This is a genomic window from Streptomyces sp. NPDC029169 (assembly GCF_055563935.1).
Genome location: NZ_JBVHXA010000012.1, coordinates 126,113 through 180,096 on the forward strand (window position 1 = coordinate 126,113; position 53,984 = coordinate 180,096).

Here is a 53,984-nt window from a genome sequence, read left to right on the forward strand (position 1 = left end):
AGCCGAAGGCCGTACGCGACGGACTCCGGGCCTTCCGGCCCGACCCGCACCGCATCGAGCTGGTCGAGGAGATCGAGGGCGTCGTCTACGTCGACGACTCCAAGGCCACCAACACCCATGCCGCGGAAGCCTCGTTGGCGGCCTACGACCCGATCGTCTGGATCGCCGGCGGACTCGCCAAGGGCGCGACCTTCGACGAGATCGTGGCCGGGGCCGCGAAGCGCCTGCGCGGCGTCGTCCTGATCGGCGCCGACCGCGCGCTGATCAGCGAAGCCCTGGCGCGACACGCCCCGGAGGTCCCGGTCGTGGACCTCGACCGGACCGACACTGGTGCGATGTCCGCGGCGGTCCAGGAGGCGGCCCGGCTCGCCCGGCCGGGGGACACGGTCCTGCTGGCCCCGGCCTGCGCCTCGATGGACATGTTCACCAATTACAACAAGCGGGGCGAGGCCTTCGCGGACGCGGTCCGTACCCTCGCCATCACCGGGCGCGTCTGACCTGACCAGCAAGGAGGTCCGGCAGCGCCGGGCACGACTGGAGGGGACAGCGACCATGCCGAGCAGAACCGCCGGGACCCGTCGGCCCTCCGCCGTCCGCGGCGGGGGCCGCGTTCCCGCGCCGCCGCGGCCGTCCCGCGGCGGCGGCGTACGGCGGATGTACGAGCAGGCGCGGCGGGCCTGGGACCGGCCGCTCACCGCGTACTACGTCATCCTCGGCGCCGCGCTGCTCATCACCACGCTCGGCCTGGTGATGGTCTACAGCGCCTCGATGATCACGGCCCTCCGGTACGACCTGGTGCCCTCGTACTTCTTCCGCAAGCAGTTCTTCGCCGCGATCCTCGGCACCGCGCTGCTCCTGGTCGCCTCCCGGATGCCCGTGAAGCTGCACCGGGCGCTCGCGTACCCGATCCTGGTCGGCGCGGTCTTCCTGATGGTTCTCGTGCAGGTCCCGGGGATAGGGCGGGCGGTCGGCGGCAACCAGAACTGGATCTCCCTGGGCGGACCGTTCATGCTGCAGCCCAGCGAGTTCGGCAAGCTGGCGCTGATCCTGTGGGGCGCCGACCTGCTGGCCCGCAAGCAGGACATGAAACTGCTCACCCAGTGGAAGCACATGCTCGTGCCGCTGGTGCCCGGGGCGTTCCTGCTGCTCGGGCTGATCATGCTCGGCGGGGACATGGGCACGGCGATCGTCCTCACCGCGATCCTCTTCGGCCTCCTGTGGACGGCCGGAGCGCCCACCAGGCTCTTCGTCGGAGTGCTCTCGGTCGCCGGGGCGATCGGCTACCTGCTGATCAAGTCGAGCGAAAACCGGCTGAGGCGGTTCGCCTGCATCGGCGCCACCGACCCCGGGGGAGAGGGCGCGCCCTGTCTTCAGGCCGCCCATGGGATCTATGCTCTGGCCTCGGGCGGATGGTTCGGTTCCGGTCTGGGTGCCAGTGTGGAAAAATGGGGCCAACTACCCGAAGCGCACACCGACTTCATCTTCGCCGTCACCGGGGAGGAACTGGGTCTGGCGGGGACGCTGTCGGTACTCGCCCTGTTCGCGGCTCTAGGCTATGCGGGTATCCGCGTGGCCGGACGCACGGAGGACCCCTTCGTGAGGTACGCCGCGGGAGGCGTGACCACCTGGATCACGGCGCAGGCCGTGATCAACATCGGTGCGGTGCTCGGCCTGCTGCCGATCGCCGGAGTCCCGCTCCCGCTGTTCTCGTACGGGGGGTCGGCCCTGCTGCCGACCATGTTCGCCGTCGGGCTCCTCATCGCCTTCGCGCGACAGGATCCCGCCGCGAAAGCGGCTCTGGCCATGCGGCGCCCCGGCTGGGGCAGGCGGGCCGGGGTGAGATGGAAGTCGATGCGACGGCGCGTCAAGAAGCGTCCGTCCGGAGAGCGGTGAATTTCGGTGCATGTCGTACTCGCCGGTGGGGGGACCGCCGGCCACATCGAGCCCGCGCTCGCCCTCGCGGACGCCCTGCGCAGGCAGGACCCGAGCGTGGGGATCACGGCGCTCGGCACGGAGAAGGGCCTGGAGACCCGGCTCGTGCCCGAGCGGGGCTACGAGCTGGCGCTCATCCCTGCCGTGCCGCTGCCGCGCAAACCCACCCCTGAGCTGATCACCGTCCCCGGGCGGCTGCGCGGCACCATCAAGGCGGCGGAGCAGATCCTGGAGCGCACCAAGGCGGACTGCGTGGTCGGCTTCGGCGGCTACGTGGCCCTGCCCGGCTATCTCGCGGCCAAGCGCCTCGGGGTGCCGATCGTGGTCCACGAGGCCAACGCCCGGCCCGGCCTGGCCAACAAGATCGGTTCGCGGTACGCGGCCGGGGTCGCCGTCGCCACCCCGGACTCCAAGCTCCGCAATGCCCGCTACATCGGCATCCCGCTGCGGCACACCATCGCCACCCTGGACCGGGCCCGGATGCGGCCCGAGGCGCGTGCCGCCTTCGGTCTCGACCCGAACCTGCCGACGCTGCTCGTCTCCGGCGGCTCGCAGGGTGCGCGCCGGCTCAACGAGGTGGTCCAGCAGATCGCCCCGGTGCTCCAGCGCTCCGGTATCCAGATCCTGCACGCGGTCGGCCCGAAGAACGAGCTGCCGCGTGTCGACAACATGCCCGGGATGCCGCCGTACGTCCCGGTACCGTACGTGGACCGGATGGACCTCGCGTACGCCGCTGCCGACATGATGCTCTGCCGCGCGGGCGCGATGACCGTCGCCGAACTCTCCGCCGTCGGGCTCCCCGCCGCGTACGTCCCGCTGCCGATCGGCAACGGCGAACAGCGGCTCAACGCCCAGCCGGTGGTCAAGGCGGGCGGCGGACTGCTCGTCGACGACGCGGAGCTGTCGCCGCAGTGGGTGCAGGGCAACGTCCTGCCCGTACTGGCCGATCCGCACCGCCTGTACGAGATGTCCCGTGCCGCCGCCGAGTTCGGCCGCCGGGACGCCGACGACCTGCTCGTCGGCATGGTGTACGAGGCGATCGCCGCGCGAGCCTAGAAGAGGGAAGGCAGGGGACGTGTCCGGACCGACGACCGCGGAGAAGCGCGGCACACGCGAGCCGAAGGGGTCGTCGGAACGGCCGGCGCCGACGGAGGGTCGGAATCGTGGATTCCGGCTGCCCGGGCCGCGTCTCCTGCTGATCACCCTCGTCGCTCTCGCGCTCGTGGCCGGCGGAATCTGGGCGCTCTACGGCTCCACCTGGCTGCGGGTGGAGCATGTGAAGACCTCCGGCACGCGCGTTCTGACACCTCGTGAGGTGGAGGCGGCCGCCGCCGTGCCGATCGGGTCTCCGCTCGTCTCCGTCGACACCGGCGCCATCGAGGCACGGCTGCTGCGTAAACTGCCCCGAATCGACACGGTCGAGGTCGTTCGGTCCTGGCCGCATGGAATCGGTCTGAATGTGACGGAACGGAAGCCGGTTCTGGTGGTGGAAAAGGGCGGAAAGTTCACCGAAGTGGACTCCGCCGGAACGCGATTCGCCACCGTGGACCGAGCGCCCGCAGGCGTACCCGAACTCGTCCTCGACGCCGCCTCCGCACCGAGCCTGCGCCGCTTCGACGAGGACCGGCTGCTCCTCGAGGCCGTGGGCGTCACAGGCGAACTCCCCGAGAAAATCGCCCGGGACACTCGTGTCGTCAGGGTCGACTCGTACGACTCGATCACCCTGGAGCTCAGCGGCGGGCGCACGGTCCTCTGGGGCAGCGGAGAGGACGGCGCCGTCAAGGCCCGCGTGCTCACCGCCCTGATGAAGGCGATGCCCAAAGCGGGGCACTTCGATGTAAGCGCCCCCACGGCCCCGGCCGCATCAGGGAGTTGACGCCCATTCGCGCTGGCCAGCACCCTGGTTGGCCAGCGCTACGGGTGATCACATAGGGTGAAAAGAAAAACGGGAGGTTCGGCGTGTTCGTTGAACGTGCGCCACTTGTCGACTTAGTGTCCTGTTCGGAAGAGTCCAGCGAACAGAGACACTGGTAACCCTAAACTTCAACGTTAGGGTTTGGGTCGGCGTTTCGGACCGTCCCAATCGGCATCCGTCGTCGCAGCGCGACTAACCACCGCGAAGCGGCGACACGTAACTCGAGGCGAGAGGCCTTCGACGTGGCAGCACCGCAGAACTACCTCGCAGTCATCAAGGTCATCGGTGTCGGCGGCGGTGGTGTCAATGCCATCAACCGAATGATCGAGGTCGGTCTCAAGGGCGTCGAGTTCATCGCGATCAACACCGACGCGCAAGCGCTGTTGATGAGCGACGCCGACGTCAAGCTCGACGTCGGCCGTGAACTCACCCGCGGCCTCGGGGCCGGGGCCAACCCGGCAGTCGGTCGCAAGGCGGCAGAGGACCACCGTGAGGAGATCGAGGAGGTCCTCAAGGGGGCCGACATGGTCTTCGTCACCGCCGGCGAAGGTGGCGGCACCGGCACCGGCGGCGCACCCGTCGTGGCCAACATCGCGCGCTCGCTCGGCGCCCTCACGATCGGTGTGGTCACCCGGCCGTTCACCTTCGAGGGACGCCGTCGGGCCAACCAGGCGGAGGACGGCATCGCCGAGCTCCGCGAAGAGGTCGACACCCTCATCGTCATCCCGAACGACCGGCTGCTCTCGATCTCGGACCGCCAGGTCTCCGTGCTCGACGCCTTCAAGTCGGCCGACCAGGTGCTGCTGAGCGGTGTGCAGGGCATCACCGACCTCATCACCACCCCCGGTCTGATCAACCTCGACTTCGCCGACGTCAAGTCGGTCATGTCCGAGGCCGGTTCCGCCCTCATGGGCATCGGTTCCGCCCGCGGCGACGACCGCGCCGTGGCGGCGGCCGAGATGGCGATCTCCTCGCCGCTCCTGGAGGCATCCATTGATGGAGCGCGCGGCGTGCTGCTCTCCATCTCCGGCGGCTCGGACCTCGGTCTCTTCGAGATCAACGAGGCCGCGCAGCTGGTGAGCGAGGCCGCCCACCCCGAGGCCAACATCATCTTCGGCGCCGTCATCGACGACGCCCTGGGCGACGAGGTCCGGGTCACGGTGATCGCGGCCGGCTTCGACGGCGGCCAGCCGCCGACCCGCCGGGACAACATCCTCAGCTCGGCCTCGGCCAAGCGCGAGGAGCCCGCTCCGGCGCCGCGCGCCACGGAGCGCCCGCTCGGTGGCCTCGGCAGCGTCACCTCGCGGGACGAGTCGGCCGCCCCGGCCGAGCCGGCCCCGGTGGCCGCGGCCGAGAGCCCGCTGCCGCCGGTCACCCCGCCGGTGGTCCCGCCGGCCCGCCCGTACCCGGACACCTCGGCCGAAGAGCTGGACGTTCCGGACTTCTTGAAGTGATAGAGCGGCTCGAACCCGTGAGCGGCGCGCACTTCGCCTTCACCGACAGGTGGGGCGGGGTGAGCGCCGTTCCGTACGAGGAGCTCAATCTCGGCGGCGCGGTGGGGGACGACCCCGAGGCGGTACGCACCAACCGGGCGCGGGCGGCCGGAGCCCTGGGGCTCGACCCCGGCCGGGTCGTGTGGATGAACCAGGTGCACGGCCCAGATGTCGCGGTGGTCGACGGACCCTGGGGCGACAGACCGGTTCCGGAGGTCGACGCGATCGTCACCACCCGGCGCGGACTCGCCCTCGCGGTCCTCACCGCGGACTGCACCCCCGTCCTGCTCGCCGACCCGGTCGCCGGGGTCGTCGCCGCCGCTCATGCCGGGCGGCCGGGGATGGTCGCCGGGGTCGTACCGGCCGCGGTGAAGGCCATGATCGAACTCGGCGCCGACCCGGCCCGGATGACCGCCCGTACCGGCCCCGCGGTCTGCGGACGCTGCTACGAGGTGCCGGAGGCGATGCGCGCCGAGGTGGCCGCGGTCGAGCCGGCCGCCTTCGCCGAGACGAGCTGGGGCACCCCGGCCGTCGACGTCACCGCCGGGGTCCACGCGCAGTTGGAGCGGCTCGGGATCCGGGACCGGCGGGCCAGCGCGGTCTGCACCCGCGAGTCCGGGGACCACTACTCGTACCGCCGCGATCGCACCACGGGGCGACTCGCGGGATATGTCTGGTTGAACCGAGAAGAGACATGACGGACCGTAAGTCGGAACTCGCCGAGAACCTGGCGCGGGTGGAGGAACGAATCTCCGCTGCCTGCGCGGCCGCCGGGCGCGAGCGGGAGGACGTGACCCTGATCGTGGTCACGAAGACCTACCCCGCGAGCGATGTGCGCATCCTGCACGAACTCGGCGTACGGGACGTAGCCGAGAACCGCGACCAGGACGCCGCCCCCAAGGCCGCGGCCTGTGCGGATCTGGACCTCCGCTGGCACTTCGTCGGCCAGTTGCAGACCAATAAGGTCCGGTCTGTGACGAGTTATGCGGATGTCGTGCAGTCCGTGGACCGTTTGAAGCTCGTCACCGCCCTCTCGGCGGCGGCGGAGAAGGCCGGGCGCGAACTCGGCTGTCTCGTCCAGGTCGCGCTCGACGCCGAGTCGGGCCACCGGGGCGCCAGGGGCGGCGTGGCGCCGGAGGACATCGAGGAGTTGGCGGCCGCCGTGGACGCCGCACCCGCGCTGAGGCTCGACGGACTCATGACCGTCGCGCCGCTCGCCGGACCGTACGCGGGGCGCCAACGTGCGGCGTTCGACAGGTTGATGGATTTGTCGACTCACCTGCGCGCGATCCGTCCGGCTGCGAACATGGTGTCAGCGGGGATGAGTGCGGACCTCGAAGAGGCCGTGGCGGCCGGAGCGACACATGTGCGCATCGGTACGGCGGTACTGGGTGTCCGCCCCAGGCTCGGGTAACGTCGCGAAGCAAGTCGGACCACAGCAGAAAATATGGTCATTCCCGCCGGTCGGCGGGCAGACCTCGTGGATCACGGGCACTTGGCGACGAGGCCGATCCACCACAGAGCGGAGGACTCAGAGAATGGCCGGCGCGATGCGCAAGATGGCGGTCTACCTCGGCCTCGTGGAGGACGATGGGTATGACGGCCGGGGGTTCGACCCCGACGACGACTTCGAACCCGAGCTGGAACCCGAACCCGAGCGTGAGCGGCGCCATCAGCCCCCGCGGCAGATCGAGCGGCAGGAACCGGTCCGCGTGGTGCAGCCGCCCGCCCCGCGTGAGCCCGTCGCCCAGTCTGTCCCGGTACACGCGGAAAGCGGACGTCCTGCCCGAATTGCCCCCGTGGCATCCATCACACCCGAACGTCCGAGCATGGAGAAGAACGCACCGGTGATCATGCCCAAGGTCGTGTCCGAGCGGGAGCCGTACCGCATCACCACGCTGCACCCGCGGACCTACAACGAAGCCCGTACCATCGGGGAACACTTCCGTGAGGGCACCCCGGTGATCATGAACCTCACGGAGATGGACGACACCGATGCGAAGCGACTTGTCGACTTTGCCGCCGGACTCGTCTTCGGGCTCCATGGCAGCATTGAGCGCGTGACGCAGAAGGTGTTCCTGTTGTCGCCTGCTAACGTCGATGTCACGGCGGAGGACAAGGCCCGGATCGCAGAGGGCGGATTCTTCAACCAGAGCTGAGAACACGAAGACCGGAACGGCCCGGCCGCAAGGCCGGACAAGCGAGAGCACGAGAGCCAGGGGAGAGGGAAGCGCGGGATGGGCGTCGCACTACAGGTGGTCTACATCGCGCTGATGTGCTTCCTCATCGTGCTGATCTTCCGGCTGGTCATGGACTACGTCTTTCAGTTCGCGCGTTCATGGCAACCCGGCAAGGCGATGGTGGTCGTTCTGGAGGCCACCTACACTGTCACCGATCCACCGCTCAAGCTTCTGCGGCGGTTCATTCCGCCGCTGCGTCTCGGGGGCGTGGCACTCGACCTGTCCTTCTTCGTTCTGATGATCATCGTCTACATCCTGATCTCCATCGTGAGCGGCTTCGCGAGGTGAATGTGGACGATACGGTCTTGCCGACTGCCGACGACTACGTAGAGGTGAAGAAGAGATGCCGCTGACCCCCGAGGACGTGCGGAACAAGCAGTTCACGACCGTCCGCCTTCGAGAAGGCTATGACGAGGACGAGGTCGATGCCTTCCTCGATGAGGTCGAAGCCGAACTGACCCGCCTGCTCCGCGAGAACGAGGACCTGCGCGCCAAGCTGGCCGCGGCGACGCGTGCCGCCGCGCAGAACCAGCAGCAGGGCATGCGCAAGCCCCCGGAGCAGCAGGATCGTCCCGTCGGTCCCGGCGCCCCGGTGCCCGCCGCCATATCCGGACCGCCGGTCCAGCAGCAGCCCCCGCAGATGGGTCCGCCGCAGCTGCCGTCCGGTGCGCCGCAGCTTCCCGCCGGTCCCGGTGGCCACGGCCCGGGCCCGATGCAGGGTGGCCCGATGGGCCCCGGCCCCGGCCAGATGCAGGGCGGCCCGATGCAGGGCGGCCCCATGGGTCAGCCGATGGGCGGCCCCATGGGTCACCCGCAGCAGATGCAGCAGCCGATGCAGCAGCCCCAGCAGGGCCCGGGTGGCGACAGTGCCGCGCGTGTGCTCTCGCTGGCCCAGCAGACGGCCGACCAGGCGATCGCGGAGGCCCGTTCCGAGGCCAACAAGATCGTCGGCGAGGCGCGGTCGCGCGCCGAGGGCCTGGAGCGGGACGCCCGCGCCAAGGCGGACGCGCTGGAGCGGGACGCGCAGGAGAAGCACCGCGTGGCGATGGGCTCGCTGGAGTCGGCCCGCGCGACGCTGGAGCGCAAGGTCGAGGACCTGCGGGGCTTCGAGCGTGAGTACCGTACGCGTCTGAAGTCGTACCTGGAGTCGCAGCTGCGTCAGCTGGACTCCCAGGCGGACGACTCGCTGGCTCCGCCGCGGACGCCGGCCACGGCTTCGCTGCCGCCGTCGCCCTCGATGGCCTCGGCGGGCGCGGGTGCCCCGTCGTACGGCGGCAACGGCACGATGGGCGGCGCGCCGTCCATGGGCGGTGCCCCGTCCTACGGCGGCCAGCAGCAGATGTCCCCGGCGATGACCCAGCCGATGGCTCCGGTCCGCCCGCAGGCGCCGCAGCCGATGCAGCAGGCGCCGGCGCCGATGCGGGGCTTCCTGATCGACGAGGACGACAACTGACGGCGCCCGCTCGCGCGGTGAGCGCGTAGCCGTCGGCGGCTTGAAGGGCCGGGCCCCCGGATTACCGGGGGCCCGGCCCTTTTGCCGTGGGCGGGGCGGGGGCGTGCGCGTGGCTGCGCGTACGGGTGCGGGTGCGGCCAGGTGGGCGCCTGCGGCGGGCCCTTCCCCCACCCCGCCCCTTCCCGAACTGGGGCTCCGCCCCAGACCCCGGGGGTTGTTGCAGTGGAGGCTCCGCCCCAGCCCCCTGCGCGGCGGCTTCGCGGCGCGGGGCTTCGCCCGCCCTGGGCGGGGCGGCAGCTTCGTGCCGTGGAGGCTTCGCCTGAGATCCCGGGAGTGGGTTTCTGCGGCGGCTCCGCCCCCACGCCCCGGCGGGCAGCGGCGGCTTCGCGCCGCGGGGGGGTCCCCCTCCCGGCGGGTGGCGGCAGCTTCGTGGCGTGGAGGCTTCGCCTGAGATCCCGGGAGTGGGTTTGTGCGGCGGCTCCGCTCCCACGCCCCGGCGGGCAGCGGCGGCTTCGCGCCGGGGGGCTCGTACCCCGGATGCGGCGCGGTGGCTTCGGGTCTTCGAGTTGGTCTCGCATCCCTGCGGTGCCGGCTGCATGCGGCGCGGAGCTGCCGCTCGGGGGTTCGGGGGCGGAGCCCCGGTCTCGTCAGAGTTTCGGGATGGGGGTCCCCCCGGACGGAGTCTGGGGGAGGGTGGGGTGGGGGATCGCAGAAGGCCCGGCACCACGTTGGTGCCGGGCCTTCTCGTCGGGCGCTTACGCCTTGCGGAGGCGGAACGTCAGGGACAGGCCCTCGTCCGTGAAGGGGGGGCCGAAGGAGGCGTCCGGCTCCGTCGTCGCGAAGTCCGTGGCCAGGACCTCGTCCGCGATCAGGGCCGCGTGCGTCGTCAGGGCCTCCGTCGTTTCCGGGGAGGTCGACGTCCAGCGCAGCGCGATGCGGTCCGCCACGTCCAGGCCGCTGTTCTTGCGGGCCTCCTGGATCAGGCGGATCGCGTCACGTGCCAGGCCCGCCTTGCGGAGCTCCGGGGTGATCTCCAGGTCCAGCGCGACCGTCGCGCCCGCGTCCGAGGCGACCGACCAGCCCTCGCGCGGGGTCTCGGTGATGATGACCTCCTCCGGGGTGAGGGAGAGCGTCTCACCGTTCACCTCCAGGACCGCCTCGCCGGCCTCGCGCAGCGCCAGCGACAGCTCCGCCGCGTCCACCGCCGCGATCGCCTTCGCCACGTCCTGGACGCCCTTGCCGAAGCGCTTGCCCAGGGCACGGAAGTTGGCCTTGGCGGTGGTGTCGACCAGGCTGCCGCCGACCTCGGAGAGGGACGCCACGGACGTCACGTTCAGTTCTTCCGTGATCTGGGACTGAAGCTCCGGCGACAGGTCCGCGAAGCCCGTCGCCGCCACCAGCGCACGCGACAGCGGCTGACGGGTCTTCACGCCCGACTCCGCCCGCGTCGCCCGGCCCAGCTCCACCAGACGCCGCACCAGCACCATCTGGGTCGAGAGAGCCGGGTCGACCAGCGACCGCTCCGGCTCCGGCCACGTCGACAGGTGGACCGACTCCGGGGCCTCCGGCGTCACCGGAACCACCAGGTCCTGCCACACCCGCTCCGTGATGAAGGGGGTCAGCGGGGCCATCAGGCGGGTGACCGTCTCGATCACGTCGTGGAGGGTGCGGAGGGCCGCCGCATCGCCCTGCCAGAACCGGCGCCGCGAACGCCGCACGTACCAGTTCGACAGGTCGTCCACGAACCCGGAGATCAGCTTGCCCGCCCGCTGCGTGTCGTACGACTCCAGCGCCTCGGTGACCTCGGACACCAGCGTGTTCAGCTCGGACAGCAGCCACCTGTCCAGGACCGAGCGCTCCGCCGGCGCCGGGTCCGAAGCGCTCGGCGCCCAGCCGGACGTACGGGCGTACAGCGCCTGGAAGGCGACCGTGTTCCAGTAGGTGAGGAGGGTCTTCCGCACCACCTCCTGGATCGTGCCGTGGCCGACCCGGCGGGCCGCCCACGGCGAGCCGCCGGCCGCCATGAACCAGCGGACCGCGTCGGCGCCGTGCTCGTCCATCAGCTCGATCGGCTGGAGGATGTTGCCCAGGTGCTTGGACATCTTGCGGCCGTCCTCGGCGAGGATGAGGCCCAGGCAGACCACGTTCTCGTACGAGGACCTGTCGAACACCAGCGTGCCGACCGCCATCAGCGTGTAGAACCAGCCACGCGTCTGGTCGATCGCCTCCGAGATGAACTGCGCCGGGTAGCGCTTCTCGAAGAGATCCTTGTTCTTGTACGGGTAGCCCCACTGCGCGAACGGCATCGAGCCCGAGTCGTACCAGGCGTCGATCACCTCGGGGACGCGGGTCGCCGTCTTCGAGCAGCTCGGGCACGGGAACGTGACGTCGTCGATGTACGGGCGGTGCGGGTCGAGCTCCGACTGGTCCGTGCCCGTCAGCTCGGTCAGCTCGGCGCGCGAGCCCACGCACGTGAGGTGGTCGTCCTCACAGCGCCAGACCGGCAGCGGCGTGCCCCAGTAGCGGTTGCGGGAGAGGGCCCAGTCGATGTTGTTGTTCAGCCAGTCGCCGAAACGGCCGTGCTTGACCGACTCCGGGAACCAGTTCGTCTTCTCGTTCTCCTGGAGAAGACGGTCCTTCACGGCGGTCGTACGGATGTACCAGGACGGCTGCGCGTAGTAGATCAGCGCCGTGTGGCAGCGCCAGCAGTGCGGGTAGCTGTGCTCGTACGGGACGTGCCTGAAGAGCAGGCCGCGCGCCTTCAGGTCGGCCGTCAGCGCCTCGTCGGCCTTCTTGAAGAAGACCCCGCCGACCAGCGGCACGTCCTCCTCGAAGGTGCCGTCCTGACGGACCGGGTTCACGACCGGCATGCCGTACGAGCGGCAGACCTTGAGGTCGTCCTCACCGAAGGCCGGGGACTGGTGGACCAGACCCGTACCGTCGTCGGTCGTGACGTACTCGGCGTTCACCACGTAGTGGGCATCGGCGCCGTCCGGGAACTCGACGAGGGAGAAGGGCCGCTCGTACGCCCAGCGCTCCATCTCCGCACCCGTGAAGGACTCGCCCGTGGTCACCCAGCCCTCGCCGAGCGCCTTGTCGAGCAGCGGCGCGGCGACGACAAGCTTCTCGTCGCCGTCCGTGGCGACCACGTACGTGACCTCGGGGTGCGCGGCGACCGCCGTGTTGGACACCAGGGTCCAGGGGGTCGTCGTCCAGACCAGGAGCGCTGCCTGGCCGGCCAGCGGGCCGGAGGTCAGCGGGAAGCGGACGAAGACGGAGGGGTCGACGACCGTCTCGTACCCCTGCGCCAGCTCGTGGTCCGAGAGGCCGGTGCCGCAGCGCGGGCACCACGGGGCGACGCGGTGGTCCTGGACCAGCAGGCCCTTGTCGAAGATCTGCTTGAGCGACCACCAGACCGACTCGATGTACTCCGGGTCCATCGTCCGGTACGCGTCGTCCAGGTCGACCCAGTAGCCCATGCGCGTCGTCAGCTCGGCGAAGGCGTCGGTGTGCCGGGTCACGGACTCGCGGCACTTGTCGTTGAACGCGGCGATGCCGTATTCCTCGATGTCCTTCTTGCCGGAGAAGCCGAGCTCCTTCTCGACGGCGAGCTCGACCGGCAGGCCGTGGCAGTCCCAGCCGGCCTTGCGGGCCACGTGATAGCCGCGCATGGTCCGGAACCGGGGGAAGACGTCCTTGAAGACGCGGGCCTCGATGTGGTGGGCGCCGGGCATGCCGTTGGCGGTGGGCGGGCCCTCGTAGAACACCCACTCGGGGCGGCCCTCGGACTGCTCCAGGGTCTTGGCGAAGACCTTGCTCTCGCGCCAGAAATCGAGCACGGCGTGCTCGAGCGCGGGCAGGTCGACCTGGGCGGGCACCTGGCGGTACTGCGTCATCGATCTTCCTCCGGCGGACTGCTTCGTTTCCGTCCGGAGGGACGAGAGCGCCGTGCTGCGCGGCTCCCGCGGTACCACCCTCCTTGGCCCCGGGCGGTGTGCCCGTGGCCCCCTCATTGGGGTCGCGATGCCGGTTCTAGTCGCCTGACGGCTTTCTTCCGGCGGCTCCGGGGTGATGCTTCACATCGGGCTCGCCCCCGGGCTCTCACCGTCCCCGGGTCGCTCATGGCTGCGTACGACGCTACTCGTCCCCATCCAAGCCTTTCGCTCCGCCCAGTGTACGGGGCCGGGACCGGCTCGGCAGACCGCTTTTCCGGTGGGGCGCGAGGCGGGTGCGCGTGACCCGAATGGCCATACGGGCCCCACCCGTCTTCGGCCGTCGTCGTGGGGCGGATTACCGGGCGGGGAGCTGGGCACAACGGAGGCAGACCGGCCATGCCGCGGGCATGGGCGGGTGCGAACGGCGGCGTGCCCCGTTGCCGCGGGCCTGGGGCCGATTTATCGTCCCAGCACGATTCGCGAGCAAGATCACAAAATGTGAAGGGGCCGCGACATGGTGGCGAAGAAGACCGCCGCGAAGAAGACCTCGACCGCCGGTGCGGGCGGGGCGGCCAAGGACGTCACCGGCAAGAAGACGACGGTCGCGCAGAAGGCGGCCGCCAAGAAGACCCCTGCACGCAAGACGACGGCCAGGACGACTGCCAAGGCCGTGGCGGAGACGGCGAACGCCGCCCCGGTGAAGAAGACCGCCGTAAAGACCGTCGCGAAGAAGACCGTCGCGAAGAAGACCGCCGCGAAGAAGACCGCCGTGAAGAAGACCGCCGTGAAGAAGGCCGCCGTGAAGAAGTCCGCATCGGCGAGCGCCGCCTCGGTGAAGAAAGCCCCGGCCACGAAGGCCGTGGCGAAGAAGACCGTTGCAAAGAAAGCCCCGGTGAAGAAGGCCGCGAAGGCGGCTGCCAAGAAGGCTCCGCCGGCGAAGAAGGCCGCGGCCGCCGAGAAGGCTCCGCCGGCGAAGAAGGCCGCGGCCGCCGAGAAGGCTCCGCCGGCCAAGAAGGCCCCGGCCGCCAAGAAGGCCGCCGTGAAGAAGACCGCAGTCAAGAAGAAGGCCGCTTCCGCGGCGCAGGTGGAGCAGACAGGAGCCGGGACAGTGGCAGCGAAGAAGACCGCGGGTGGCGTCACGACGGCCGAGAGCGAGGCCGCGGTTCCCCAGGCGCGTACCGGTGAGCTGGCCGTACGCCCCGGAGAGGAGCCCTGGACCCCCGCGGAGGTCGCCGAGGCCCGGGCAGGGCTCGAGAGCGAGGTCCTCCGGCTCCGGGCGGAGCTGCTCCACTCCCAGGAGGAGCTGACCGGTCTCATGCGGGACTCCGGGGACGGCGCCGGTGACGACCAGGCCGACACCGGCACCAAGAACATCCAGCGTGAGCACGAGCTCGCCCTGGCCGCCAACGCCCGCGAGATGCTGGAGCAGTCCGAGCACGCCCTGGAGCGCCTCGACGCGGGCACGTACGGCCTCTGCGAGGTGTGTGGCAAGCCGATCGGCAAGGCGCGCATGCAGGCCTTTCCCCGGGCCACGCTCTGCGTCGAGGACAAGCAGAAGCAGGAACGCCGCGGCTGACGGTCCCGAAGGGGTGTGCCGTACCCTCGTGCACAGTCAGGGCACCTAGGTTGAGGGACTCACGTGGCAGAGGCGGAGCGCATCATCGGTACGCCGGATTCAGACGCGAACGGCGCTGCGGACGGCGCGGCGGACGGCGTGGGCGGCGAGGCAGCGGCCCAGGCCCCGGCCGAGCAGCCGAAGGGTAAGCGCAAGATCGTCGCGCTGCTCGTCGTGGCGCTGGTCGCGTACCTGCTCGACCTCGGCAGCAAGATGCTCGTGGTCGCCAAGCTGGAGGGCCACGAGCCGATCCAGGTGATCGGCGACCTGCTGAGGTTCGAGGCGATCCGGAACCCGGGCGCGGCCTTCGGCATGGGCGAGGCCTTCACGATCATCTTCACCTGCATCGCCGCGACGGTGATCGTTGTGATCATCCGGCTGGCCCGGAAGCTCTACAGCACCTCGTGGGCGATCGCGCTCGGGCTGCTGCTCGGCGGTGCGCTGGGCAACCTGACCGACCGGATCTTCCGCTCGCCGGGCGTCTTCGAGGGCGCGGTCGTCGACTTCATCGCGCCCGCGCACTTCGCCGTCTTCAACCTCGCGGACTCGGCGATCGTCTGCGGCGGCTTCCTGATCGTGATCCTCTCGTTCCGGGGCCTGGACCCCGACGGCACCGTCCATAAGGACTGACAAGGCATACTCGACGGGTGAGTACGAGTCCCGAGATCCGCACCCTGCCCGTTCCCGATGGCCTTGAGGGCGAGCGCGTCGACGCCGCCATCGCCCGTATGTTCGGGTTCTCCCGTACGAAGGCCGCGGAGCTGGCCGCCTCCGGCAAGGTCCTGGTCGACGGCTCCGTCGTCGGCAAGTCCGAGCGAGTGAGCGGCGGTGCGTGGCTCGAGGTCGAGATGCCCGGGGCCCCGGCGCCCGTGCAGATCGTGGCCGAGCCCGTCGAGGGCATGGAGATCATCCACGACGACGACGACATCGTCGTGATCATGAAGCCGATCGGCGTCGCCGCGCACCCGAGCCCCGGCTGGACCGGGACGACGGTCATCGGCGGCCTCGCCGCCGCCGGGTACCGCATCTCCACCTCCGGCGCCGCCGAGCGCCAGGGGATCGTGCACCGGCTCGACGTCGGTACGTCGGGGCTCATGGTCGTCGCCAAGTCCGAGCGGGCGTACACGCTGCTCAAGGCGCAGTTCAAGGAGCGGGTCGTCGACAAGCGCTACCACGCGCTGGTCCAGGGGCACCCGGACCCGATGAGCGGCACGATCGACGCGCCGATCGGGCGCCACCCCCAGCACGACTACAAGTGGGCCGTGACCGCCGACGGCAAGCCGTCGGTGACGCACTACGACCTGATCGAGGCGTACCGCGCAGCCTCGCTGCTCGACATCAAGCTGGAGACCGGCCGTACGCACCAGATCCGCGTGCACATGTCGGCCCACCGCCACCCGTGCGTCGGCGACCTCACCTACGGGGCGGACCCGACGATGGCCAAGCGGCTCGGGCTGACCCGCCAGTGGCTGCACGCCGTACGGCTCGGCTTCGAGCACCCGTCGGACGGGCGCTGGGTCGAGTTCGAGAGCACGTACCCGGCGGACCTGCAGAACGCGCTGGACCGGATCGAGGCGGAGAGCGCGTGAGCGCCGGCTACGAAGTCCGCGAGGCGATCGCCCCCGACGACCGGGACGCCTGCTTCGCGGTCCGCCGCGAGGTCTTCGTGGTCGAGCAGAACGTGCCGCAGGAGATCGAGTACGACCGGTACGACGAGACGGCCGTGCACGTCCTCGCCGTCCGCGAGGACGGGCTGTCGCTGGGTACGGGCCGGCTGCTGTACGGCGACGACGCGCTCGGCAAGACGGGTGGCGACGCCTCCGTCGGTTCGCTGGGGCGGCTCGCGGTGACCAAGGCCGCGCGCGGTCTCGGGGTAGGCGCGGCGCTCGTCCGTGCCATCGAGGACGCGGCGCGCGAGCGGGGTCTGACGGCGGTGGACCTGCACGCGCAGACGCATGCGCTCGGGTTCTACGAGCGGCTCGGCTACGAGGCGTACGGGCCCGAGTTCCCGGACGCGGGCATCCCGCACCGGTCGATGCGGCGCGCGCTTTAGCGGCTGGCAGGATGGGCCGCATGGACATCATGCTTTTCCACTCGACCTACGGTCTGCGTCCGGCGGTGGAGGCCGCGGCCGAGCGGCTGCGGGCCGCCGGACACCAGGTGCACGTGCCGGACCTCTTCGGGGGCCGGACCGCCGGGACCGTCGAAGAGGGCATGGCGATCAAGGACGAGATCGGCAAGGAGGAGCTGCTGAAGCGGGCGATCCTGGCCGCCGCTCCGTACTCGGAACGCGGTCTGGTCTACGCGGGCTTCTCGTTCGGCGCCTCGGTCGCGCAGACCCTGGCCCTGGGGGACGACAAGGCGCGCGGGCTGCTCCTGCTGCACGGCACCTCGGACATCGCCGAGAACGCGTCCGTCGACGACCTTCCCGTACAGCTGCACATCGCCGATCCGGACCCCTTCGAGCCGCAGGACTGGCTGACGTCCTGGTATCTGGCGATGGGGAAGGCGGGGGCCGATGTGGAGGTCTACCGCTACCCGGGCGCCGGGCATCTGTTCACCGACCCGGACCTGCCGGACTGGGACGAGGCCGCCGCCGAGCAGACCTGGGCGATCGCGCTGGCGTTCCTGGAGAGCCTCCAGGACGCCTGAGAGAACGCGTGAGAGGGTGCGGCGGGGGCTCTCCCGCCGCACCCTCTTCCGTCAGACGGGGTGTCAGACGGTGTGTCAGCCGGCGCGGTACGCGATCCAGGCGTCGTTCATCCGCGTGACCTGGCCCGTGGTGAACTGGTACATGCAGTTGTCGTACGTGTAGTCCATGAAGTTGTGGATCGGGTCCACACCGGTCTTGGACGCGCAGCTGTCACGGCCGGTCGGGCACTGGTACGCCGGGCTCTTCTCGGCCGGCGTGTCCGAGACGTAGTCGCCGTTGCCGTTGCAGCCGCCCTGGAACGTGTGGTACAGGCCCATCCAGTGGCCGACCTCGTGGGTCGCGGTGTCGCCCTCGTTGTAGTTGGCCGCGGAGCCGCCCGGCAGCGAGGCGTCGAGGACGACGACGCCGTCCATCGACGGGTTGGAGTTGTACGAGGACGGGAAGGTCGCCCAGCCGAGCAGGCCGCCGCTGAGGTTGGCGGTGTAGAAGTTCAGCGCGCCCGCGCCGCCCTGGCGGAGGGTGGACTTCATGTCCTTCTCGGCCTGCGAGCCGGAGGCCAGGTTGTACCAGGTGGCGTTGTCCGTGTAGGTCGTCGCGGCAAGGGTGAACTGGAAGTTGGTGTTCACGTTGCCGGTGCCCTGGCCGCCGAAGGCGGAGTTCAGGACGGCCATCTGGTTGTTGATGTCGGTCGCGGTCAGCTTGCCCGTCGTACCGCTGTGGATGACGTGGAAGTAGACCGGGATGTTCACCACGGCGGCGGTGGAGTTCATGCCGCTGGCGCGGACCGACTCCAGTCTCTTCTTCAGGTCCGCGTCCATGGCCTTGGCCTGGGCGGCGGAGACCTCGTTGGGCTCGGCGGCGTGGGTGTCGGCGCCACGGGACTTGCGGGCGGCGGAGTGGGTGTCCGCCTCCTCCACGCACTCCTCGGCGGAGAGGCCGGCGGCGGAGGTGGTGGTCGCCGGGGTCGCCGAGGGGGCGGAGAGGGGGGCCAGGGCCAGGGTTCCGGCCATCACGGCAGTGCCGAATATACGACGTGTCATACGCGGCGATATACGAACAAGAGCACGCACAGGTGACTCCTCGCGGGGGGTTGTGGAGAGGCACTTCCTCGCCACCGCGGGGAGATTACGGGTCCATGTCAGACGTTGTTGAGCACCGATCAAGCCCAATCATTCCTGGTGCAAATCGGGGCATCGGGAAGAAAATCTTCCGCCCTTCCCAGAGTTTGAGACGTGGACGTAACGAACAAAGTGACGAAGGCGGGTGGTGTGTCCGGTTTCGATCGCCCGAATTCACCACCCGCCGTAGCGATGTGATCTCTCGTTAACATGATGGATCATGGCTGAAAATCAACCATGACGTCATGTCAGCGCAAGATGGCCGCAAGCTCAGCGCACCGGCTGGTACACCCGCTCGACCCGCTGCGTTCCGTTCCGCGTCCGGTAGGAGCGCGCCCAGGCGGTCGTCGCGTCCGCGTCCGCCTTGTCGGAGATCGTGTAGTAGTCCATCTGCGAGTGCTCGGCGGTCACGTCGAGGACGCCGTAGCCGTGGTGGTCCATGTCCACCCACTTCACATGGCGGTTGGCGGCCCTGACCGCCCCGGCCGCCACCAGGGAGAGCGTGCCCGGCGCCACGTGGAGCATGTCGTCGATGTTGTCCGAGGTCACGGACGTCACCACGAACTCGGTCGCCGCCGACTCCGACAGCGGGTACGTCGCCGCCCGCAGCGGAACGTCGTTGGCCCAGGCCATGTGGATGTCGCCGGTCAGGAAGACGGTGTTCCGGATGGACCGCTGGGTCAGATGCGCGAGCAGCTCCTTGCGGTCGTCCGTGTAGCCGTCCCACTGGTCGACGTTGACCGCGAGCCCCTCCTTCGGCAGACCGAGCAGTTCGGCCAGCGGGCCGAGGAGATGGGCCGGCAGCGAGCCGAAGGCGACCGGCGAGATCATCACCGAGGTGCCGACCAGCTTCCACGTGGCGTCCGAGCCTGCGAGGCCCGACTTCAGCCAGTCCAGCTGCGCGCGGCCGGTGATCGTACGCTCCGGGTCGTCGACCGAGCCGCTGCCGGTCTTCGCCTGCTGGGAACGGAACGAACGCAGGTCGAGCAGGTGCAGATCGGCGAGCTTGCCGAAGCGCAGCCGCCGGTAGACCGTGCCCTCGGTCGAGGCGCGGACCGGCATCCACTCGAAGTACGCCTGCTTGGCGGCGGCGACCCGGGCCGCCCACTCGCCCTCGGCGCCCGGCGTGTGGTTCTCCGCCCCGCCCGACCAGGCGTCGTTGGCGACCTCGTGGTCGTCCCAGATCGCGATCACGGGGTGGGCCGCGTGCAGCGCCTGGAGGTCCGCGTCCGTCTTGTACGTGGCGTGCCGGGTGCGGTAGTCGGCGAGCGAGACGATCTCGTGCTTGGGCTCGTGCTGCCGTACGGAGTACTGGGCCTCCGGGTAGGCGCCGGCCGCGTACTCGTAGATGTAGTCGCCGAGATGGAGGATCGCGTCCAGGTCCGCGCGGGCCGCGAGATGGCGGTACGCGGAGAAGTGGCCGGACTCCCAGTTGGCGCAGGAGACCACGCCGAAGCGGACGCCGGGGGTGGTGGCGTCGGCGGCCGGGGTGGTGCGGGTGCGGCCGACGGGGGAGACGGTGTCGCCGGCCGTGAAGCGGAACCAGTGGGCGGTGGCGGGGCGCAGACCCCGGACGTCCACCTTCACCGTGTGGTCCGAGGCGGTCGTCGCGGTCGCGGTGCCGCGGGCGACGGTCCGGGTGAAGTCCCGGTCCTCGGCGACCTCCCAGCCGACCGTGACGTCGGGGCCTCTGCCCGAACCGGGCGTGGCGTCGGAGGTGGGGGTGACGCGCGTCCAGAGCAGGACGCCGTCGGGCAGCGGGTCGCCGGAGGCGACACCGTGCAGGAACGCGGGGGCCTCGGAGTCCGCGAGCGCGGGGGAGGCGGCGCCCACCAGGGCCGGGGCGGTGACGGCCGTGACGGCGGCGGCCTTCACGACGGTGCGGCGGGTGGGGGCGGGAGATATGTGTCGACTGGTCACGGGCAGTCAGATTACTGACCAGTACGCCGAACGCGCAGACGAGTACCGAAAGTTCTCACACTCGTCGCCCCGCGGTCGTGATCGGCCGGTGGTGATCGGCCGGTGGTGATCGGCGGGCAGTGACCGGCCGGAGAAAACGGGCGGGTCCGCGGGAGCGAACTCCCACGGACCCGTACCGGCGTTGCGTGCGGTCAGCCCTTGAGCGCCGGGGTGAGCGCCGCGTTGAACTCCTCCACCGTCAGCGGCGGGTTCTTGCTGCCCTCGGCCGTCAGCGTCTTGCCGTCCATCTTCAGCGTCGGCGTCCCCGTCACCCCGCTCTTGTCGAACGCCGCGGACATCTTCATCGCCCAGGCATCGAAGGTGCCGTTCTCCACGTTCTTCTTGAACTCCGCGTTCCCCTTCAGCGCCGGGACCGAGTCCGCGATCTCCAGGAGGTAGGAGTCCTTGGCGAACTTGTCCTGGCTCTCCTCCGGGTGGAACTGCGTGGAGTACAGCGCCGCCTTGTACTTCATGAACGCCTCAGGGCTCACGTTCAGCGCCGCACCGAGCGCCGACAGGGCGTTCTTCGAGCCCTCGCCCTGGTCGGCGTTGTCGATGAAGGTGGCGCCGACGTACTTGACCTTGTACTTGCCGTCCGTGACGTCCTTGTCGACGATCGCGCCCACCTGCTGCTCGAACTGCGCGCACACCGGGCAGCGCGAGTCCTCGTAGATCTCCAGGGTCTTCTTCGCTGCCGGCTTGCCGATGACGACCGTCGTGCCGTTCTCGCCCTCGGTGTTCCTGGGCGCGGTGACCTTCGACTCCTTGGCCGCCGCCTCCCACTGGGACGGCTTGTTGGCCTGGACGACGGCGTAGCCGACACCGCCGGCGACCGCCAGGACGGCGACGGCCGACACGGCGACGGTCACCTGACGGCGCGTCTTCTCCTTCTTGGCCTGGCGTTCGCGCTCGATGCGCAGCCGCTCGCGGGCGGCCGCCTTGTTGGCGTGGCTGTTGCGTGCGCTCATGATCGTGATCTCCGTGAAAGTCGTGAGCCCGGAACGGGCGAAAGGGGTGGGAGCTGCGATGGCTCAGGCGAGTGCGAAGCCCGGGCGCGGCGGTCCCCGCCGTCCGACGGAGTGCACGAGAAGGCGGGTACGGGACCGGCGTGGCCGGTCCGAGCGGCGACCGGCGCGCCCGGGCACACGGCGGGGCGTGCCGAAGAGCGCGGCCACGAGCATCAGGGGCCGGAACGCGCAGGCCGCCACCGCGGCGAGCAGCTGGGCGAGCGCCCGCTCGCCGTGCCGCAGCCAGGCCGCCGCGAAGAGACCGACCGACACATGGGCGGCGAGCAGCAGCCACGGCAGGCCCGGGGCGGGGGAGTTCAGCAGGGCGGCCGCGGTACCGCTGCCGGGGGCGGCGACGCCCGGCAGCGGGGTGCCGAGGGCACCGCCGCACAGCACGTCCACGTCCACGCCCACCGCGCGCAGCGACCCGGTGACCGGCCCGCCGGACGGTCCGTAACAGACCGTCTGCCCGGCGGTGAACACCGTGTCGGCGGCCAGCTCCAACGGGACGAGCAGCGCCGCGATCGGGCCGAACCCGCGCTCCCGGCCGGCCAGCGCGTACGCGACGGCGAAGACACCGGCCGAGAGCAGGCCCACGGTCAGCAGGGGCAGCGGCACCTGGGACAGCAGCACATGGGCACCGGCGGACAGCGTCACGACCAGTGCCGTGAAGAGCGCCGCCCGCAGCCCCCTGAGCCGCTTCCCTGATATGTCCATAGCGGAGGAGAGTGTGCCATGCCTTCCTGTAAGACGCCCTTAAGGACGAGCTGTGAACGCGGCCTACAGGCCCGGTATCCGGCCGTTGCGGAACAGGTCCACGAAGATCTGGTGGTCCGCACGCGCGCGTGCCCCGTAGCTGTGGGCGAAATCGACGAGCAGGTCCCCGAAGCCCTCCTCGTCGGCCGCGATCGCCGCGTCGATGGCCCGCTCCGTCGAGAACGGCACCAGGGAGTGGCCGCTGGAGTCGTCCGCCGCCGCGTGCATCGTCGCCGTCGCCCGCCCCAGGTCGGCCACGGTCGCCGCGATCTCCACCGGGTCGTCGATGTCCGACCAGTCCAGGTCCACCGCGTACGGCGAGACCTCCGCGACCAGCTGCCCGACCCGGCGCCCTCCCTCTTCGATCTCTGTCCAGCCCAGCCACGGGTCCGCGTGCGCCTGGAGCGCCCGCTGGGAGATGACCGTGCGGTGGCCCTCGTGCTGGAAGTACTCCCGTACCGCCGCGTCCGTCACATGGCGCGAGACCGCAGGCGTCTGCGCCTGCTTCATGTAGATCACGACGTCGTTCTCCAGGGCGTCGCTGTTGCCCTCCAGGAGGATGTTGTACGAGGGGAGACCGGCCGAGCCGATCCCGATCCCGCGCCGCCCGACGACGTCCTTGACCCGGTACGAGTCGGGGCGCGCGAGCGAGGACTCCGGCAGGGTCTCCAGATAGCCGTCGAAGGCCGCCAGCACCTTGTAGCGCGTCGCCGCGTCCAGCTCGATGGAGCCGCCGCCGCCGGAGAACCGGCGCTCGAACTCACGGATCTCGGTCATCGACTCCAGGAGCCCGAAGCGGGTCAGCGAGCGCGCGTCCCGCAGGGCGTCCAGGAGCGGGCCCTCGGCCGTGTCGAGGGTGAAGGGCGGAACCTCGTCGTCCTTGGCGCCGACCGCCAGGGCGTGGATGCGCTCCCGGTAGGCGGCGGCGTAGATCCGTACCAGCTCCGTGATCTGCTCGTCACTGAGCGCCTTCGTGTAGCCGATCAGCGCGAGGGAGGCGGAGAGCCGCTTCAGGTCCCAGGTGAAGGGGCCGACGTACGCCTCGTCGAAGTCGTTGACGTTGAAGATCAGCCGGCCGTTGGCGTCCATGTACGTGCCGAAGTTCTCGGCGTGCAGATCGCCGTGGATCCACACCCGGCCGGTCCGCTCGTCCAGGTACGGCCCGCCGTGCTGCTCCTGCTCCAGGTCGGCGTAGAAAAGGCACGCCGTGCCCCGGTAGAAGGCGAAGGCGGAACCGGCCATCTTGCGGAACTTCACGCGGAAGGCGGCCGGGTCGGCGGCGAGAAGGTCACCGAAGGCGGTGTCGAAGACGGTGAGTATCTGCTCACCGCGTGCGGCGGCGGTGGGCTGGGGGACCGACATTCGAGGTGCCTCCTGGTGCAAGACTGTTCATGACAATTAGGACGGGCGTTCTGACGCTCTCAACGCGCGACGGTACCCCCGAGTGCCCACCCGCTGTCAGTGCGGAGACGTAGACTTCGACGCTGTTCCCCCAAAACTTCATTGGAGAGCTCTCGCCGTGACCAAGCCGCCCTTCACGCACCTTCACGTACACACCCAGTACTCGCTGCTGGACGGTGCCGCGCGGCTCAAGGACATGTTCAACGCGTGCAACGAGATGGGCATGACCCATATCGCCATGTCCGATCACGGCAACCTCCACGGCGCGTACGACTTCTTCCACTCGGCCAAGAAGGCCGGCGTCACGCCGATCATCGGCATCGAGGCGTACGTCGCCCCCGAGTCCCGGCGCAACAAGCGGAAGATCCAGTGGGGCCAGCCGCACCAGAAGAAGGACGACGTCTCCGGTTCGGGTGGTTACACCCACAAGACGATCTGGGCGGCGAACGCCACCGGACTGCACAACCTCTTCAAGCTCTCCTCCGACGCCTACGCCGAGGGCTGGCTGCAGAAGTGGCCCCGGATGGACAAGGAGACCATCTCCCAGTGGTCCGAGGGTCTGATCGCCTCCACCGGCTGCCCCTCCGGTGAGCTGCAGACCCGGCTGCGCCTCGGCCAGTTCGACGAGGCCCTGAAGTCCGCGTCCGAGTACCAGGACATCTTCGGCAAGGACCGGTACTTCCTGGAGCTGATGGACCACGGCATCGAGATCGAGCGCCGGGTCCGCGACGGGCTCCTGGAGATCGGCAAGAAGCTCGGCATCCCGCCGCTGGTCACCAACGACTCGCACTACACGTACGCGCACGAGGCGACCGCCCATGACGCGCTGCTGTGCATCCAGACCGGCAAGAACCTCTCCGACCCGGACCGCTTCAAGTTCGACGGCACCGGCTACTACCTGAAGTCCACGGACGAGATGTACGCCATCGACTCCTCGGACGCCTGGCAGGAGGGGTGCGCCAACACGCTCCTGGTCGCCCAGCAGATCGACACCGCCGGCATGTTCGAGGCCAAGAACCTCATGCCGAAGTTCGACATCCCCGAGGGATACACCGAGGTCACCTGGTTCCGCGAGGAGACCATGCGCGGCATGCACCGTCGTTTCCCCGACGGCATCCCGGACGACCGCATGAAGCAGGTCGAGTACGAGATGGACACGATCATCTCGATGGGCTTCCCGGGCTACTTCCTCGTCGTCGCCGACTTCATCATGTGGGCGAAGAAGCAGGGCATCGCGGTCGGCCCCGGCCGAGGCTCCGCGGCCGGCTCGATCGTCGCGTACGCCATGGGCATCACCGACCTCGACCCCATCCCGCACGGACTGATCTTCGAGCGCTTCCTCAACCCCGAGCGCATCTCGATGCCCGATGTCGACATCGACTTCGACGAGCGCCGGCGCGTCGAGGTGATCCGGTACGTGACCGAGAAGTACGGCGCCGACAAGGTCGCCATGATCGGCACGTACGGCAAGATCAAGGCGAAGAACGCCATCAAGGACTCCGCCCGCGTCCTCGGCTACCCGTACGCCATGGGCGACCGGCTCACCAAGGCCATGCCCGCCGACGTCCTCGGCAAGGGCATCGACCTCAACGGCATCACCGACCCCTCGCACCCGCGCTACAGCGAGGCCGGCGAGATCCGGGCGATGTACGAGAACGAGCCGGACGTGAAGAAGGTCATCGACACCGCCAAGGGTGTGGAGGGCCTGGTCCGGCAGATGGGTGTGCACGCGGCCGGCGTGATCATGTCCAGCGAGCCCATCGTCGACCACGCCCCGATCTGGGTGCGGCACACGGACGGCGTCACCATCACGCAGTGGGACTACCCCCAGTGCGAGTCGCTCGGCCTGCTGAAGATGGACTTCCTGGGCCTGCGGAACCTGACCATCATGGACGACGCCGTCAAGATGGTGAAGGCCAACAAGGGCATCGACCTCGACCTGCTCGCCCTGCCACTGGACGACCCGAAGACCTTCGAACTGCTCCAGCGCGGTGACACCCTCGGCGTCTTCCAGTTCGACGGCGGACCCATGCGGTCGCTGCTGCGGCTGATGAAGCCCGACAACTTCGAAGACATCTCCGCCGTGTCCGCCCTGTACCGGCCGGGCCCGATGGGCATGAACTCGCACACGAACTACGCCCTGCGCAAGAACAAGCAGCAGGAGATCACCCCGATCCACCCCGAGCTGGAGAAGCCGCTCGAAGAGGTGCTCGCGGTCACCTACGGCCTGATCGTCTACCAGGAGCAGGTGCAGAAGGCCGCCCAGATCATCGCCGGGTACTCCCTCGGCGAGGCCGACATCCTCCGCCGCGTGATGGGCAAGAAGAAGCCCGAGGAGCTGGCGAAGAACTTCGTCCTCTTCCAGAAGGGCGCCCGGGACAAGGGCTACAGCGACGAGGCCATCCAGGCCCTGTGGGACGTCCTGGTCCCCTTCGCCGGCTACGCCTTCAACAAGGCGCACTCCGCCGCGTACGGTCTCGTCTCGTACTGGACCGCGTACCTCAAGGCCAACTACCCGGCCGAGTACATGGCCGGACTGCTGACCTCGGTCAAGGACGACAAGGACAAGTCCGCGGTCTATCTGAACGAGTGCCGCCGCATGGGCATCAAGGTCCTGCCGCCGAACGTCAACGAGTCCGAGTCGAACTTCGCCGCCCAGGGCGACGACGTGATCCTCTTCGGCCTCTCCGCGGTCCGCAACGTCGGCACCAACGTGGTCGAGTCGATCATCAAGTCCCGCAAGGCGAAGGGGAAGTACTCCTCCTTCCCCGACTTCCTCGACAAGGTCGAGGCCGTCGTCTGCAACAAGCGGACCATCGAGTCGCTGATCAAGGCCGGCGCCTTCGACGAGATGGGCCACACCCGCAAGAGCCTGGTCGCCCACCACGAGCCGATGATCGACAACGTGGTCGCGGTCAAGCGCAAGGAGGCCGAGGGACAGTTCGATCTCTTCGGCGGCATGGGCGACGAGGCGAGCGACGAGCCCGGCTTCGGGCTGGACGTGGAGTTCTCCGACGTCGAGTGGGAGAAGTCCTACCTGCTCGCCCAGGAGCGCGAGATGCTCGGCCTCTACGTCTCCGACCACCCGCTCTTCGGCATCGAGCACGTCCTCTCCGACAAGACGGACGCGGCGATCTCCCAGCTGACCGGCGGCGAGCACGCGGACGGCGCGGTCGTCACCATCGGCGGCATCATCTCCGGCCTCCAGCGCAAGATGACCAAGCAGGGCAACGCCTGGGCCATCGCCACCGTCGAGGACCTGGCCGGCTCCATCGAGTGCATGTTCTTCCCGGCCACGTACCAGCTGGTCTCCACCCAGCTCGTCGAGGACACGGTCGTCTTCGTCAAGGGCCGCCTCGACAAGCGCGAGGACGTGCCCCGGCTGGTCGCCATGGAGCTGATGGTCCCCGACCTGTCGAACGCCGGGACCAACGCACCCGTAGTCCTGACCATCCCGACGGTGAAGGTCACCCCGCCGATGGTCAGCCGGCTGGGCGAGATCCTGGGGCACCACAAGGGAAACACCGAGGTACGGATCAAGCTCCAGGGCCCGCGCACCACGACCGTGCTGCGGCTCGACCGGCACCGGGTCCAGCCCGATCCCGCGCTCTTCGGCGACCTGAAGGTGCTGCTCGGGCCGTCCTGCCTGGCCGGGTAGCGGCGCTTCGTACACCTACGCGCGGAAGGGGCGCGCCCGTCGTCACGGGTGCGCCCCTTCCGGGGTTACGCGCGGTCAGTTGTGACCGAAGCGCTTCTGCCGGCCCTTGCGTGCCATGTCACCGGGAGTCACCTGCGAGGCGCGCTGTTCGGCCTGCGACTCGATCGACGACTGCTGCGCCTGCTGGGCGCCGCGCTCGGCCGGCGAGGACTGCTGCTGACTGCGGTTCTGCTTCTTGTTCTTGGCCATGGTGATGCCTCCTCAAAGGGATCTCGGGGCCAGGGCCGCTGTCAGACTCACACACCGGGTGAACCGTCGCATTTTGGATCATTACCGACAGTGAACGGGGCGTCGGCCGTCCATGCAGTGACATTCGCCACGCCGATGATCCAGTTCCGCCCGTCAACCTTCCGACGTTCGGGCAGACTCGAAGGAAATCCGAAGCAACTTCCGATCCCGAGGTTCCCGAAAGAGGGTGGAACACGTGGACCGCTGCGTCGTTCTGGTGGACGCCGGCTATCTGCTGGGCGCCGCCGCGAGCCTTCTCGCCGGGGAACCGGCCCGCTCCCGGATCACCGTCGACCACGCCGCCCTCATCCAGGGACTGCGCGAACGGGCCGAGGCGGACACCGAGCAGCCCCTGCTGCGCATCTACTGGTTCGACGGCGCGCCCGACCGGGTGCCCCAGCCCGAACACCGCAGGCTGCGGGTGATGCCGCGGGTCACCGTCCGGCTCGGCGCCCTGACCCGCAGCGACGGCCGCTGGGCCCAGAAGGGCGTCGACGCGGCCATGCACGCCGAGCTGACCGAGCTGGCCAGGAACCGCGCCTGCTCCGACGTGGTCCTCGTGACCGGCGACGGCGATCTGCTGCCCGGCCTGATGTCCGCCAAGGAACACGGCGTCGCCGTCCACCTCTGGGCCGTCCAGGCCGCCGACGGCGACTACAACCAGTCCGAGGACCTCGTCGCCGAGGCCGACGAACGCCGGGTCCTCGACCGGGCCTGGATCACCCGGGCCGTCCGCGCCAAGGACCTCGCCGGCATCTGCGCACCCCCGCCCGCCCCGCGCCCCGAGATCGCCGCGATCCTCTCCGCCCCGCTGCCCGAGTCGGCGCTCGCCGCCTCCGCCGAGCGGGCCGCCGAGGCGGCGGCCGAGCGGGCCGCCTCCGTACGCAACGGGGCGCAGGCCCCGGCGGCCGCCACGCACCCGCCCGTCGAGGAGCCGTCCGGTGCTCAGGCGCCCGCCGCCGGCAAGGGGGTCCCGACCCCCAAGGACCTCGCCGGACTGCGCGGACCCGGCGGACCGGCCGCGCCCGCGGGCCACCAGCCCACCGGCGCCACCCTCCGCTGGTCCTCCGACAAGGGCTGGATCGACCGCCCCACCGCCGCCCTCGGCGAGCCGCCCGAGACCGCGTCCCTGCCCACCCTCGCCCAGCTCACCAGCGCCGAACAGCGCTGGGCGGACCGCGAGGAGGACATCACCACCGTCGGCGGCGACCCCTTCGAGGTCGGGCAGGTGTTCGCCCGCCGCTGGATGGAACGGCTCCCCGAGCAGAGCCACGTCCAGAAGCTGTCCGTCATGTACCCGCGCATCCCGCACCGCATCGACGGCGAACTGCTCCGGTACGCCGCCAGGTTCGGCCTGCTCGCCCACAAGGACGACCAGATCGACGAGCACGACCGGTACGCGATCCGGGCGGGATTCTGGCGCGAGATCGACGTCAGGGCCGCCGCGGAACGCGCCCCCGCGGGGGAGTAGGCCGAAGGACCCCGTAGGCTCTTCCCCCGTGAGTACGGTGTGTGTGGTGCGGGATCTGGTCAAGACGTACCCCGCCGCGCGCGCCCGGCGGGGGACGCCCGCGACCCCCGAGATCCGCGCCACCGACGGCATCAGCCTCGATGTCCGCGGAGGAGAGATCTTCGGCCTGCTCGGGCCCAACGGCGCCGGCAAGTCCACGCTGGTCCGCCAGCTGACCGGCCTGATGCGCCCCGACTCCGGAACGGTCGAGCTGCTCGGCCACGATCTCGTACGCCACCCGGAGCGCGCCGCGCGCCTGCTCGCCTACCTCGGGCAGGAGTCCACCGCGCTCGACGAGCTGACGGTCGCGCTCGCCGCCGAGACCACCGGGCGCCTCCGCGGGCTCTCCGCGCGCGACGCGCGGGCCGGGAAGGACGCCGTCCTGGACGAGCTGGGCCTCACCGAGCTCGCCGCGCGGCCGCTGAGGAAGCTGTCGGGCGGACAGCGGCGGCTCGCCTGCGTCGCGGCCGCCCTGATCGGCGAACGGCCCGTCCTGGTCCTCGACGAGCCCACCACCGGCATGGACCCGATCGCCCGGCGGGCCGTCTGGTCCGCCGTCGACCGGCGGCGCGCCGAACACGGCACCACCGTGCTGCTCGTCACCCACAACGTGATCGAGGCCGAGACCGTACTGGACCGGGTCGCCGTCCTGGAGCGCGGGCGGGTCATCGCCTGCGACACCCCGGCCGGGCTCAAGGAGAAGGTCGCGGGCGAGGTCCGGGTCGACCTGGTGTGGCGCGAGCGCGCCCCGCTGGAGGTGCCCGAGGTCGCCGCGCTCCGCGGACTCGCCCAGGAGTCGGGGCGGCGCTGGACCCTCCGGCTCGCGCCGGACGAGGCCCGGGCGACGGTCGCCGCGGTGACGGGAGGGGCGGCGTTCGCGGCCCTGGACGACTTCACCCTGGCCACGCCGAGCCTGGAGGACGTGTATCTGGCGCTGGGCGGGGAGACGCAGGGGTTGGTCAAGGGGTGAGTCGGGTGAGGAGCTTGGGGCGTTTGAGGAGCCTGGGTTCGAGGAGCTTGAGGAGCTGTACGGAGTGAGTATCGTGCCCGCCCAGGCCGGGCAGGCCGCCTCGGCCGAGGTCGCGTCGGCCTGGGCTCCCGGCGTACCCGTCGAGAACGGGGGCGCGCCGCTGGCGCCGCGCGCCCGGCTGCTGCCCGCCCTCGCCGCCGTGTACCGCGCGCAGCTCTCGCGCGCCCGGGTCTCCCGTATCCCGCTGCTCTTCGTCGCGACGTTCCAGTCCGTCGGGATCATGGTTCTGATGCGGGGCGTCGTCGACGGCGGGTCGGAGGCGCGGGCCGTCGTGGCGGGCTCCTCGGTACTCGTCGTCGCGTTCGTCGCGCTCAACCTGCTCGCCCAGTACTTCGGGCAGCTGCGGGCGACCGGCGGCCTCGACCACTACGCCACGCTGCCGGTGCCGCCGGCGGCCGTCGTGCTGGGGGCGGCCGGGGCGTACGCGTCCTTCACGGTGCCGGGGACGGTGGTGACCGCGGTCATCGGGTCGCTGCTGTTCGGGCTGCCGCTGGGCCATCTCTGGATCCTCGCGGCGGTCGTGCCGCTCGCGGGGGCTGCGCTCGCCGGTCTCGGGGCGGCGCTCGGGCTGCTCGCGTCGCGCCAGGAACTCGCGACGCTGCTCGGGCAGCTGGGGATGTCGGCCGCGCTGCTGCTCGGCGTGCTGCCGGCGGACCGGCTGCCCGGTCCGGTCGGCTGGGCGCGGGACCTGCTGCCGTCGACGTACGGGGTGGAGGCGCTCGCCCGGACCTTCGACGCGCGCCCGGACTGGGCGGCGGTCGGTCTCGACCTCGCGGTGTGCGGGGTGGTGGGGGTCGTGTCGCTGGCGGTGGCGACGTGGGCGTACCGGCGGGCGGCGGTCCGCTGAGGCGGGACCGCGACGTGGGCGTGCCGGCGGGCGGCGGTCCGCTGAGGCGGGGCCGCGGCGTGGGCGTGCCTGCGGGCGGCGGTCCGCTGAGGCGGGACATTCCCGCACCTGGCACGATGGCGGGGTGACCGCACCGCTGACACCGCCTCACCAGCCGCCGTACGGGTGGCCCTCGCCCTATCCGCCCCTGCCTCCGGACGACGGGGCGCCGAACGTGGCGACGGAGCTCCGGCAGGCCGCGGTGGTGGCCGCGGTCTCGACGGTCGCCGGGGTGGCGCTGGGGCTGCTGTGGCTGTGGCTGGCGCCGCGGGTTCCGCTGATCTCGGACGGCAAGGCGGTGTTCCTCCGGCACAGCGAGGGGGAGTCGGCGGTCGGGGCGGACGGAACGTTCGTCCTGCTGGCGCTCGGGTTCGGCGTGGTGGCGGCGGCGCTCGTCTTCCTGTTCCACCGGCACGGGGGCGTGGCGCTGGTGCTCGCGCTGGCGGCGGGCGGTGTGCTGGGCTCGCTGCTCGGGTGGGGCGTGGGGACGTTCCTGGGCCCGACGCACGACGTGGTCGCCCACGCGAAGGAGGTGGGGGCGAACGTGGAGTTCGACGCGCCGCTGAAGCTGGAGATGTGGGCGGGCGCGATGCTGGCGTGGCCTCTCGCGGCCATGATCGTCCACCTCGCCCTGACGGCCCTCTTCGGCCCCCGCGACCCGGACGACGAATGGCCCCCGGCGTCCCCGCAGGCCTGAGGGGCAGTTCCCCCACCCCACCCCTCCCCGAAACCCTGACGGGACCGGGGGCTCCGCCCCCGACCCCCCATGCGGCAGCTTCGCGCCGCGGGCTCCGCACCCCGTGCGGCGGCTTCGCGCCGCGGGGATCCTGGGCGTCGCTCGGGTGGCCGTTCCCGGGAGGCGGCTGCGGGTCCCCGGGGTCAGCCGCGGCCGATGGGGGCCAGGAGGGCTGAGGTGAGGGTGGTCAGGGTGGTGGGGGTGAGTTCGACCTCCAGGCCGCGGCGGCCTGCTGAGATGCAGATCGTCTCGTGGGTCGTGGCCGAGGCGTCCAGGACCGTGCGGAGGCGTTTGCGCTGGCCCAGGGGGGAGATGCCGCCTCGGACGTAGCCCGTCGTGCGTTCGGCCAGGGCGGGGTCCGCCATCGACGCGCGTTTGCCGCCGACCGCCGAGGCCAGGGCCTTCAGGTCCAGCTGGCCGGCGACCGGGACGACCGCGACCGTCAGTTCGCCGTCGACGTCCGCGACCAGCGTCTTGAAGACCCGGTCGGGGGACACGCCCAGCGCCTCCGCCGCCTCCTCGCCGTACGAGGGCGACGCCGGGTCGTGGTCGTAGGAGTGGACCGTGAAGTCCACGCCGGCTGCCGTCAGCGCTACCGTCGCCGGGGTGCCGCCCGCCTGCTTCTTCTGCTTCTTCGCCACCGGAATCCTCCGTCAGTTCGGGCTCGTCGGCGCCCGCGTCAGCTCCACCGCCGGCAGCGACGGCAGATGACGGAGGACCGCCGTCTCCGAGCGCAGCAGCGTCAGTTCCTCGCGCAGCCTCGTCGCCGTGTCCGGTGCCTGGAGCAGTCGCTGCTTGGCCGGGGTGTCCAGGACGGCCGCCGCCGCGACCAGATACGACACCACCGACGGGTCGTCCGGCAGGTCACTCGTCGTCAGCGACCGCTCCCGCGCCCCCGCCAGCCGCTTCTGGTAGCTCCGGAACGCCCGCAGCACGCCCTCCGCGAGCGTGCCTGCCTCTTCGCCCTGCTCCTCCGGGATCTCCTCGACCTCGGCCACCAGGAACGGCCCGGTCGCGTCCACCGACAGCAGCTTCACCCGGGTCGTACCGGTGGCCATCACCTCGAAGCTGCCGTTCGCCCGCTCCCGGATCGTCGCCGCGTCGGCGATGCAGCCGACCCGGTGGAACGCCTGGATCGGGTCCGCGCCGAAGCCCGCCGCGGGCCCCTTCTCCGGCAGCGCCGTCTGGTCCGGCATCCCCGGCGCCGTCGGCGCGACCTCACGGCCGTCGCGGATCGCGACGACGGCGAAGCGGCGCGGCTCCGACTCGTCGGTCTTGAGCAGCTCGCGCATCATGGCGCGATACCGCTCCTCGAAGACGTTCAGCGGCAGCACAAGGCCGGGGAACAGCACCGCGTTGAGCGGGAAGAGGGGAAGGCGAGCGGTGGTCACAGCGGTCAAGAGTAATGGCCGCCGGGCGCACCCCGTCCGGCCCGTCCACGTCCGCTCCCGCGCAGCGGCCTCGCACGGGCCGCCGCGGCCCGCACCGCGTCCCGCGCGTCCAGGAAGCCGCCGAGCGGATCGTCCCCGACGAGCGCCCACGGGAACGTCGTCGCGTACGGGCCGATCCTCCGGAACTCCTCCAGCGCCTCCGCCCAGCGCCCCCGCCTGAACAGCACGTACACCAGCAGGTTGCGGACCTCCGAGGCCCACGGATCGCCCTCCGGGTGCTCCGCCGATAGTGCGATGCCCCGGTCCGCCGCGGCGTCGATCCGGTCCTCCTGCACCGGCCCGGGAGCGTCGAGGAGCTGGGCGAAGGCGGCGTTGACCGGGAGCCCCCGGGCCAGGGATCCGGGCGGTGCGTCCTCCGCGGCCTTCTCGGCGAAGTCGAAGCACTCGTGGTGCGAGCCGTACCACTGGGCCGACAGATACCGGAGCGCCGCGACATGGCAGCCGTAGTGGTGCGGGGCACGGCGCACGGCCTGCTCCCACAGCGACTCGAAGGCCGTGTGCCCGGCGTGCGTGCCCCGTGCGTGGTCCAGGGCGAGCCGCCACGGCACCGGGTCGCCGGGCGAGGCCTCCGCGGCCGCGTCGATCAGCGGCCCGAGCTCGCGCAGCCGCTCGGCGCGGGCCGGCGACACCCAGGCCCGGCGCACCGCGAGCTCCGCCTTGACGAGCAGCGCGTCCGGGTCGGTGGGCGAGACGGCCAGCCAGTGGGTCAGCCACTCGTCACGGCTGTACGCGAACGTGGCGAGCCGCGCCACGTACCGGTCCCGCTTCTCCCACTCGGCGGCGTCCCGGGTCGTCGCGAGCAGCTTGGCGGCGGGCTCGGGGTCGGCGAGGGCGGCCGCCACCAGCGCCGGGGCGAGCCATTCGTCCGGCGCGTCGAGCAGCACGTCGTCGTCCGGCGGCAGAGCGGCGTCGAGCCGCGGAGCAAGCCGGACCATCCGGGCGGTGCCGATCAGGGCGCGGAGCAATGACATCGTGCGGACCATTCAAAAACCGCAGGTGGGGGCCGCGCCAGTCGGGGACTGTGAAGCTTTGGTAGCGGCGGGAAAGTTGTCCTGCCGGAGGTCAAGACAGCGTAAAGAAAGGGGTGGGGGTCGGCAGAATCCGCCCCTCTCGTCCTTCCCCTCACCCCCGCCGCAGCAGCCTCGACGCCCCCGCCGCCACCGTCGTCGCCAGCACCCAGCCGAGCAGGATGAGGACCGTCGCGGCCCACTGCCACAGGCCCTCCAGACGCCAGTAGCCGTCCTGGCCCAGGTTGATCACCGGTAGCAGCAGATCCAGCGCGAACAGCGTGGCGTTCCAGTTCGGCGACTCCTCCGCCTTCAGCGGCATCGGGTCGTACCGCGAGAACGCCAGCGCCCCCGCCGCCCACAGCACCGCCATCCACAGCGCCGCCCGGCCCGGCCGGTAGCCGTACGCCACCGTCCAGTCCTGGAGATAGCCCCAGAGCTTTCCGGCCACCGGCAGCGTCTCCCGCCGCCGGCGCTGCTTGGCGAGCAGCACCACCCGGGCGTCCGCGTCCTCCCCGCTGTTGCGCAGCACCGTCGCCAGACGTTCGTACGGCTCCGGGGCGTACTCCGGAGTCGCCGCCGCCACCCACTCCAGACGGCGCGCCAGTGGGAAGTGCCCGTACGGCACGAGGTTCTCGTAGACGAAGCCGTTCATCGACAGACCGCCGGGACCCGGCCAGCTCGTGGAGAGGTCGATCAGCGTCACCACACGGGCGCCGTTGAGCACCACCCGCCCCTCCTCCGGGCGCTCCCCGTTGAACCGCAGCTCCGGGGTGACGATCCGGCGCAGCGACACCTCCTCCCGCTTCGACCCGTCCAACACGAACCGCGCGTAGTGCAGGTCCACCGCGTCGCCGAACCGCCCGTCGTCGAGCCGCACCCCGCCGTGGCACTCCACCGGCTTGCGCAGCGCGCCCCGCACCGGGGTGTACCCGATGCCGTACGGGGGAGTGGCCGTCGAGTTCCCCGAACCCTCGTACACCCACGCCGCGTTGAGATACAGCGAGCGCTCCACCGTCAGCTGCGGCGCGTTCAGCGCGCGCCGCTGCTGCGCCCCGCGCAGCACACTGCCCCGCAGGCTCAGCGAGACGCCCACCTTCGCCCCGCGCAGGCTCAGCTCGCCGTACGTCTCGATCAGCTCGGCCTGGAGGTCCTGCGCCACCGCGAGACCGTCCGCGGTGATCGCCCGGCCGCGCCGGTCCGGCCACACCCGGATCTGGTTGATCAGCAGGTCGGTGCCTATCTGCGCGTCCGTCAGCCGGATGCCCCGCTGCACGCGACATCGCGGCAGATGCAGATCGCCCTGAGTGTGCAGCCGCGCCGCCTCCAGGCGGGGTATCGCGCACTCCACCATCCGCACCGTGCCGAAGCGCGCCTCGGGCAGCACGATCTCCTGGTCGAAACGGCAGCGGCTCCACTCCACGTACGGGTCGATCGTCCCGCCGGCCAGATTGAGCACCCCGGTGATCCGCACTCCGCGCAGCTTCAGCGCCGCGACCCGCCCGGAGCGCGCCGACGGCCCGTCGAGCAGCAGCAGCGCCACCACCTCGGCGCGCACACTGCGCTCCTCACCCCACACCTCCGTCCCGAAAGGATCGTCCCGCGCCGCGTCCCCCTCGCTCAGATCACAGGCCCTGCCGATCCGGAAGGCCCGCCACATGGCCCGCTCCGGGCCGGTGAGACCGTCCGGCATTCCGTCCTCGTGCGGCTCGGTCACTGCCGCCCCCTCGCTTTCCACGAACCCGCTTCCCCGGATTCGTACAGCCGTTCTTCCCGCTGAGTGACGGACTGAACGCTAACGGTCAGCTGTGGCGACAAGACGCCAGTGTGGCTCGTATCAGCCAGTGATACAGGCGTCCGACGCTTGTGGGGCGTCTGCGAGAATTGACCCGTGATCTCTCGTATCGACCTGCGCGGCGACGCCCTCCCCGAGGGTGGCGCACTGCGCGACCTGCTGCCCCGTGCCGAGTTCGACGTGGAAGCCGCCCTGGAGAAGGTGCGGCCCATCTGCGAGGACGTCCATCATCGGGGCGACGCGGCGCTGGTCGAGTACGCGGAGAAGTTCGACGGTGTGACGCTGGAGCACGTGCGCGTGCCGGCCGAGGCGCTCGCCGAGGCCCTGGAGCAGCTCGACCCGGCCGTCCGGGCGGCCCTCGAGGAGTCCATCCGCCGAGCCCGGATCGTCCACCGCGCGCAGCGCCGCTCCCCGCACACCACCCAGGTCGTGCCCGGCGGCACGGTCACCGAGAAGTGGATCCCCGTCCAGCGCGTCGGCCTCTACGTGCCCGGCGGCCGCTCGGTCTACCCCTCCTCCGTGATCATGAACGCCGTCCCGGCGCAGGAGGCGGGTGTCGAGTCCCTCGCGCTCGCGTCCCCGCCGCAGAAGGAGTTCGGGGGCCTGCCGCACCCGACGATCCTGGCCGCGTGCGCGCTGCTCGGCGTCGACGAGGTGTACGCCGTCGGCGGCGCCCAGGCCGTCGCGATGTTCGCGTACGGCACCGAGTCCTGCCCGCCCGCCAACATGGTCACCGGCCCCGGCAACATCTGGGTCGCCGCCGCCAAGCGCTACTTCACCGGCAGGATCGGCATCGACGCCGAGGCCGGCCCGACCGAGATCGCGATCCTCGCGGACGACACGGCCGACCCGGTGCACGTCGCCGCCGACCTCATCAGCCAGGCCGAGCACGACCCGATGGCCGCCGCCGTCCTCGTCACCGACTCCGAGGAACTGGCCGCCGCCACCGAGGCCGAGCTGAAGACCCAGGTCGCCGCCACCAAGCACATCGACGACCGGATCGTGCCGGCACTGGCCGGAAAGCAGTCCGCGATCGTCCTCGTCAGGGACCTGGAGGACGGCCTCAAGGTCGTCGACGCGTACGGTGCCGAGCACCTGGAGATCCAGACCGCCGACGCCGCCGCCCGCGCCGAGCGCGTCCGCAACGCGGGCGCGATCTTCGTCGGCCCCTGGGCGCCGGTCTCCCTCGGCGACTACTGCGCCGGCTCCAACCACGTGCTGCCCACCGGCGGTTGCGCCTGCCACTCCTCGGGCCTGTCCGTCCAGTCCTTCCTGCGCGGAGTCCACATCGTGGACTACACCCGCGACGCCCTCGCCGACGTCACCCACCACGTGGTGACCCTCGCCGAGGCCGAGGACCTGCCCGCCCACGGTGCCGCGCTCAAGGCGCGCTTCGGATGGAAGGTGCCCGGCAAGTGAACATCGGCATCGACGACCTCCCCATCCGGGACGAGCTCCGCGGCAAGTCCCCCTACGGCGCGCCCCAGCTCGACGTCCCCGTCCAGCTGAACACCAACGAGAACCCCTACCCGCTGCCCGAGCCCCTGGTGGCCCGGATCGCGGAGCGGGTCGCCGAGGCCGCCCGCGGCCTCAACCGCTACCCCGACCGGGACGCGATCGAGCTCCGCACCGAGCTCGCCCGCTACCTCACCCGTACCGGAAAGCACCCGGTCGCCGTCGAGAACGTCTGGGCGGCCAACGGCTCCAACGAGGTCCTCCAGCAGCTGCTGCAGACCTTCGGCGGCCCCGGCCGTACGGCCATCGGCTTCGAGCCCTCGTACTCGATGCACGCGCTCATCGCGCGCGGCACCGGCACCGGCTGGATCTCCGGCCCGCGAAACGACGACTTCACCATCGACGTCGAGGCGGCCGAGAAGGCCATCGCCGAGAACCGTCCGGACGTCGTCTTCATCACCTCGCCCAACAACCCCACCGGCACGGCGGTCGAGGCCGAGACGGTCCGCGCGCTGTACGAGGCCGCCCAGGCCGCCAAGGCTGTCACTGGCGGGGCCTGCGTCGTGGTCGACGAGGCGTATGTCGAATTCAGCCACCGCGATTCGCTGCTGCCGCTGATCGAGGGCCGGCCGAACCTGGTCGTCTCCCGCACCATGTCCAAGGCCTTCGGCGCGGCCGGCCTGCGCCTGGGCTATCTGGCCGCCCACCCGGCCGTCGTCGACGCCGTGCAGCTCGTACGCCTGCCGTACCACCTGTCCGCCGTCACGCAGGCCACCGCGCTGGCCGCCCTGGAGCACACCGATACGCTCCTCGGGTACGTCGAGCAGCTCAAGGCCGAGCGTGACCGCCTGGTCACCGAGCTGCGAGCGATCGGCTACGAGGTCACCGAGTCCGACGCCAACTTCGTCCAGTTCGGCCGTTTCGACGGAGCCGAGGGCTCCCACGAGGCCTGGCGGAAGATCCTCGACCGGGGCGTCCTGGTCCGGGACAACGGCGTACCGGGCTGGCTGCGGGTCACCGCCGGCACACCGGAAGAGAACGACGCGTTCCTCGACGCGGTCCGTGAAGTCAAGAAGGAGCAGAGCGCATGAGCCGCGTAGGAAGAGTCGAGCGCACCACCAAGGAGACCTCCGTCGTCGTCGAGATCGACCTCGACGGCACCGGAAAGGTCGACGTGTCGACCGGTGTCGGCTTCTACGACCACATGCTCGACCAGCTCGGCCGCCACGGGCTCTTCGACCTCACCGTCAAGACCGACGGCGACCTGCACATCGACACCCACCACACCATCGAGGACACCGCCCTCGCGCTCGGCGCCGCGTTCAAGCAGGCCCTCGGCGACAAGGTCGGCATCTACCGCTTCGGCAACTGCACCGTCCCGCTGGACGAGTCGCTGGCCCAGGTCACCGTCGACCTCTCCGGCCGCCCCTACCTCGTGCACACCGAGCCCGAGAACATGGCGCCGATGATCGGCTCCTACGACACGACGATGACCCGGCACATCTTCGAGTCCTTCGTCGCGCAGGCGCAGATCGCGCTGCACATCCACGTCCCGTACGGGCGCAACGCCCACCACATCGTGGAGTGCCAGTTCAAGGCGCTGGCCCGGGCCCTGCGCTACGCCTCCGAGCGCGACCCGCGCGCGGCGGGCATCCTGCCGTCCACGAAGGGCGCCCTCTAACTCCATGACCGGCCTCTCCACCATCCTCATCGTCGTCGGGCTCTTCCTCGCCGGCGGTGTGTACTCCTTCTCCAAGCAGAAGCTGCCCAAGGGCGTGATCGTCGTCCTCGCCATCGCCTCCGTGATGTGCCTGGTCGCGGGCGTCCTTCGGATTCAGGGAATCTGGGAATGACGGGAATGAGCACTCCGCGTACGTCTCCGAGTACGTCCAATCCGAGTACGTCCAAGAAGGTCGTCGTCCTCGACTACGGCTTCGGCAACGTCCGCTCCGCCGAGCGCGCCCTCGCCCACGTCGGCGCCGACGTCGAGATCACCCGCGACTACGACAAGGCCATGAACGCCGACGGACTCCTCGTCCCCGGCGTCGGCGCCTTCTCCGCCTGCATGAAGGGCCTCAAGGAGGTGCGCGGCGAGTGGATCATCGACCGCCGGCTCTCCGGCGGACGCCCCGTCATGGGCATCTGCGTCGGCATGCAGATCCTCTTCGCCCGGGGCATCGAGCACGGCGTGGAGACCGAGGGCCTCGACGAGTGGCCCGGTACGGTCGAACCGCTGAACGCCCCGATCGTGCCCCACATGGGCTGGAACACCGTCGAGGCGCCCGAGGACACCGAGCTGTTCGCGGGCCTCGACGCCGACGCCCGGTTCTACTTCGTGCACTCCTACGGAGTGCGGGAGTGGAGCCTGGAGGTCGGCAACCCCAAGATCCGCGCCCCCAAGGTCACCTGGGCCACCCACGGCGAGCCGTTCGTCGCGGCCGTCGAGAACGGCGCCCTGTGGGCGACCCAGTTCCACCCCGAGAAGTCCGGCGACGCCGGAGCCCAGCTGCTGAAGAACTGGATCGGAACGCTGTGACTGTGTCTTCTGGAAACGTGCTCGAACTCCTCCCCGCCGTCGACGTCCGCGACGGCCAGGCCGTCCGCCTCGTGCACGGCGAGTCCGGTACGGAGACCTCCTACGGCTCCCCGCTGGAGGCCGCCCTCGCGTGGCAGCGCTCCGGCGCCGAGTGGCTGCACCTGGTCGACCTGGACGCCGCCTTCGGCACCGGCGACAACCGTGAGCTGATCGCCGAGGTCGCCAAGGCGATGGACATCAAGGTCGAGCTCTCCGGCGGCATCCGCGACGACGCCTCGCTCGCCGCCGCCCTCGCCACCGGCTGCACCCGCGTCAACCTGGGCACCGCCGCCCTGGAGACCCCCGAGTGGGTCGCCAAGGTCATCGCCGAGCACGGCGACAAGATCGCCGTCGGCCTCGACGTCCGCGGCACCACGCTGCGCGGCCGCGGCTGGACCCGCGACGGCGGCGACCTGTACGAGACGCTCGCCCGCCTCGACTCCGAGGGCTGCGCCCGCTACGTCGTCACCGACATCGCCAAGGACGGCACGCTCCAGGGCCCGAACCTGGAGCTCCTGAAGAACGTGTGCGCCGCCACCGACAAGCCCGTCGTGGCTTCGGGCGGCGTCTCGTCCCTGGACGACCTGCGTGCCCTGTCCGGGCTCGTCCCGCTGGGCGTCGAGGGCGCGATCGTCGGTAAGGCGCTGTACGCCAAGGCGTTCACCCTGGAGGAGGCGCTGGAGGCGGTGGCTTCCGTATGACCGAGTCCGGACGCGGCGCGGTCCGCAAGGTGATCACCGGGGCTCCCTGGGAGGAGCAGTTCGGCTACTCCCGCGCGGTCGAGTTGCCGAACGGCACGGTCCTCGTCTCCGGCTGTACGTCGGTGGTCGGCGGCCAGATCGCCGGCGGCGGCCCGTACGAGCAGGCGATCAACTCCTTCAACGTGGCCTTCGACGCGCTGAAGCAGCTCGGCCTGGGCCCGGAGGACGTCGTGCGGACCCGGATGTACATCACCCACGCACGGGACGTGGACGAGGTCGGCCGCGCCCACAAGGAGCTGTTCGACGCCGTCCGCCCGGCGGCTTCGATGATCATCGTCTCCGGCTTCGTCGACCCGAGCCTGGTCGTCGAGGTCGAGGTCGAGGCCTACAGGAGTGATGCGGCATGAGCCTCGCCGTACGAGTGATCCCCTGCCTGGACGTGGACAACGGCCGGGTCGTCAAGGGCGTCAACTTCCAGAACCTGCGCGACGCGGGCGACCCCGTCGAGATGGCGAAGCTGTACGACGCCGAGGGCGCCGACGAGCTGACCTTCCTCGACATCACCGCCTCCTCCGGCAACCGGGAGACGACCTACGACGTGGTGCGCCGCACCGCCGAGCAGGTCTTCATCCCGCTGACCGTGGGCGGCGGGGTGCGCTCGGCGGAGGACGTGAACAAGCTGCTGCGCGCCGGCGCCGACAAGGTCGGCGTCAACACCGCCGCCATCGCGCGGCCCGAGCTGATCCGCGAGATCGCGGAGCGCTTCGGCCGCCAGGTGCTCGTGCTGTCCGTGGACGCCCGCCGTACGGCCTCGGGGTCGTTCGAGGTGACCACGCACGGCGGCCGCCAGGGCACGGGCATCGACGCCGTCGAGTGGGCGCACCGGGCCGCCGAGCTGGGCGCGGGCGAGATCCTGCTCAACTCGATGGACGCGGACGGCACGAAGGACGGCTACGACACGGAGATGATCGCGGCCGTGCGCAAGCACGTGACCGTGCCGGTGATCGCCTCCGGCGGCGCCGGCAGGCTCGCCGACTTCCCGCCGGCGATCGAGGCGGGCGCGGACGCGGTGCTCGCGGCGTCGGTCTTCCACTTCGGTGACCTGCGGATCTCCGAGGTCAAGGACGCGCTGCGGGAGGCGGGGCACCCGGTCCGCTGAACCGCGCGACGAGAGGGCCCCCGAGTGGGGCCTTCTTCTTCGCCAGATACGCAGGATTATTTGTGCAATTTCAATTGCGCAAGTTTTCTTGTATATCTACGGTGGCGGACATGACAGCACCCGAATCGGGCCGGATCACCGACCTCGGCACTCTGAAGGCGATCGCGCACCCCCTGCGCATGCAGCTCTACCGAGCCCTGTTCGTCGCCCGCACCGCCACTGCGTCGCAACTCGCCGAGCAGGTCGACGAGGCCGTCTCGCTGGTCAGCTACCACCTGCGCAAACTCGCCGACCACGGGCTCATCGAGGAGGCCGAGGCGCAGTCGGCGGACGGGCGCGAGCGCTGGTGGAAGACGAGCACCGACGGCATCAGAGTCGAGGACAGGGACCTGAGCGACGCCCCGGAGAAGGTCGCCGTCGGCATCGCGTTCAGCCGTACCGTCGCCGAGCAGAGGGCCGAGCTCCACCGCCGCTTCCTCGACGAGAAGTCGACGTGGCCACAGGAGTGGCGCTCGGCCTCGCTCAGCTCCGAGTGGCTCCCCCGCCTCACCGCCCCCGAACTCGCCGCCCTCGGCCAGGAGCTGGAGGCGGTCCTCAGGAAGTACGACCAGCAGGCCCGCGCCGCCGAGGCGGCCGGCGACACCGAAGGCCGCGAAAACGTCGCCGTCCACATCCACGGCTTCCCCTACCGCTCATGACGGCGCGCACCGAGGCTCCGGCCGCCGTCCCCGGTGTCCTTCCTGCCCACCGCGACCCGAACGTCCTGCGCTGGGTCGGCGCGTACACCGCCTCCACCCTCGGCGACAGCGTCTACCACCTCGCCCTCTCCTGGAGCGCCGTCCGGGGCGGCACCCCCGCCGAGGCCGGTCTTGTCATGGCCGTCAGCGCCGTCCCCCGCGCGCTGCTCATGCTCGGCGGGGGAGTGATCGCCGACCGCTTCGGCCCACGCCGGGTCGTCGTCCTCTCCGACACCGTCCGCTGCCTCGTCGTCCTCGGCGTCGCCGCCCTCCTGCTCCTGACCAGCCCGGCCCTCTGGGTGCTCGCCGCCGTCGCCCTCGTCTTCGGCACCGTCGACGCCCTCTTCCTGCCCGCCGTCGGCGCCCTGCCGCCCCGGATCGCCCCACGCGGCCAGCTCGCCCGCGTCCAGGGCATGCGCGGACTCGCCTACCGCGCAGGACTCGTCCTCGGCGCCCCGCTCGGCGGCCTTGCCGTCGCCGTCGGCGGGCCGGCCGCCGCGTTCGGAGCCGCCGGGCTGCTCTTCGCCTTCTCGCTGCCGCTGCTCCTGGCGCTCCGGATCAGCCCGCTGCCCGGCGGCGAGCCGTCCCGGGACGGGGACGGCACCGCGCTCCGCGACCTCGCAGACGGCCTGCGCTACCTCCGTCGCCACCGCGTCCTCGGCCCGCTGATGATCGTCATCGCGCTCAGCGACCTCGGCTTCGTCGGCCCCCTCAACGTCGGCCTCGCGCTCCTGGCCGATCAGCGCGGCTGGGGCGCCGCCGGCATCGGCTGGGTCCTCGCCGGGTTCGGTACGGGAGCGGGCGCCGCGTCCCTGCTGCTGACGGTCCGGGGCCGTATCCCGCGCGCCGGGGCGGTCATGGCCTGGACGATCACGAGCGGCGCGGCCTCGATCGCCGCCCTGGCGTACGTACCGCAGCTGCCGGTCGCGGTAGCCGTCGCGCTCTCCATCGGCCTGCTCGCCGGGCTCAGCGGCGCGCTGTGCGGGGCGCTCACCCAGACCGAGTGCGACCCCGCGTACCTCGGCCGGGTGACGGCCGTGTCCAGCTTCTTCAGCCTGGGCGTCGCCCCACTGAGCTTCCCCCTCACAGGCGTGGCGGTCGGCCTGTGGGGCCTCGGCCCGGTGTTCGCGGCCAGCGCGGCCGTCTGCGCGCTCGGCGGCGTGTACGGACTGTCCGTACGGTCCGTACGGAGGGCGGAGCTGCCCCGCGAGGGCCGGCCTAGAGCGGGCACTGTCCTGGGCTGAACGCCCCCGCGGGGGCCCGCCCCCTAGATCCCCAGCTGCTTCGTCTCGTGCAGTCGCTCGATCGCGTCCGGCTCCCCGTCCAGCTCCACCTTCGCCGTGTCCTGGCGGCCGAAGACGAACATCGTCAGCTCGCCCGGCTCCCCGGAGACCGTCACCACCGGGGTGCCGCGGTGCGCCACCGCCGTCTGGCCGTTCGGGCGGCGGAGGACCAGGCCCACCGGGGCCTTGCGGCCGAGCAGCCGGGCGCCCTTCTCCAGGCGGGACCAGAGGACGTCCGAGAAGACCGGGTCCAGCTCGCGCGGCGACCAGTCCGGCTGGGCGCGCCGGACGTCCTCCGCGTGGACGTAGAACTCGACCGTGTTCGCCCCCTCGTCCACCTGCTTGATCGTGAACGGGGACATCCGCGGCGGCCCCGTACGGATGAGCTGGATCAGCTCCTCGTACGGCTTCTCCGCGAACTCCGCCTGCACCCGGTCGAGCCGTGCCTTCAGCGCCGGCACGAGCGTTCCGGCGGCCGCGTCCGGACGGCGCTCGCGCACCACCACATGGGCCGCCAGGTCGCGGGTCCGCCAGCCCTCGCAGAGCGTCGGGGCATCGGGCCCGGCCGCCTCCAACAGGTCGGCGAGCAGAAGGCGTTCACGCTTCGCATGGGTCGACATGCCCGCCAGCGTACGGCCGCGGCCCCCCGTCCGCCCAGTGGACGCGCATCCGGACGCACCCCCCGACCACGGCACAATGGGCGCATGAGCAGCAATCTCGACCCGGCCATCGCCGCCCGCCTCAAGCGCAGCCCGGACGGACTCGTCCCGGCCATCGCCCAGCAGTACGACACCGGCGAGGTGCTGATGCTCGGCTGGATGGACGACGAGGCCCTCCACCGCACCCTCACCACCGGCCGCTGCACCTACTGGTCGCGCAGCCGCCGGGAGTACTGGGTCAAGGGCGACACCTCCGGCCACGTCCAGCACGTCAAGTCCGTCGCCCTCGACTGCGACGCCGACACCGTGCTCGTCAAGGTCGACCAGGTCGGAGCCGCCTGCCACACCGGCGCGCGCACCTGCTTCGACGCCGACGTCCTCCCCCTGGGCAAGTAGGGTCTGGCGCCATGGATCTCGAGACCTTCCGCAAGCTGGCGGCCGACCGCCGCGTGATTCCCGTCAGCCGCCGGCTCCTCGCGGACGGCGACACCCCGGTCGCGCTCTACCGCAAGCTCGCCGCCGAACGCCCCGGCACGTTCCTCCTCGAATCCGCCGAGAACGGCCGCTCCTGGGCCCGGTACTCCTTCATCGGCGTCCGCAGCGACGCCACCCTGACCGTCCGGGACGGCGCCGCCCACTGGCTCGGCACCCCGCCCGTCGGCGTCCCCACCGACGGCGACCCGCTCGCCGCGCTGCGCGCCACCGTCGAGGCCCTGCACACTCCGCGCGACCTCGCGTCCGGGATGCCACCGTTCACCGGAGGCATGGTCGGCTACCTCGGGTACGACATCGTCCGCCGCCTGGAGCGCATCGGGGACTCCACGCGTGACGACCTGGAGCTGCCCGAGCTGACCATGCTGCTCACCAGCGACCTCGCCGTCCTGGACCACTGGGACGGCACGGTGCTGCTGATCGCCAACGCGATCAACCACAACGACCTGGAGACCGGTGTCGACGAGGCGTACGCGGACGCCGTCGCCCGTCTCGACGCCATGCAGGCCGACCTGGCCCGCCCGGTCGCGAGCGTCCCCGCCGCCCTCCCGCCCTCCGAGCTGCCGGAGTTCTCCGCGCTCTGGGGCGGCCCGGCCTACCAGGACGCCGTCGAGGACATCAAGGAGCGGATCCGGGCGGGCGAGGCCTTCCAGGTGGTCCCCTCGCAGCGCTTCGAGACCCCGTGCCACGCCTCCGCGCTCGACGTCTACCGGGTGCTGCGGGCCACGAACCCGTCCCCGTACATGTACCTCTTCCGCTTCGAGAACGGCTTCGACGTCGTCGGATCCAGCCCCGAGGCCCTGGTGAAGGTCGAGGACGGACAGGCGATGGTGCACCCCATCGCCGGGACGCGGCACCGCGGCGCCACCCCGCACGAGGACCACGACCTCGCCGAGGAGCTGCTCGCCGACCCCAAGGAGCGCGCCGAGCACCTGATGCTCGTCGACCTCGGCCGCAACGACCTCGGCCGGGTCTGCGAGCCGGGTTCCGTGGAGGTCGTCGACTTCATGTCGATCGAGCGGTACTCGCACGTCATGCACATCGTGTCGACGGTGACCGGGCGGGTCGCTGAGGGGAAGACGGCGTTCGACGTCCTCACCGCCTGCTTCCCGGCCGGCACGCTCTCGGGCGCGCCGAAGCCGCGCGCGATGCAGATCATCGAGGAGCTGGAGCCGACGCGGCGCGGACTGTACGGCGGGTGCGTCGGCTATCTCGACTTCGCGGGCGACTCCGACACCGCCATCGCCATCCGTACGGCCCTGCTGCGCGACGGCACCGCGTACGTGCAGGCCGGAGCCGGTGTCGTCGCCGACTCGGACCCGGTCGGCGAGGACAACGAGTGCCGTAACAAGGCCGCGGCGGTGCTGCGCGCCGTACACACCGCCAACCGGATGAACGGCGCATGACGGCGTAAGGGATAGTGGGGTGCGTGAGTGCTGTTCCCGTACCCCAGCCCCGAGCCGCTCGCGCGGGCGGCGCGGCCGCCGCGCCCGGCGGCCGCCGCAGCCTGGCCGCGGCTCTCCTGCTCGGCGCCCTCGGCGCCACCGTCGTACTGCTGTCAGCGGGCCAGATCTGGGCCGAGGGCACGGCGTCGGTCGGCGGCGGCACGGTGCCCGTCTCGGCTGACGGCGGCGCCGTCACCGGCGTGCCGACGGCGCTCGCAATCGTCGGCCTCGCCGCGCTCGTCGCCGTCTTCGCCGTCCGCCGCGCCGGGCGCACGCTCGTCTCCGGGCTGCTCGCGCTGAGCGGCGCGGGCGCGGCGGTGGCCGCGTTCCTCGGCGCGTCCGACGGCGACGCGCTGGACGCCGAGGCGGCCCGGATCACCGGCGACACCGCCGCGGCGGTGTCGGACCTCACCCACACCGCGTGGCCCTACGTCACCGCGGCCGGCGCCCTGCTGATCCTCGCCGCGGGCCTCCTCGCACTGCGGTTCGGCACGACCTGGCCGGCGATGGGCGGCCGCTACGACCGCCCGGGCACCCCACGCACCCCCCGCACCACCGCCCCGGACCGCCCCGAGGACCTCTGGCAGGCCCTGGACCGCGGCGAGGACCCGACGCGCGAGGGCTGAGCGGGGGCGGGGGACGGAGCCGGGGGCGCGCAGAGGGGCGGCGCGGGACCCGGGCGCGGAGCCGGGGGGTGGAGCGGCGGCTTGATCGGCGCTGGGACGGGCGCGGAACGGTGCGTGGAGAGGGGCCGGCGCGACGCGTGATCGGCGCGGGACCCCCGATTCATCCCCGCGCCCTTGTGTGCGGGACAATGAACGACGAGCGTCCGCGCAGGCGAGACCTCACCATCGAGCCACCACCGAGCAACAGCAACGAGGAGCAACTCATGGCGGGCAGCGCCCACGGACACACCCCGGCCGCCTGGACCGGTGTCATCATCTCCTTCATCGGCTTCTGCATCGCCGGAGTCTTCATGGTGGCGGCCAACGTGGCCGGCTTCTGGGCCGGTATGGCCGTCATCCTCCTCGGCGGCGTGGTCGGCCTGGCGATGAAGGCGGCGGGCCTGGGCATGCCGAAGGACTCGGCGGCGGTCGTCGAGGCGCGCGAGGCGGCGACGCTGAAGACGCGCGTCTGACGAGCGCGGCACACGACACGCGCGAAGGCGCAGTCCGGCAGGGCCGGGCTGCGCCTTCGCGCGTGAGGGGCGAGAATCACCGGGTGGACGCGAAGCCCACGGCTCCCGCCGTGCCCGACATTGCCCCCGCCCCCACGGGGCCGACGCCATCTGCCGACACCCCGGCCGCCGACGCACCCACGTACGCCGCAGGCGTGGCGGGTCCTGTGGGGAAGTCGGGGGCTCTCGGGTACCCCGGGTCCGCGGATGTGCCCGGGCACCCTGGGTCCGCGGACGTCCCCGGGTACCCCGGATGGCCGGGCATCTACGGGGGCCCCGGCCCGGTCGCCGGACCGCACCGGCCCCTCGCCGTGCGGCTGCTCGCGCCCCTCGGGACGCTTGGCGGTGTCGTCGCCGCCTTCGCGTACGTCGGGGCCGTCGATCCCAACGAACCCGGGCACTATCCCGTCTGCCCGCTCCTCCGCTTCACCGGTCTCTACTGCCCCGGCTGCGGCGGGCTCCGCAGCGCGCACGCCTTCGTCCACGGCGAGCTCGGCGCCGCGTTCGGTGCCAACGCCCTCGCCGTCGTCGGCTACGGCATCTTCGCCGTCGTCATCGCCCTCTGGCTGATTCGCGCCGTACGCGCCGTCCCCATGAGGGTCGCCATCGCCCCCGCCTACTGGTGGGGCATCGGGGCCGTCCTCGCCCTCTTCACCCTCGTGCGGAACCTCCCGTTCGGCTCCGCGCTCGCCCCATGACCCTCCCGGGAAGTCCCAGCAGGTGGGACGCATGTCGGCCGGATGCGGGTCCCGAGCCTCCGTGCGGATACCATCGACGTGGCTGAACCTGGTTCATCTGCACCACCGTCACCATCACCGTCCCGGAAGGGGGCCTCTCGCGTGAGTGTGCTCGACGAGATCATCGAAGGCGTGCGCGCCGACCTCGCAGAGCGGCAGGCGCGGGTCTCCCTCGACGAGCTCAAGGAGCGCGCCGCCAAGGCGCCGCAGGCCAAGGACGGCGTCGCCGCACTGCGCGGCGAGGGCGTCACGGTGATCTGCGAGGTCAAGCGCTCCAGCCCGTCCAAGGGCGCGCTCGCCGCGATCGCCGACCCGGCCGGTCTCGCCGCGGACTACGAGGCGGGCGGCGCCGCCGTCATCTCCGTGCTCACCGAGGAGCGCCGCTTCGGCGGCTCGCTCGCCGACCTGGAAGCCGTACGCGCCCGGGTCGACATCCCGGTCCTGCGCAAGGACTTCATCGTCACGGCGTACCAGCTGTGGGAGGCCCGGGCCTACGGTGCCGACCTCGCGCTCCTGATCGTCGCCGCCCTCGAGCAGGAGGCCCTCGTCTCCCTCATCGAGCGCGCCGAGTCCATCGGCCTGACGCCGCTGGTCGAGGTCCACGACGAGGACGAGGTCGAGCGCGCGGTCGACGCGGGCGCCCGGATCATCGGCGTCAACGCGCGGAACCTCAAGACCCTCAAGGTCGACCGCTCCACCTTCGAGCGGGTCGCCCCGGAGATCCCGGCCGGCATCGTCAAGGTCGCCGAGTCCGGCGTCCGCGGGCCGCACGACCTCATCGCGTACGCCAACGCCGGCGCCGACGCGGTCCTGGTCGGCGAGTCCCTCGTGACCGGCCGCGACCCGAAGGCCGCCGTCGCCGACCTCGTCGCCGCCGGCGCCCACCCGGCCCTGCGCCACGGGCGGGGCTGACCCCGCCATGACCCCGCGCCGCGTCACGCCGACCGCCCAGGGCCTCGCCGCCCGGGGCGCCGTCGGCATGCCCGCGGCGGCGGTCACCTCCGCGCGGACGGCCGACGTCGCCGGTCTCGTCGCCCCCAGCCGCGCGATGCGCACCCGGCTCCGTACCGCCGCCGCGCCCGCGCACGCCCCGCTGGCCCGGGGCTGCCGCCCGCGCGGCTGCCGGGCGCCGGCGCGGCGGGTCCACGGGCGCCGCGTGCGGTACGTGATCGGCAGCGAGCCCGGTCAGGTCAACGGCATGCGATGGCGCCCGCGCCCCGCGCGCACCCTCACGACCGACAACGCTTAGCCACCTCGCCCGTTGTGGGCATTCGTTCCGCTGGGGCGGAACGGGTGGGCACAACGGACGGCGCCTTCGCGGGCGCGTCCGCTCCCTGGCCCCCCGCCACCACGAGGGCGCCGCACCCGTGGGTACCGCACACCATGGGAGCCTGGGCCCGGCAGGGGCGCCGTCCCGTGTGCCCACCCGTCCCGCCCAGCGGGACGATTGCCCACACGGGGGCGTGGACGGCCACGGCGTTGCCGTACGGCGTGAGGCGGTCGCGCGCATACCGTGACCATCAACCGCACGCGATCCGGGGCACCCGCCCCGCGAGGAGCATCCGCATGTCCAGCGAGTTCTTCATTCCGGACCCGGAGGGTCAGGTCCCCACCACCGAGGGCTACTTCGGTGCCTACGGCGGCAAGTTCATCCCGGAGGCCCTCGTCGCCGCCGTGGACGAGGTCGCCGTCGAGTACGACAAGGCCAAGGCCGACCCCGAGTTCGCCCGCGAGCTCAACGACCTGATGGTCAATTACACCGGCCGCCCGAGCGCCCTCACCGAGGTCCCCCGGTTCGCCGAGCACGCCGGCGGCGCCCGGGTCTTCCTCAAGCGCGAGGACCTCAACCACACCGGCTCGCACAAGATCAACAACGTCCTCGGCCAGGCCCTGCTCACCAAGCGCATGGGCAAGACCCGGGTCATCGCCGAGACCGGCGCCGGTCAGCACGGTGTCGCCACCGCCACCGCCTGCGCCCTATTCGGGCTCGAGTGCACCATCTACATGGGCGAGATCGACACCCAGCGCCAGGCGCTGAACGTCGCCCGGATGCGCATGCTCGGCGCCGAGGTCATCCCCGTGAAGTCCGGCAGCCGCACCCTCAAGGACGCCATCAACGAGGCGTTCCGCGACTGGGTCGCCAACGTCGACCGGACCCACTACCTCTTTGGTACGGTCGCAGGACCGCACCCCTTCCCCGCCATGGTCCGCGACTTCCACCGCGTCATCGGCGTCGAGGCCCGCCGCCAGATCCTGGAGCGCGCCGGCCGCCTCCCCGACGCGGCCATCGCCTGCGTCGGCGGCGGATCCAACGCCATCGGCCTCTTCCACGCCTTCATCCCCGACACCGACGTCCGCCTCATCGGCTGCGAGCCGGCCGGCCACGGCGTCGAGACCGGCGAGCACGCCGCCACCCTCACCGCCGGCGAGCCCGGCATCCTGCACGGCTCGCGGTCGTACGTCCTCCAGGACGAGGAGGGCCAGATCACCGAGCCGTACTCCATCTCGGCCGGTCTGGACTACCCGGGCATCGGCCCGGAACACGCGTACCTCAAGGACAGCGGCCGCGGCGAGTACCGCGCCGTCACCGACGACGCGGCCATGCAGGCCCTGCGGCTGCTCTCCCGTACCGAGGGCATCATCCCGGCCATCGAGTCCGCGCACGCGCTCGCCGGGGCCCTGGAGGTCGGCAAGGAGCTGGGTCCCGAGAGCCTGCTCCTCGTCAACCTCTCCGGACGCGGCGACAAGGACATGGACACGGCCGCCCGCTACTTCGGGCTGTACGACGGGACCGAGGGGGACTCCAAGTGAGCGGGAACATCCAGCTGCTCAGCGACACGCTCGCCAAGGCCAGGGCCGAGAACCGTGCCGCTCTCATCGCCTACCTCCCGGCCGGGTTTCCGACCGTGGACGGCGGCATCGAGGCGATCAAGGCCGTCTTCGACGGCGGCGCCGACATCGTCGAGGTCGGCCTCCCGCACAGCGACCCGGTCCTCGACGGCCCCGTCATCCAGACCGCCGACGACATCGCCCTGCGGGGCGGCGTCAAGATCGCCGACGTGATGCGGACCGTACGGGAGGCCCACCAGGCCACCGGGAAGCCCGTCCTCGTCATGACGTACTGGAACCCCATCGACCGCTACGGCGTCGAGCGGTTCACCGAGGAGCTGGCCGCGGCCGGCGGCGCGGGCTGCATCCTGCCGGACCTGCCGGTCCAGGAGTCCGCGCAGTGGCGAGAGCACGCCGAGAAGCACGGTCTCGCGACCGTCTTCGTCGTCGCCCCCAGCAGCAAGGACGCGCGGCTCGCCACCATCACCGCGGCCGGCTCGGGCTTCGTCTACGCCGCCTCCCTCATGGGCGTCACCGGCACCCGCGAGTCCGTCGGCGCCGAGGCCGCCGACCTCGTCCGCCGTACCCGCGCCACCTCCGAACTGCCGGTCTGCGTCGGGCTCGGCGTCTCCAACGCCGCGCAGGCCAAGGAGGTCGCGGGCTTCGCCGACGGTGTCATCGTCGGCTCCGCCTTCGTCCAGCGGATGCTCGACGCCGATGGCGAGGCCGCCGGACTCGCCGCCGTAAGGGAACTGGCGGGCGAACTCGCCGAGGGCGTGCGGCGAGTTTCGTAGCCCGTTCGGGTGGATCTACGACCGGGGAGGCGCGGACGCGCCTCCCCGGTTCGTTGCTGAGGGCGTGAGCCAGAAGAACAGTGACGGTAATCGGAGCGCGCGGGAGCGCCTCCAGCAGCAGCGCGAGCGCGAGAAGGCCCGGGAGAAGCAGCGGCGCATCCTGATCGTGTCGGCAGCGGTCGTCGGCGTCCTCGGCCTGGCCGCGATCGCCGGAGTGATCGCGGCCAACACCGGGGGCGACGACGGCGGCTCGGACAAGGCGGGCCCGGTCGTCGCCCCGACCGGCGCCATCGACGGCGACAAGCCCGCGATCCTCACGGGGAAGCCGGACGCCCCGTCGACGCTCCAGGTCTGGGAGGACTTCCGCTGCCCGGCCTGCGCCTCCTTCGAGAACGCGTTCCGGGACACGATCCACGAGCTGGAGGCGTCCGGCGCGCTCAAGACGGAGTACCACCTCGCGACCCTCATCGACCGGAACATGGGCGGCAGCGGCTCTCTGCGCGCGGCGAACGCGGCGGCGTGCGCCCAGGACGCGGGGAGGTTCACCGCGTACCACGACGCGCTGTACATCAACCAGCCGCAGGAGACGGACGACGCCTTCGGGAAGAACGACAAGCTGATCGAGCTGGCGGCGAAGGTGCCGGGCCTTGACACGCCCGCCTTCCGCAGCTGTGTCGAGGACGGCACGCACGACAGCTGGGTCGGGAAGTCCAACGATGCCTTCGTGAAGGGCGACTTCCGGGGCACGCCGTCCGTGCTCCTCAACGGAGAATCGATCTTCCCGACGAAGGGGAACGAGCAGATCTCCCCGGAGAACCTGAAGAAGTGGGTCGCCGAGGCCAACAAGGGCAAGAAGGCGGGCACGGCCTCGCCGGCGGGCTGACATCCGCCGGGCTGATCCTCTTAGTTACCCAGACGTTGCCGGGTGGGCTGCCGTGACGCCCGCCCGGCAGGGTAGCGTCGGTCCTGCCATGGACCTTGCCTTCATTCCCAGCCCGTCGACCGGTGTCCTCCACCTCGGACCGGTTCCGCTGCGGGCCTACGCCTTCTGCATCATCATCGGTGTCTTCGTCGCCGTCTGGTACGGCAACAAGCGCTGGATCGCCCGGGGCGGCAAAGCCGGCACCGTGGCCGACATCGCCGTCTGGGCGGTGCCCTTCGGCCTCGTCGGCGGGCGTCTCTACCACGTCATCACCGACTACCAGCTGTACTTCAGCGAGGGCGAGAACTGGGTCGACGCCTTCAAGATCTGGGAGGGCGGCCTCGGTATCTGGGGCGCCATCGCGCTCGGTGCGGTGGGCGCCTGGATCGGCTGCAGGCGGCGCGGCATCCCGCTGCCGGCGTACGCGGACGCCATCGCGCCCGGCATCGCCTTCGCCCAGGCCATCGGCCGCTGGGGCAACTGGTTCAACCAGGAGCTGTACGGCAAGCCGACCGACCTGCCGTGGGGCCTGGAGATCAGCGCCGGCACGAACCGCGAGGCCGGGATCTACCACCCGACCTTCCTGTACGAGTCGCTGTGGTGCATCGGCGTCGCGCTCCTGGTCATCTGGGCCGACCGCCGCTTCAAGCTCGGTCACGGGCGGGCCTTCGCGCTGTACGTCGCCGCGTACTGCACGGGCCGGGCGTGGATCGAGTACATGCGGGTCGACGAGGCGCACCACGTGCTCGGCCTGCGGCTGAACGTCTGGACGGCGATCATCGTCTTCGTCCTGGCCGTCGTGTACATCGTGATCTCGTCGCGGCTCCGCCCGGGGCGCGAGGAGATCGTCGAGCCGGAGAGGGACAAGCCGGCCGACGACGGTACGGGGGCGGGCGCGACCGAGCCGAAGGATGAGGTCGAGGACGAGGGCGCGATCCAGGACGCCGAGGGCGAGGCCGATCGGCACGACGCCGCCGACGAGGCGGACGGCGCACCGGCGAACGGTACGGAGTCCGCCGCCAAGGGCTGACGACCGGACACGCACGGCTCACAGGGCACACACAGGGCCGGGGGGGGGGGGGGGGGGGGGGGGGGGGGGGGGGGGGCCGGGGGGGGGGGGGGGGGGGGGGGGGGGGGGGGGTGGGGGGGGGGGGGGGGGGGGGGGCTGTGAAGGCGACAGG

At 71.3% G+C, this 53,984-nt stretch carries 53 protein-coding genes (1 of these 53 cut by a window edge); 41 read left to right on the forward strand and 12 right to left on the reverse strand.

The window, feature by feature from the left end:
- From murD to ACZ4VI_RS22580, 10 genes are all read left to right on the forward strand, one after another.
- Nucleotides 1-497, forward strand: partial view of a UDP-N-acetylmuramoyl-L-alanine--D-glutamate ligase gene (murD, locus tag ACZ4VI_RS22535; RefSeq protein ID WP_468001705.1) — the 3' end only. Its footprint begins 931 nt before the window's first position; the window shows 497 of its 1,428 coding nt (coding positions 932-1,428); the start codon falls outside the window, past its left edge; its stop codon occupies nt 495-497.
- Between the two features lie 55 nt (nt 498-552).
- The gene (ftsW, locus tag ACZ4VI_RS22540; protein WP_468001707.1) at nt 553-1,893 is read left to right on the forward strand and encodes a putative lipid II flippase FtsW; all 1,341 of its coding nucleotides are present in this window, start codon (nt 553-555) and stop codon (nt 1,891-1,893) included.
- A 6-nt stretch (nt 1,894-1,899) separates the two neighbouring features.
- Nucleotides 1,900-2,988, forward strand: coding sequence for an undecaprenyldiphospho-muramoylpentapeptide beta-N-acetylglucosaminyltransferase (murG, locus tag ACZ4VI_RS22545; RefSeq protein ID WP_468001709.1), 1,089 nt, complete (start codon nt 1,900-1,902; stop codon nt 2,986-2,988).
- Between the two features lie 19 nt (nt 2,989-3,007).
- Nucleotides 3,008-3,808 carry a cell division protein FtsQ/DivIB gene (locus ACZ4VI_RS22550; RefSeq protein WP_468001711.1) on the forward strand — a complete coding sequence of 267 codons (801 nt, stop codon included), beginning with the start codon at nt 3,008-3,010 and terminating at the stop codon, nt 3,806-3,808.
- Nucleotides 3,809-4,089: 281 nt separating this feature from the next.
- Nucleotides 4,090-5,301 (forward strand): cell division protein FtsZ, encoded by a 1,212-nt coding sequence (gene ftsZ, locus ACZ4VI_RS22555; protein WP_468001713.1) that lies wholly within the window; start codon nt 4,090-4,092, stop codon nt 5,299-5,301.
- Nucleotides 5,298-6,038, forward strand: coding sequence for a peptidoglycan editing factor PgeF (gene pgeF, locus ACZ4VI_RS22560; protein ID WP_468001715.1), 741 nt, complete (start codon nt 5,298-5,300; stop codon nt 6,036-6,038). The genes ftsZ and pgeF overlap by 4 nt, the downstream gene beginning before the upstream one ends.
- Nucleotides 6,035-6,754, forward strand: coding sequence for a YggS family pyridoxal phosphate-dependent enzyme (locus ACZ4VI_RS22565; RefSeq protein WP_468001716.1), 720 nt, complete (start codon nt 6,035-6,037; stop codon nt 6,752-6,754). Before pgeF ends, ACZ4VI_RS22565 begins: the two co-directional genes overlap by 4 nt.
- Nucleotides 6,755-6,878: 124 nt before the next feature.
- Nucleotides 6,879-7,499 carry a cell division protein SepF gene (locus ACZ4VI_RS22570; protein WP_468001717.1) on the forward strand — a complete coding sequence of 207 codons (621 nt, stop codon included), beginning with the start codon at nt 6,879-6,881 and terminating at the stop codon, nt 7,497-7,499.
- Between the two features lie 78 nt (nt 7,500-7,577).
- Nucleotides 7,578-7,868, forward strand: coding sequence for a YggT family protein (locus tag ACZ4VI_RS22575; RefSeq protein ID WP_352190508.1), 291 nt, complete (start codon nt 7,578-7,580; stop codon nt 7,866-7,868).
- Nucleotides 7,869-7,923: 55 nt separating this feature from the next.
- Nucleotides 7,924-9,033, forward strand: a complete 1,110-nt coding sequence (locus tag ACZ4VI_RS22580) for a DivIVA domain-containing protein (protein ID WP_468001719.1) — start codon at nt 7,924-7,926, stop codon at nt 9,031-9,033.
- Between the two features lie 755 nt (nt 9,034-9,788).
- On the opposite strand, the gene ileS is transcribed toward ACZ4VI_RS22580, so the two are convergent.
- Nucleotides 9,789-12,929: an isoleucine--tRNA ligase gene (gene ileS, locus ACZ4VI_RS22585; RefSeq protein ID WP_468001721.1), complete on the reverse strand. Its 3,141-nt coding sequence runs from the start codon at nt 12,927-12,929 to the stop codon at nt 9,789-9,791.
- Between the two features lie 553 nt (nt 12,930-13,482).
- Between ileS and ACZ4VI_RS22590 the strand changes: the two genes are divergently transcribed.
- The 5 genes from ACZ4VI_RS22590 (at nt 13,483) to ACZ4VI_RS22610 (ending at nt 17,235) form a co-directional block, all read left to right on the forward strand.
- On the forward strand, nt 13,483-14,544 hold the full coding sequence (locus ACZ4VI_RS22590; RefSeq protein ID WP_468001723.1) for a TraR/DksA family transcriptional regulator: 1,062 nt from the start codon (nt 13,483-13,485) through the stop codon (nt 14,542-14,544).
- 63 nt (nt 14,545-14,607) lie between these two features.
- Nucleotides 14,608-15,213, forward strand: a complete 606-nt coding sequence (gene lspA / locus ACZ4VI_RS22595; RefSeq protein WP_468001725.1) for a signal peptidase II — start codon at nt 14,608-14,610, stop codon at nt 15,211-15,213.
- A gap of 17 nt (nt 15,214-15,230) precedes the next feature.
- A complete protein-coding gene (locus ACZ4VI_RS22600; protein WP_468001727.1) occupies nt 15,231-16,172 on the forward strand; it encodes an RluA family pseudouridine synthase in 942 nt (313 codons plus the stop codon).
- Nucleotides 16,169-16,636: a GNAT family N-acetyltransferase gene (locus ACZ4VI_RS22605; protein WP_468001729.1), complete on the forward strand. Its 468-nt coding sequence runs from the start codon at nt 16,169-16,171 to the stop codon at nt 16,634-16,636. The genes ACZ4VI_RS22600 and ACZ4VI_RS22605 overlap by 4 nt, the downstream gene beginning before the upstream one ends.
- A 20-nt stretch (nt 16,637-16,656) precedes the next feature.
- Complete coding sequence (locus ACZ4VI_RS22610; protein ID WP_468001731.1) at nt 16,657-17,235, forward strand: dienelactone hydrolase family protein; 579 nt, start codon at nt 16,657-16,659, stop codon at nt 17,233-17,235.
- Nucleotides 17,236-17,310: 75 nt separating this feature from the next.
- Here the strand turns inward: ACZ4VI_RS22610 and ACZ4VI_RS22615 are convergent, their stop codons facing one another.
- The 5 genes from ACZ4VI_RS22615 to ACZ4VI_RS22635 form a co-directional block, all read right to left on the reverse strand.
- Nucleotides 17,311-18,276, reverse strand: a complete 966-nt coding sequence (locus ACZ4VI_RS22615; protein ID WP_468001733.1) for a zinc metalloprotease — start codon at nt 18,274-18,276, stop codon at nt 17,311-17,313.
- 348 nt (nt 18,277-18,624) lie between these two features.
- Nucleotides 18,625-20,274 (reverse strand): alkaline phosphatase D family protein, encoded by a 1,650-nt coding sequence (locus ACZ4VI_RS22620; RefSeq protein ID WP_468001735.1) that lies wholly within the window; start codon nt 20,272-20,274, stop codon nt 18,625-18,627.
- 191 nt (nt 20,275-20,465) lie between these two features.
- Nucleotides 20,466-21,281 carry a DsbA family protein gene (locus ACZ4VI_RS22625; protein WP_468001737.1) on the reverse strand — a complete coding sequence of 272 codons (816 nt, stop codon included), beginning with the start codon at nt 21,279-21,281 and terminating at the stop codon, nt 20,466-20,468.
- A 63-nt stretch (nt 21,282-21,344) separates the two neighbouring features.
- Nucleotides 21,345-22,037 carry a hypothetical protein gene (locus tag ACZ4VI_RS22630; protein ID WP_468001739.1) on the reverse strand — a complete coding sequence of 231 codons (693 nt, stop codon included), beginning with the start codon at nt 22,035-22,037 and terminating at the stop codon, nt 21,345-21,347.
- Between the two features lie 63 nt (nt 22,038-22,100).
- The gene (locus ACZ4VI_RS22635; RefSeq protein ID WP_468001741.1) at nt 22,101-23,438 is read right to left on the reverse strand and encodes a DUF2252 domain-containing protein; all 1,338 of its coding nucleotides are present in this window, start codon (nt 23,436-23,438) and stop codon (nt 22,101-22,103) included.
- Nucleotides 23,439-23,595: 157 nt separating this feature from the next.
- On the opposite strand from ACZ4VI_RS22635, the gene dnaE reads away from it, so the two are divergent.
- The gene (gene dnaE, locus ACZ4VI_RS22640; protein ID WP_468001743.1) at nt 23,596-27,135 is read left to right on the forward strand and encodes a DNA polymerase III subunit alpha; all 3,540 of its coding nucleotides are present in this window, start codon (nt 23,596-23,598) and stop codon (nt 27,133-27,135) included.
- 75 nt (nt 27,136-27,210) lie between these two features.
- Here the strand turns inward: dnaE and ACZ4VI_RS22645 are convergent, their stop codons facing one another.
- Nucleotides 27,211-27,384 carry a hypothetical protein gene (locus ACZ4VI_RS22645; RefSeq protein ID WP_468001745.1) on the reverse strand — a complete coding sequence of 58 codons (174 nt, stop codon included), beginning with the start codon at nt 27,382-27,384 and terminating at the stop codon, nt 27,211-27,213.
- A 226-nt stretch (nt 27,385-27,610) separates the two neighbouring features.
- Here ACZ4VI_RS22645 and ACZ4VI_RS22650 point away from each other — a divergent pair, with 226 nt between their 5' ends.
- From ACZ4VI_RS22650 to ACZ4VI_RS22665, 4 genes are all read left to right on the forward strand, one after another.
- Nucleotides 27,611-28,894: an NYN domain-containing protein gene (locus ACZ4VI_RS22650; protein ID WP_468001747.1), complete on the forward strand. Its 1,284-nt coding sequence runs from the start codon at nt 27,611-27,613 to the stop codon at nt 28,892-28,894.
- A 37-nt stretch (nt 28,895-28,931) separates the two neighbouring features.
- Nucleotides 28,932-29,903, forward strand: a complete 972-nt coding sequence (locus ACZ4VI_RS22655) for an ABC transporter ATP-binding protein (RefSeq protein ID WP_468001891.1) — start codon at nt 28,932-28,934, stop codon at nt 29,901-29,903.
- A 64-nt stretch (nt 29,904-29,967) separates the two neighbouring features.
- Nucleotides 29,968-30,810: an ABC transporter permease gene (locus tag ACZ4VI_RS22660; protein ID WP_468001748.1), complete on the forward strand. Its 843-nt coding sequence runs from the start codon at nt 29,968-29,970 to the stop codon at nt 30,808-30,810.
- A 124-nt stretch (nt 30,811-30,934) separates the two neighbouring features.
- On the forward strand, nt 30,935-31,546 hold the full coding sequence (locus tag ACZ4VI_RS22665) for a DUF2567 domain-containing protein (RefSeq protein WP_468001750.1): 612 nt from the start codon (nt 30,935-30,937) through the stop codon (nt 31,544-31,546).
- Nucleotides 31,547-31,728: 182 nt separating this feature from the next.
- On the opposite strand, the gene ybaK is transcribed toward ACZ4VI_RS22665, so the two are convergent.
- From ybaK to ACZ4VI_RS22685, 4 genes are all read right to left on the reverse strand, one after another.
- Nucleotides 31,729-32,226, reverse strand: coding sequence for a Cys-tRNA(Pro) deacylase (gene ybaK / locus ACZ4VI_RS22670; protein WP_468001752.1), 498 nt, complete (start codon nt 32,224-32,226; stop codon nt 31,729-31,731).
- 12 nt (nt 32,227-32,238) lie between these two features.
- Complete coding sequence (locus ACZ4VI_RS22675) at nt 32,239-32,976, reverse strand: LON peptidase substrate-binding domain-containing protein (RefSeq protein WP_468001754.1); 738 nt, start codon at nt 32,974-32,976, stop codon at nt 32,239-32,241.
- A 5-nt stretch (nt 32,977-32,981) separates the two neighbouring features.
- Nucleotides 32,982-34,019 carry a hypothetical protein gene (locus ACZ4VI_RS22680; RefSeq protein ID WP_468001756.1) on the reverse strand — a complete coding sequence of 346 codons (1,038 nt, stop codon included), beginning with the start codon at nt 34,017-34,019 and terminating at the stop codon, nt 32,982-32,984.
- A gap of 139 nt (nt 34,020-34,158) precedes the next feature.
- Nucleotides 34,159-35,760: an oxidoreductase gene (locus ACZ4VI_RS22685; protein WP_468001758.1), complete on the reverse strand. Its 1,602-nt coding sequence runs from the start codon at nt 35,758-35,760 to the stop codon at nt 34,159-34,161.
- A gap of 174 nt (nt 35,761-35,934) precedes the next feature.
- On the opposite strand from ACZ4VI_RS22685, the gene hisD reads away from it, so the two are divergent.
- The 10 genes from hisD (at nt 35,935) to ACZ4VI_RS22735 (ending at nt 43,709) form a co-directional block, all read left to right on the forward strand.
- The gene (gene hisD / locus ACZ4VI_RS22690; RefSeq protein ID WP_468001760.1) at nt 35,935-37,257 is read left to right on the forward strand and encodes a histidinol dehydrogenase; all 1,323 of its coding nucleotides are present in this window, start codon (nt 35,935-35,937) and stop codon (nt 37,255-37,257) included.
- Nucleotides 37,254-38,384 (forward strand): histidinol-phosphate transaminase, encoded by a 1,131-nt coding sequence (locus ACZ4VI_RS22695; RefSeq protein WP_468001762.1) that lies wholly within the window; start codon nt 37,254-37,256, stop codon nt 38,382-38,384. The genes hisD and ACZ4VI_RS22695 overlap by 4 nt, the downstream gene beginning before the upstream one ends.
- A complete protein-coding gene (hisB, locus tag ACZ4VI_RS22700) occupies nt 38,381-38,974 on the forward strand; it encodes an imidazoleglycerol-phosphate dehydratase HisB (protein ID WP_315890890.1) in 594 nt (197 codons plus the stop codon). Before ACZ4VI_RS22695 ends, hisB begins: the two co-directional genes overlap by 4 nt.
- A gap of 4 nt (nt 38,975-38,978) precedes the next feature.
- Nucleotides 38,979-39,146, forward strand: a complete 168-nt coding sequence (locus ACZ4VI_RS22705) for a hypothetical protein (protein WP_260228758.1) — start codon at nt 38,979-38,981, stop codon at nt 39,144-39,146.
- A 5-nt stretch (nt 39,147-39,151) separates the two neighbouring features.
- Entirely contained in the window at nt 39,152-39,829 is a 678-nt protein-coding gene (hisH, locus tag ACZ4VI_RS22710; protein ID WP_468001765.1) for an imidazole glycerol phosphate synthase subunit HisH, read from the forward strand.
- Between the two features lie 2 nt (nt 39,830-39,831).
- Nucleotides 39,832-40,569 (forward strand): bifunctional 1-(5-phosphoribosyl)-5-((5-phosphoribosylamino)methylideneamino)imidazole-4-carboxamide isomerase/phosphoribosylanthranilate isomerase PriA, encoded by a 738-nt coding sequence (gene priA / locus ACZ4VI_RS22715; RefSeq protein WP_468001766.1) that lies wholly within the window; start codon nt 39,832-39,834, stop codon nt 40,567-40,569.
- Nucleotides 40,566-40,976 (forward strand): RidA family protein, encoded by a 411-nt coding sequence (locus tag ACZ4VI_RS22720; protein WP_468001768.1) that lies wholly within the window; start codon nt 40,566-40,568, stop codon nt 40,974-40,976. The genes priA and ACZ4VI_RS22720 overlap by 4 nt, the downstream gene beginning before the upstream one ends.
- Entirely contained in the window at nt 40,973-41,728 is a 756-nt protein-coding gene (gene hisF, locus ACZ4VI_RS22725; protein ID WP_468001770.1) for an imidazole glycerol phosphate synthase subunit HisF, read from the forward strand. Before ACZ4VI_RS22720 ends, hisF begins: the two co-directional genes overlap by 4 nt.
- 110 nt (nt 41,729-41,838) lie before the next feature.
- The gene (locus ACZ4VI_RS22730) at nt 41,839-42,426 is read left to right on the forward strand and encodes an ArsR/SmtB family transcription factor (protein WP_468001772.1); all 588 of its coding nucleotides are present in this window, start codon (nt 41,839-41,841) and stop codon (nt 42,424-42,426) included.
- The gene (locus ACZ4VI_RS22735) at nt 42,423-43,709 is read left to right on the forward strand and encodes an MFS transporter (RefSeq protein ID WP_468001774.1); all 1,287 of its coding nucleotides are present in this window, start codon (nt 42,423-42,425) and stop codon (nt 43,707-43,709) included. The genes ACZ4VI_RS22730 and ACZ4VI_RS22735 overlap by 4 nt, the downstream gene beginning before the upstream one ends.
- 23 nt (nt 43,710-43,732) lie before the next feature.
- Here the strand turns inward: ACZ4VI_RS22735 and ACZ4VI_RS22740 are convergent, their stop codons facing one another.
- A complete protein-coding gene (locus ACZ4VI_RS22740) occupies nt 43,733-44,368 on the reverse strand; it encodes a TIGR03085 family metal-binding protein (RefSeq protein WP_468001776.1) in 636 nt (211 codons plus the stop codon).
- Nucleotides 44,369-44,452: 84 nt separating this feature from the next.
- Between ACZ4VI_RS22740 and hisI the strand changes: the two genes are divergently transcribed.
- The 11 genes from hisI to lgt all read left to right on the forward strand — a co-directional run bounded on the left by hisI (nt 44,453) and on the right by lgt (nt 53,833).
- The gene (gene hisI / locus ACZ4VI_RS22745) at nt 44,453-44,803 is read left to right on the forward strand and encodes a phosphoribosyl-AMP cyclohydrolase (RefSeq protein WP_468001778.1); all 351 of its coding nucleotides are present in this window, start codon (nt 44,453-44,455) and stop codon (nt 44,801-44,803) included.
- Nucleotides 44,804-44,814: 11 nt separating this feature from the next.
- Nucleotides 44,815-46,305 carry an anthranilate synthase component I gene (locus ACZ4VI_RS22750; protein ID WP_468001780.1) on the forward strand — a complete coding sequence of 497 codons (1,491 nt, stop codon included), beginning with the start codon at nt 44,815-44,817 and terminating at the stop codon, nt 46,303-46,305.
- 14 nt (nt 46,306-46,319) lie between these two features.
- Entirely contained in the window at nt 46,320-46,970 is a 651-nt protein-coding gene (locus ACZ4VI_RS22755) for a TIGR02234 family membrane protein (RefSeq protein WP_468001782.1), read from the forward strand.
- A 263-nt stretch (nt 46,971-47,233) separates the two neighbouring features.
- Nucleotides 47,234-47,482: an HGxxPAAW family protein gene (locus ACZ4VI_RS22760; RefSeq protein WP_468001892.1), complete on the forward strand. Its 249-nt coding sequence runs from the start codon at nt 47,234-47,236 to the stop codon at nt 47,480-47,482.
- An 83-nt stretch (nt 47,483-47,565) separates the two neighbouring features.
- Nucleotides 47,566-48,219, forward strand: a complete 654-nt coding sequence (locus ACZ4VI_RS22765; RefSeq protein WP_468001784.1) for a DUF2752 domain-containing protein — start codon at nt 47,566-47,568, stop codon at nt 48,217-48,219.
- A 141-nt stretch (nt 48,220-48,360) separates the two neighbouring features.
- Complete coding sequence (gene trpC / locus ACZ4VI_RS22770) at nt 48,361-49,170, forward strand: indole-3-glycerol phosphate synthase TrpC (protein ID WP_361432948.1); 810 nt, start codon at nt 48,361-48,363, stop codon at nt 49,168-49,170.
- Between the two features lie 136 nt (nt 49,171-49,306).
- Complete coding sequence (trpM, locus tag ACZ4VI_RS22775) at nt 49,307-49,507, forward strand: tryptophan biosynthesis modulator TrpM (RefSeq protein WP_468001894.1); 201 nt, start codon at nt 49,307-49,309, stop codon at nt 49,505-49,507.
- A gap of 317 nt (nt 49,508-49,824) precedes the next feature.
- The gene (gene trpB / locus ACZ4VI_RS22780) at nt 49,825-51,069 is read left to right on the forward strand and encodes a tryptophan synthase subunit beta (RefSeq protein WP_468001786.1); all 1,245 of its coding nucleotides are present in this window, start codon (nt 49,825-49,827) and stop codon (nt 51,067-51,069) included.
- Nucleotides 51,066-51,881, forward strand: a complete 816-nt coding sequence (gene trpA / locus ACZ4VI_RS22785; RefSeq protein WP_468001788.1) for a tryptophan synthase subunit alpha — start codon at nt 51,066-51,068, stop codon at nt 51,879-51,881. The genes trpB and trpA overlap by 4 nt, the downstream gene beginning before the upstream one ends.
- 64 nt (nt 51,882-51,945) lie before the next feature.
- Entirely contained in the window at nt 51,946-52,764 is an 819-nt protein-coding gene (locus tag ACZ4VI_RS22790) for a DsbA family protein (RefSeq protein WP_468001790.1), read from the forward strand.
- Nucleotides 52,765-52,852: 88 nt separating this feature from the next.
- Nucleotides 52,853-53,833 carry a prolipoprotein diacylglyceryl transferase gene (gene lgt, locus ACZ4VI_RS22795; protein WP_468001792.1) on the forward strand — a complete coding sequence of 327 codons (981 nt, stop codon included), beginning with the start codon at nt 52,853-52,855 and terminating at the stop codon, nt 53,831-53,833.
- The last annotated feature ends 151 nt before the right edge of the window (nt 53,834-53,984 follow it).

Bases quoted from the DNA above. Each gene is read 5' to 3' on its own strand.
- ftsW (WP_468001707.1), top strand. From the start codon at position 553: ATGCCGAGCAGAACCGCCGGGACCCGTCGGCCCTCCGCCGTCCGCGGC.
- ACZ4VI_RS22565 (WP_468001716.1), top strand. From the start codon at position 6,035: ATGACGGACCGTAAGTCGGAACTCGCCGAGAACCTGGCGCGGGTGGAG.
- ACZ4VI_RS22570 (WP_468001717.1), top strand. From the start codon at position 6,879: ATGGCCGGCGCGATGCGCAAGATGGCGGTCTACCTCGGCCTCGTGGAG.
- ACZ4VI_RS22575 (WP_352190508.1), top strand. From the start codon at position 7,578: ATGGGCGTCGCACTACAGGTGGTCTACATCGCGCTGATGTGCTTCCTC.
- ACZ4VI_RS22580 (WP_468001719.1), top strand. From the start codon at position 7,924: ATGCCGCTGACCCCCGAGGACGTGCGGAACAAGCAGTTCACGACCGTC.
- ileS (WP_468001721.1), bottom strand. From the start codon at position 12,929: ATGACGCAGTACCGCCAGGTGCCCGCCCAGGTCGACCTGCCCGCGCTC.
- ACZ4VI_RS22590 (WP_468001723.1), top strand. From the start codon at position 13,483: ATGGTGGCGAAGAAGACCGCCGCGAAGAAGACCTCGACCGCCGGTGCG.
- ACZ4VI_RS22610 (WP_468001731.1), top strand. From the start codon at position 16,657: ATGGACATCATGCTTTTCCACTCGACCTACGGTCTGCGTCCGGCGGTG.
- ACZ4VI_RS22615 (WP_468001733.1), bottom strand. From the start codon at position 18,276: ATGACACGTCGTATATTCGGCACTGCCGTGATGGCCGGAACCCTGGCC.
- ACZ4VI_RS22625 (WP_468001737.1), bottom strand. From the start codon at position 21,281: ATGAGCGCACGCAACAGCCACGCCAACAAGGCGGCCGCCCGCGAGCGG.
- ACZ4VI_RS22630 (WP_468001739.1), bottom strand. From the start codon at position 22,037: ATGGACATATCAGGGAAGCGGCTCAGGGGGCTGCGGGCGGCGCTCTTC.
- ACZ4VI_RS22635 (WP_468001741.1), bottom strand. From the start codon at position 23,438: ATGTCGGTCCCCCAGCCCACCGCCGCCGCACGCGGTGAGCAGATACTC.
- ACZ4VI_RS22645 (WP_468001745.1), bottom strand. From the start codon at position 27,384: ATGGCCAAGAACAAGAAGCAGAACCGCAGTCAGCAGCAGTCCTCGCCG.
- ACZ4VI_RS22680 (WP_468001756.1), bottom strand. From the start codon at position 34,019: ATGGTCCGCACGATGTCATTGCTCCGCGCCCTGATCGGCACCGCCCGG.
- hisB (WP_315890890.1), top strand. From the start codon at position 38,381: ATGAGCCGCGTAGGAAGAGTCGAGCGCACCACCAAGGAGACCTCCGTC.
- ACZ4VI_RS22705 (WP_260228758.1), top strand. From the start codon at position 38,979: ATGACCGGCCTCTCCACCATCCTCATCGTCGTCGGGCTCTTCCTCGCC.
- hisH (WP_468001765.1), top strand. From the start codon at position 39,152: ATGAGCACTCCGCGTACGTCTCCGAGTACGTCCAATCCGAGTACGTCC.
- ACZ4VI_RS22720 (WP_468001768.1), top strand. From the start codon at position 40,566: ATGACCGAGTCCGGACGCGGCGCGGTCCGCAAGGTGATCACCGGGGCT.
- hisF (WP_468001770.1), top strand. From the start codon at position 40,973: ATGAGCCTCGCCGTACGAGTGATCCCCTGCCTGGACGTGGACAACGGC.
- ACZ4VI_RS22730 (WP_468001772.1), top strand. From the start codon at position 41,839: ATGACAGCACCCGAATCGGGCCGGATCACCGACCTCGGCACTCTGAAG.
- ACZ4VI_RS22735 (WP_468001774.1), top strand. From the start codon at position 42,423: ATGACGGCGCGCACCGAGGCTCCGGCCGCCGTCCCCGGTGTCCTTCCT.
- ACZ4VI_RS22740 (WP_468001776.1), bottom strand. From the start codon at position 44,368: ATGTCGACCCATGCGAAGCGTGAACGCCTTCTGCTCGCCGACCTGTTG.
- hisI (WP_468001778.1), top strand. From the start codon at position 44,453: ATGAGCAGCAATCTCGACCCGGCCATCGCCGCCCGCCTCAAGCGCAGC.
- ACZ4VI_RS22750 (WP_468001780.1), top strand. From the start codon at position 44,815: ATGGATCTCGAGACCTTCCGCAAGCTGGCGGCCGACCGCCGCGTGATT.
- ACZ4VI_RS22760 (WP_468001892.1), top strand. From the start codon at position 47,234: ATGGCGGGCAGCGCCCACGGACACACCCCGGCCGCCTGGACCGGTGTC.
- trpM (WP_468001894.1), top strand. From the start codon at position 49,307: ATGCGCACCCGGCTCCGTACCGCCGCCGCGCCCGCGCACGCCCCGCTG.
- trpB (WP_468001786.1), top strand. From the start codon at position 49,825: ATGTCCAGCGAGTTCTTCATTCCGGACCCGGAGGGTCAGGTCCCCACC.
- lgt (WP_468001792.1), top strand. From the start codon at position 52,853: ATGGACCTTGCCTTCATTCCCAGCCCGTCGACCGGTGTCCTCCACCTC.